We start from the raw sequence: 56766 nt of genomic DNA, 5'->3' as shown, positions 1-56766 counted from the left end.
GACGGACGTCTTCACGGCCTCCACTGCCAACGGCCCACAGGCATTGATCTGTTCGGCGATCTCCAGGGCCTTGGCAAGAGCACTGCCGTCGGGCACGACATGGCCGATCAGGCCGATGTCGGCGGCCTCCCGGGCGGTGTAGGGGCGCCCCGTGAGCAGCATCTCCAGGGCGTGGGTGCGCGGGATCTGGCGCTGTAGCCGGACCGTCGAGCCGCCGATCGGGAACAGTCCGCGCCGGACCTCGAAGAGCCCGAAGGTCGCCGACTCGCCCGCGACACGGATGTCGGTGCCCTGGAGGATCTCGGTGCCGCCCGCCACGCAGTAGCCCTCGACGGCGGCGATCACCGGTTTGCGGGGACGGTGGTGGCGCAGCATCGCCTTCCAGTGCAGGTCCGGGTCGGCCTTGAGGCGGTCCCGGTGGTGCTCTCCCTCCATGCCCTTGCCGGCGAGCGCCTTGAGGTCCATCCCGGCACAGAACGCGCCGCCCGCACCGGTCAGCACGATGGAGCGGACCGCGTCGTCCTCGTCTGCCTCGATCCAGCCGTCGTAGAGGCCGACGAGCATCGACAGCGAGAGCGCGTTCTTGGCGTCCGGCCTGTTGAGCGTGAGCACCAGTGTGGCGCCTTCGCGCCGCACCGTGAGGTGTTCGGTCCCACCCATCACCCATCTCCCCTCTCAAAGAACGAGAACAGGTTGCAGTAGGCGGGGAGCCACTTCAAGGGTTTTCTGACAGACAGTCAGATTTCTTCGCGCGGACCCTTCACAGTTACCGCCCCCTTTGCTCTGATGACCGGCGAACCGGCAACTGCCAGACACGCCCCGGGGTCAGGAGGAGCGGTGGAGTACAACCTTGCCGACCTGTTCGAGTCGATCGTCGACGTGGTGCCGGACCGCGAGGCCCTGGTGTACGTCGACCACCCGGGCACGGGCGCGGAGCGCCGGCTGACGTATGCGGAGCTGGACGCGGCGGCGAACCGCGTCGCCCACCATCTGATCGACGCCGGGATCCGCCCCGGCGAACACCTCGGGCTGCACCTCTACAACGGCATCGAGTATCTGCAGACGGTGTTCGGGTGCCTGAAGGCGCGGATCGTCCCGGTCAACGTCAACTACCGTTACGTGGAAGACGAGTTGGTGTATCTGTACCGGGACGCCGATCTGGTGGCGCTGGTCTTCGACGCAGAGTTCGACGGGCGGGTGGCGGCGGCGCTGCCGCAGTGCCCGAAGCTGCGGCATCTGGTGCGGGTGGGCGGCGGCCGGGACGGGGGCGCGGCCGTGTCGTTCGCCGAGGCCGAGGCGGGCGGGTCGGCGGAGCGGGGCTTCCCGGCGCGCTCGGGCGACGACCAGTTCATCATCTACACCGGGGGCACCACAGGCATGCCCAAGGGCGTGATGTGGCGTCAGGAGGACCTCTTCTTCTCCGGTCTCGGTGGGGGCGCGCCGACCGGCGAGCCCGTCAGGAAGCCGCAGGAACTCGCCGAGCGGGTCGCGGCCGGCGGCTCCGGGATCACCTTCTTCCCCACTCCCCCGCTGATGCACGGCACCTCGACGCTCACCTCGTTCATCGGTTTCAACTTCGGGCAACGGGTCGTGATCCACCGCAAGTTCGTGCCCGAGGACGTGCTGCGGACGATCGAGAAGGAGAAGGTCACCAGCATCTCGCTGGTCGGCGACGCGATGCTGCGGCCGCTGATCGACGCCCTGGCCGGGCCCATGAAGGGCACGGACTGCTCGTCGGTGTTCAGCGTGTCCTCGTCCGGGGCGGTGCTCTCCGAGACCGTACGCCGACAGTTCCAGGAGCTGCTCCCGAACGCGATGCTGCTCAACAACTACGGTTCGTCCGAGTCCGGCTTCAACGGGACGGCCACTGCCGACTCCGGGGCCGGGCAGTCCTTCCGTATCCGAGTCAACTCACGTACGCAGGTGGTCGATCCGGCCACCCACGAGCCCGTCGCCGCGGGTGAGGTGGGCCGGGTCGCGCAGTGCGGCCATGTGCCGCTCGGCTACTACAACGACCCGAAGAAAACCGCCGAGACCTTCTTCGAGAAGGACGGCGAGCGGTGGGTGCTGCTCGGCGACATGGGGACGGTGGACGAGGAGGGCGTGGTCACGGTCCTCGGCCGGGGCTCGCAGTGCATCAACACCGGGGGCGAGAAGGTGTATCCGGAGGAGGTCGAGCAGGCCCTGAAGTCCCATCCGGACGTGTACGACGCGCTGGTGGCGGGGGTGCCGGACGCCAAGTGGGGCAATCACGTGGCGGCTGTGGTGCAACTGCGCCGGGGCGCGCCGCGGCCTTCACTGGAGGACGTGCAGTCCTACTGCCGTACCCATCTGGCCGGTTACAAGATCCCGCGGCAACTGGTGATCGCCGAGGCGATACGGCGGTCGCCCAGCGGCAAGGCCGACTACCGGTGGGCCCGGGAGGTGGCGGTCGCCGCGGACCGCTAGGCGGAAGGCCTGGGCCCGCAGGTGGGCCGCCCGGCGCGCGGGCGTACTCTTTGCGCGCGGTTGACCCGGGTTGTTTGAACGGAGGGTGACGTAGGGCCGTACGCGAGGTTGGCGGCTCGGCCCTGCGGGCTCGGTCCGCCGTGCCATCAGCGGTTTCACCACGGAAGGACCCACGGGTGTCGCACCTCACGCCCCCTCGCCAACTGCCGGAGACGGACGCGGACGCGGACGCGCCGGACAGAACCACCGCCGAGGAGGCCTCGACCGCTCCCGTGGTGGCGGACACCGAGCCGGGCGCCTCGGCGGCCGAAGAGCCGGCGGACGCGAAGGCAACGGCCGCGACGGACGAAGCGGCCGGGCCGCCGACGAAGGCGGTGACGGAGGAAGAGAAGGACGAGCCGGGCGGTGGCTCCGCCGGGCAGGAGGCGGCCGACGGTGCGGAGGACGGGGAGGCGCCCACCGAGGCCGTCGTCCCGCGAGAGGCTTCCACCGGCGACGAGTCCTCCGAAGCAGCGGCCTCCACCTCGGCACCCGCCGGCGCCGGCTACTCCCCCGCCCGCCCGGGCTGGTTCGGCTGGCGCCGTCGTTACCCGCGCGCCGCGACTGCCGTGCGGGTGGGTACGACCGTCCTGGCCGGCGCGCTGGTGTTCGTCGTGCTCCTGGTGCCCAACCGCCTCGACTGGATCACTGTCCAGTCCTTCCTCCGTCTCCCCGTCGAGGCGATCTTCCTCGCGGCCGTACTGCTCGTACTGCCCTCCAGGGGGCGGCGGATCACTGCCGTCGCGCTGGGGGCGTTCGTCGGGCTGTCCGCCGTTCTGAAGTGCCTCGACATGGGCTTCCGCCAGACCCTGGCCCGGCCGTTCGACCTGGTCTTCGACTGGGTTCTGCTGAGCGACGGGGCGGACTGGGTGAAGGACTCGTTCGGGCGGTCGGGCGAGGTGCTCGCGGTGGTCGGCGTGATCGTCCTGGTCATCGCCGTGCTCGCGTTGAGTGCGCTCGCGATGGTGCGGCTGGCGGACGTGCTGGCCCGGCACCGTCCCGCCGCCGTACGCTCCACGCTGGTCCTCGGCGTCGTGTGGATCATCTGCTTCACCCTGGGTGTGCAGTTCGGCGGTGTCACGGTCGCCACCAAGGGCTACGCCCAGTACCTCGCCAACCGTGTGCAGTACGTCCGGGACGGCCTCGGTGACGCCGACGTCTTCAAGAAGCAGATGGTGGTCGACGCCTACGCCAAGACCCCGCCCGGCCAGCTGCTGACCGGACTGCGCGGCAAGGACGTCATGTTCACCTTCATCGAGAGCTACGGCCGGGTGGCGATCGACGATCCGACGATGGGACCGGAGGTCGACGCGACCCTCAAGGAGGGCGACGCCAGGCTCAAGGCGGCCGGGTTCGCGGCGCGCAGCGGCTGGCTCCGGTCACCCGTGACGGGCGCCGGCAGCTGGCTCGCCCACTCGACGTTCCTGTCCGGCCTGTGGATCAAGAACCAGCAGCGGTACCGGACCCTGACCACCAGTGACCGCGCCACCCTCACCAGCTACTTCCAGAAGACCGGCGCCTGGCGCACGGTCGGCATCGTCCCGGGTGTGCGCAAGGCCTGGCCCGAGGGCAAGTACTTCGGCCTCGACCACATCTACGACTCGACGCACCTGGGTTACCAGGGTCCGTACTTCAGCTGGACGCCGGTGCCGGACCAGTTCAGCCTGGAGGCCTTCCAGAAGCTGGAGCACGGCAAGAAGAACCGCGATCCGATCATGGCGGAGATCATTCTGGCTTCCAGCCACAACCCCTGGTCACCGATCGCCCACATGATCGACTGGAAGGATCTCGGGGACGGCAAGGTCTTCTACAAGATCAAGAAGGAGGGCACGAACCCCACGGAGGTCTGGAAGAGCGCGAAGCGCGTGCGGACCGAGTACCGCAAGGCGATCCAGTACTCCCTGGACAGCCTGACCGAGTGGATGCAGCGGTACGGCGACGACAACACCGTCCTCGTCTTCCTCGGCGACCACCAGCCCGTCCCGACGGTCACCGGGGGCACCGCCAACCGGGACGTCCCGGTCACGATCGTCGCCCGCGACCCGAAGGTGCTGGACCGTGTCTCCAACTGGGGCTGGACGGACGGCATCAAGCCCGCGGACAACGCCCCGGAATGGACCATGAACAAGTTCCGGGACCGTTTCTTGACGGCATACGGCCCGCAGGGCGGGTGAACCGACCGGCCGACGATGGTTCGGTGCGGTTCGGTTCGGCAGGGGGTCCTCCGGACGGCTCAGCACGGCGCGCCGGGGCGGGATCTCGTCCCTAGGGTCGCAGTGACGGTGATCGGATCACCGGCCCTGAAGGGGACCCCACATGCACATAGGTACACGCGTGCTGAGCACAACAGCACTGGCCCTCCTCGTCGCCACCGGCCCGACGGCTGTCGTGGCACATGCACAAACCGACCTGGACTGCCGCGACTTCGCGTTCCAGGAAGACGCGCAGGCGGTACTCAACCGCAATCCGAGCGATCCGTTCCGCCTGGATGCGGACCACGACGGCATCGCCTGCGAGGACCTGCCGCACAGGCCCTCGCCCTCGGCCACGGTCACCCCCACCGCACTCACCCCGGCCCCGGCCACCGCCACGCCGGTTCCGCAGCGAGGGGTGAACGCAGGTGTCGGTGGTGGCACGGGGCCGGCCGGCTTCGAGATGGTGGGCGGTGTCGGACTCACCGTCCTCGCGCTGAGCCTGATCGGCGGTCATGTCGTGCTGCGGCGGCGGCGAAGCGCTGCGGCGGCAGCAGCGCACAAGCCGTGACCCCGGCCGCGGCCCTGCTCACCCGCCGGTGAGACAGACGCGCCGGCCGTCGGCGGGATCAGCCACACGCGGGGCGTCGCCGGGCTCGTGCGGCGGTGTCAGGGCCGTCATCGGGGTTGCCAGACAGGCGTTGCGCTCCTCTTCGGTGTCGACGTGGATCTCCTTGCGGGGTGCGCCCGGCGGGGTGAGTTCGACCCGGTCGCACGGGTACGACGACTGGGCCAGGCGGGCCCATCACCAAAGATCGGCGAGGACCGGACCTTCGGCTCCGGCGCCTACAGCGCTGTCCGGCTCTTCCAGCGGAAAGTCCGGCCTGCACGCCGACGGCGTCGTCGGCCAGGACACCCGCGACAGCCTCCTGGACAACCTCCAGGGCGACGGCGGCCGCCGCTCCGGCTGCTATGAGCACCTGCCGAGCACGCACCGCTGATCGAAGCGGGCGCGCGTGGGGCCCTGTCCTCTCGGGGGAGAACAGGGCCCCTCGCACTCTTCACTCCACCTCAAATGTCACCGCAGCCGGCACATCCCGCAACCCGAGCGGGGCCGCCTGGGCCGGAGTCCTACTCCGCCGGCGGCGCAGAGGCCTGGCCCCGGTCCAGAAAACCGGCGACCCGGCGGGCGAACCACTCGGGGTCATCCACCCACGGATAGTGCCCCGCACCTGACTGAACGGTGAATTCGGCGTTGGGAAACACGTCTGCGGCGGCGCGTGCCGACTCGGGGCGGGGGCCGCCGTCGAGCTCGCCGGCGAGGACGAGGACCGGTGCCGCCACACGGGCGAGTGCGGCGCTGGTCGCAGGCGGATCGTAGGCGCCGTCGGAGCCGTAGACGTCGGCGGCATCGTCGTTGAACTCGGCGCGAGCGTCGTGCTCAGCCGCCGCGTCGTCCCAGCGGCCGTAGAAGAAGGGCGCGAACGCCGGGTCGAAGTCGGCCTTGCCCGCCAGCCACTTCTCGAACGCCGGAAAGGCGTCCTCGAACCACGGTTCGCCGCTCCTCAGCCGCGCCGCGGCCAGCCGGTCCTCGGGGCTGGGCCGCATCCCGAGCGCCCAGGGGGTGCAGGTGACCAGGACCAGCCGCGCCACCCGCTCCGGGTGCCCGGCGGCGTACAGCATCGCCAGACTGCCACCGGCCGAATGGGCGAGCAGGTCCATCCGCCGCAGCCCCAGGTGGACGCGGAGCGCCTCCACGTCGTCCACGAGCCGGTCGCACCGGTAGGTGGCCGGATCCGCCGGGACCGCGGAGTCGCCGGTGCCGCGCAGGTCGAGCAGGACCAGCCGGCGGTGCGCCGCGAGCCCGCCCAGGTCTGCGAGGTAGGAGGATGCCTGCATCGGGCCTCCCGGCAGGACGATGAGCGGCTCCCCTTCGCCGCGGAGGTGGTAGGCGAGCTCGGTCCCGTCGGCTGCGGTGAAGGTCGGCATGTGCCGATCTTCCTGTCCAGTGACCTTGCGCCGCAACGGAGTTGTCGGAGCCCTCTTCCGAGGGGCCCTGGGACGTGCGCGCGGGCGGCAACGCCGCGATCGCCGCCGGCGCCGTCACCCGTTCGTCGCAGCGCCGCAGGTCCCCGCTACGCTCGGTCTCGCGGCCGAGCTCGCGCAGTCGCGCCCACAAAACACGGGCCGACCTCTTGCCTGCCTCGACGCGGCCTGAATTACTGATCCCGAACAGAACGACCGAATGATCGGTCGCCCGTATTGATGTGGTTGGCGAGGGAGTCGTCCCCATGGTGGATGCGACGGATCTGCTGGACCCGGGGGAACGGCTGGACGCCGGTGCGCTGCGGGCGCTGCAGCTGGAGCGGCTACGGGCCTCGCTGCGGCACGCGTACGAGCACGTCTCCTTCTACCGGGAGTCCTTCGACAAGGCCGGCGTGCACCCGGACGACTGCCGGTCCCTGGCCGACCTGGCCCGTTTCCCGTTCACCACGAAGGCGGACCTGCGCGAGAACTACCCCTACGGCATGTTCGCCGTGCCGCAGGACCACATCCGCCGCATCCACGCCTCCAGCGGCACCACCGGGCGCCCGACGGTCGTCGGCTACACGGACAACGACCTCTCCCTGTGGGCCGACATGGTGGCCCGCTCGATCCGCGCGGCGGGCGGCCGGCCCGGCGACAAGGTGCATGTGGCGTATGGCTACGGCCTGTTCACCGGGGGCCTCGGCGCGCACTACGGGGCGGAACGGCTCGGCTGTACGGTCATCCCGGCCTCCGGCGGCATGACGGCCCGCCAGGTCCAGCTGATCCAGGATCTCGAACCGCAGATCATCATGGTGACGCCGTCGTACATGCTGACGCTCCTCGACGAGTTCGAGCGGCAGGGCGTCGATCCGCGCGGCACCTCCCTGCGCGTGGGGATCTTCGGTGCCGAGCCGTGGACCGAGCAGATGCGGCGGGAGATCGAGGGGCGGTTCGCGATCGACGCGGTGGACATATACGGGCTGTCCGAGGTGATCGGCCCGGGCGTGGCGCAGGAGTGCGTGGAGACCAAGGACGGACTGCACATCTGGGAGGACCACTTCTACCCGGAGGTCGTCGATCCGATCACCGGTGAGGTGCTGCCGGACGGCGAGGAGGGCGAGCTGGTGTTCACCTCGCTCACCAAGGAGGCGATGCCGGTCGTCCGCTACCGCACGCGCGACCTGACACGTCTGCTGCCGGGTACGGCACGGGTGTTCCGGCGGATGGAGAAGGTCACCGGGCGCAGCGACGACATGGTGATCCTTCGGGGCGTCAATCTCTTCCCGACGCAGATCGAGGAGATCGTGCTGAGGACGCCCGGCGTCGCGCCGCACTTCCAGCTGCGACTGACCCGGGAGGGGCGTCTCGACGCCCTCACCGTGCGGGCGGAGGCCCGGCCCGACACGGGCCCCGAGGTGCGGGAGGCTGCCGTGCAGGCGATCGCGCAGGCGGTGAAGGACGGCATCGGGGTGTCGGTCGGGGTGGAGATCGTCGAGCCGGAGTCGCTGGAGCGGTCGGTGGGGAAGATTCGGCGGATCGTGGACCTGCGGTGACGCTCCGCTGGTTGTGCCGATAGGGCCGTCGCGGGCCACGATGCGGCGTCGATCGTCTGGGGCATCGTCGTGGCTGGTCGCACTCGCGCGGCGGAGCCGCACCTCGATACGGGTCTCGCGCCCCTCTGGGGCGCCCCTCCTAGGCGGAGAAGCGGTCCCGGAGTTCCCTCTTGAGGATCTTCCCGCTCGCGTTGCGTGGCAGCTCCGCGACGAACTCCACCCGCTTCGGGGCCTTGAAGTGGGGGAGCTTCTCCCGGGCATGGGCGATCAGTTGGTCCTCCGTGACCTCGCCGCGCGGGACGACGACCGCGGTGACCGCCTCGATCCAGCGTTCGTCGGGGAGGCCGATCACGGCGACCTCGGCGACGGAATCGTGGGTGTAGAGGGCGTCCTCGACCTGGCGTGAAGCGACCAGTACGCCACCGGAGTTGATGACGTCCTTCACGCGGTCGACGATCGTGTAGTAGCCGTGGGCGTCCCGCACCGCCAGGTCGCCGGAGTGGAACCAGCCGTCCCGGAAGGCGTCGGCCGTCTCCTCGGGCTTGTCCCAGTAGCCCTCGCACAACTGCGGGGACTTGTAGACGATTTCGCCCGGTGTGCCGTCGGGGACGTCCTTGCCGTCCTCGTCGACCACGCGCGCGTCGACGAAGAGGACGGGGCGGCCGCAGGAGTCCATGCGGCCCTTGTGCTCGTCGGGGGCCAGGACCGTGGCCAGGGGGCCGATCTCGCTCTGGCCGAAGCAGTTGTAGAAGGCGAGCCCGGGCAGTCGTTCGCGCAGCCGCTCGAGGACGGGCACGGGCATGATCGACGCGCCGTAGTACGCCTTGCGCAGTCCGCCGAGGTCGCGGGTGGTGAAGTCGGGTCGGTTGGACAGGCCGATCCACACCGTGGGCGGGGCGAACAGGCTGTCCGCGCGGCCGGTTTCGACGAGGTCGAAGAGCCGGTCGCCGTCCGGGGCGTCGAGGATGATGTTCGTGGCGCCGACCGCGAGGTACGGCAGCAGGAACACATGCATCTGCGCGGAGTGGTAGAGCGGGAGGGAGTGCACCGGGCGGTCGCCGGCGCTGAGGTCGAGGGCGGTGATCGCACTGAGGTACTCGTGGACCAGGGCGCGGTGCGTCATCATCGCGCCCTTGGGCAGCGCCGTCGTACCCGAGGTGTAGAGCAACTGCACCAGGTCCTCGGTGCGCGGCTCGGGGCCGTCGTACGCGGGAGCCGTAGCGAGGCGGGCCACGAGCGAGTCCTCGGCGTCGCGCAGGGGCAACGTACGGACGTCGTCGGCGAGTCGGCCGGCCAGGTCGGGGTCGGCGAGGACCAGGGAGCTGCCGGACTGGCCGACGATGTAGGCGAGGTCGTCGCCGGTCAGGTTCTGGTTGACCGGGACGTGGACCAGGCCCGCGCGGGCGCAGGCGAGGAAGCCGATCAGGTAGGCGTCCGAGTTGTGGCCGTAGGCGCCGACCCGGTCGCCGGGGGCGAGTCCCTGTCCGAGCAGCACGCTCGCCGCGCGGGAGACGGCCTCGTCGAGTTCCCCGTACGTCCATGAGCGCTCGCCGTGCTCGACCGCGACCCGCGCGGGGGTGCGCCGGGCGCTGCGCCGCAGCACCCCGTCGACCGTGCTGCCATGTCCCTGCGTCATGACTCATGATCCTCGTTCCGTCACCGGAGGAGGTCAAGCACCCGGCCGATCGACACAGGCACGCAGGCACGCTCAACCGCTTTTTCGCCCAATGACGTTGGGAGGCACCATGCGCACCCGTATGAGACGACTGGTCGTCGGGACCGGCGCGTTACTCACCGCCGCGACCGCTCTGCCGGCCGCCCGCGGCACAGCAGCACCGACCGGCACAGCCCTCGGACGGCGGACCGTCCGCCGTCATCCGCTGCACCGAGTACGGCATTCCGCACATCGTCGCCAGGAACCACCCGGACCTGGGCTTCGGCACGGGGTGGGCGCAGGCCGCGGGCATGGCCGGGTTGTCGACGTTTTCACGGTCGTCCGCGGCCCCTTCCATCCCCCTGCTGGAGCGCGCTGGCGTCGTGCCTGGCGGGAGGGCGGGATGGGCGCGCTCGCCTCTGCCGGGCCGCCGAAACTGCCCAAGCTGTCCGATGAGCAGTTCACCGAGCTGGAGAAGGAACTGGCGCTGGGGCCTGGCGTGCATGGCTGGGAGGACCAGCGCTGGACCCTGGCCCGGATCAGCGCGTTGATCGCCTGGAGGTTCTCACTGGATTGCTCGTCGGCGGGGGTGTGGCGGCTGCTGCACCGGCACGGCTGGTCCTGGCAGTCGCCGGCTCGCCGGGCACTTGAGCGCGACGAGCAGGCGGTTGGGCTGTGGAAGAAGGATGTGTGGCCGCAGGCGGAATGACCGCGGCGGCGCTGGGCGCGTACGTCGTCTTCGAGGACGAGGCCGGGTTCTCGATGACGCCGCCCCGCGCTCGCACCTGGGGCCGGCGTGGACACACGCCGGTGGTGCGGGTGCGGGGCCGCTCCTGGCGCCGCTGGTCGATCGCCGCGATGTGCTGCTACAAGCCGGGGGAGAACTCCCGGTTGATCTACCGGCCGCGCCGCCACCGCAAACACAAAGGCAAGGCACGCGACACCTTCGCCTGGAGCGACTATCGTGACCTGGCCGTCCGGGCTCACATCCAACTCCAGGCACCTGTCGTGCTGATCTGGGACAATCTCAACACCCATCGGGCAGCCGGGATGCGTGAGTACGCGGCCGCACACGACTGGCTCACTATCATCCAACTGCCTTCCTATGCCCCGGACTTGAATGCGGTCGAGGGTGTCTGGTCGCTGTTACGGCGCGGACCGCTGGCCAACACCGCCTTCGCCGACGACGAGCACCTCGAACGCACCCTCCGCTGGGGCTTACGTCATATCCAGCTCCGGCCCGACCTCATCGACGGCTGCCTGGCCGGCACCAGGCTGACCCTCACCCAGCAGCCGACAACACCCCGAGGAAGTCAGTAGCCACCGAGGCGACCACCGGTCTGCTGCGTCCGCCCGAGGCCGGCGGACGCCAGCCTCGGCACTCGCGGTGGTCCCACGGTGTCGATCACACGCGAGGCCGGTCCAACAACCGGGAGAGCACGATGGCGCTCTCGGTCCGTTCCACAGGAGCGGTGGCGCGCACGCGTTGGATGGCCTGTTCCAGGTGGGGGATGTCTCTGGCGAGCATGTGGACGACTGCGTCGGCGGCGCCCGAGACGGTGCAGGCTTCGACGACCTCGGGGATGGCCTCCAGGGCTTGGCGCAGTTCGGCGGGGGTGGGATTGCCGGTGCAGTAGACCTCGACGAAAGCCTCGGTATGCCAGGCCAGCGCCTGAGGATCGACGAGAGCGGTGAAACCGCGGATCGCTCCGGTGGCCACGAGGCGGTCGAGACGCCGCTTGGCGGCGGGCGCGGACAGCCCGGCCGCCTTGCCGATCTGGGCGTATGTGGCCCGCGCGTCGTGCAGCACGTACCGGATGATCGCTTGATCGATGGCGTCCATGACCTCACTCCAGACGTCAGCACCTGCGGCCCGGCGCAAGAAATGACCACAGGCCCGCTGACATTGCAAGAAAGCGACAGTGGGCAGCAGCAAATGGCGATTGCTTGCGTTGTCCGTCGAACATAGTCTCCGGCTTGTCCTGATGTCACGTGGTGGGAGCGGTGTTGAGATGACAGCAAGCCTGAGCGATGTGGAAGCCTCGGCCCTGGCCGCGGTGGACGAGTCGGCCATCGCCCGGTTGCTGCTGGAACTTCTCGTTGTTCCGAGCGTGACGGGGAGCGCCGCGGAGTCCGAGGTTCAGCACGTCCTTGCCCGGCATCTGAAGCGGATGGACCTCGATGTCGACCTGTGGTCCATGAACCTGCCCGAGCTACGTGACCATCCCCGTTTTCCCGGCAGCGAGGCCCCGCGCACCGAGGCGTGGGGCCTGGTGGGCGGCACGGTGCCCCAGGGTGACGGGCCGACCCTGATCCTCCAGGGGCACGTCGACGTCGTCCCTTCCGGAGACCTGGCGCGTTGGGAGGGCGACCCCTTCCGCCCCCGGGTCACCGGGGACGTGGTGCACGCACGAGGAGCGTGCGACATGAAGGCGGGGGTGGTGGCGATACTCGCCGCCCTGGCCGCGATACGGGAGGCGGGCGCAAGGTTGCGCGGCCAGGTGTCCGCGCATTTCGTAGTCAGCGAAGAGGACGGAGGGCTCGGGGCGTTCGGCACCCTCCAACGCGGCCACACCGGCGATGCCTGCATCATCACCGAACCGACCAGCGGCGCGGTCATGACCGCGAACGCCGGCGCCCTGACCTTTCGCATCCAAGTACCCGGCCGGGCCACCCACGGCAGCACCAGATACGTGGGAGTGAGCGCCATCGACGCATACCTGCCCATCCACCGCGCGCTCGCCCGTCTGGAAGCCCGCCGCAACCTCGGCGCCGACCCGCTCATGTCCGAATACCCCATCCCCTACCCGCTGTCCGTCGGTACCGTCCATTCCGGCGACTGGGCCAGCAGCGTGCCCGACCTCCTGGTGGCCGAGGGAAGACTGGGCGTCCGGCTGGGCGAGGATCCGGCCCAGGCACGCACCGAACTGGAGGCGTGCGTGGCCGAAGCCTGCGCGGCCGACCCGTGGCTGCGCTCCCACCCCGCCACGGTGACGTGGCCCGGCGGGCAGTTCGCCAGCGGACGGCTGCCGGCCGGGCATCCGCTCGCGGCCCATGTCGCCGACGCGCACGCCGACGTCACCGGCGGCCCGCGACCTTCCGAGCGAGGCGCCCCCTACGGCAGCGACCTGCGACTGTACTCCGGGGCGGGCATCCCCACGCTGCAGTACGGCCCCGGCGACGTGCGCCTCGCACACGGTCCACAGGAACAGGTCCGCGTGAGCGAGATCGTCACCGTCACCCGGGCACTGGTGCTCGCCACACTGCGCACGGTCGGCACCAAGTAGCAGCCCCCAGCCTCACCCCCTACCGGCTGCTTGTGACCCGGCGGAAGTGACTGTTGCGGCGAGCCGGAGGCGGTCGGAGGGGTGGCCAGCGGCGGTTCCGAGAGTACGGCAGTCCTCGGCCACCGGCCCGAGAGCGATCACCGCAGTCCTCTCACCACGGCCGAACCGCTCACCTGCCTCGTACCGGATCCGCTCACGAAGCCGTCGCCTCTCGGCGGTCAGCCCGCCACCCTGCGCGTACCGCATGCCACCGGCCTACCGCAGGGATCACCACCCGTCACCGCCCCCCGACAACACCCCGAGGAAGTCAGTAATACGCCGCGGCCAGGGCCACGCCCGCACAGAACTACACCGCTGCATGCATGAAGACCTGCGCACCGTCCGGCGATACAGGCTGACAGCAGGCAGGTTTGCCGAGCTGCCTGCCCTGGATCCGGCTGCACTGCGCAGACTCCGGCGCACGAAACGCACGCGATCGGCACCCGCAGTCACTTCTAGTGACCAAGGCCGGGTTCGTCCCGGTCGGCCCGGCAGACCAGGCCGACCTCGGCGGCAAGCCGGACACCTGGTATCAGCGCGATCCGGCACTCCAGCCGTAGATCGCGATCTTGCCGGTGGACCGGCTGTGAGATGCCTGCGGCCACGGTTGATCATCGGCGCGTGAAGACACCAAGATCGTCGTGGCGGGTTTCTGGCGTAGCTTTCATACCCCTGCCGGGTCGGCGCCTTCCCGAAGGCCCGAACAGGGGCCCGGCCGGGGTGGCGCCCGGAGGACACCGGTTACGAGGCAGTGACGATCGGGGGCCAACTTCTCAGCGCGGCAACTGCTCTTCTTCGGTGGAAGCGCGCCAATCAGGCAGCTATGAACCCCAGCCGGCGCAGAGGGCACCAAGGAATCCAGGGAGACCCGAGCATGAAGCTTGGTATGAAGCGGCTCGCGGCAGTCGGCGCGGTGGGTGTGGCCTCAGCGGCGCTGGCGGCGTCCCCGGCGTTCGCGAAGAGCGACATCTCGATTGAGGCCACGCCCCACACCGTGCACGCCGGCCACGTGGTGAAAGTACACGGCCAGGGTGGCGACGACGCCCACTGGCATACCGTCCTCGTCATACAGGAGCGGTCCGGCAAACCCGGCCGGTGGGGCCACTGGCACGCCGTCACGCGGACCTTCAACGCCAATGCGCGGGCAAACGTGAAGGCCACGCACCCGGGCGAGCTGCAGTTCCGTTCGGTGCTCTACGCGACCGACGAGCACCACAAGCACGCGAAGACGGACCGCATCTCCGCGCCGGTGACCATCCGCGTCGTCCGCTAGCAGACGCAAGAGCACCGCACGCCGATCGACCGCCTATGCCGGGGCGGCACGGCCTGGCCGACGGTGGTCGGCCACGGCCTTCGTCCGTCATGGTCCCGGGCGTTTCTTGCTCCGGCCCACAGGACTCGACGAAGGCCGCTCTGGCGTGTGGCGTTTACCCGGCGTGGACACGTGCGACGCCGGCAGGTGAAAGATCGAATCGAAGCTGCCTCGTCAGCTTGCGGGAAGGCTGAACCTGTAGCCCTGCCGGGTCAGCCAGGGGAGCAGTTCGCGCAGGGCTGCCACGGTCTGGCTGCGGTTGCCGCCGCCGTCGTGCATGAGGACGACGCCGCCGGGACGCAGTTCCCGTTTCACGGTGGCGACGATCGAGGCGACACCGGGGCGCGACCAGTCGCGGGGGTCGACGGTCCAGCCCAGCGGGCGTAGACCGTCCTGTACGGCTATCCGGCGGTTTTCGGGGCTGAAGTCACCGCCGGGTGCACGGAACCACCTGATCCGGGTGCCTGGCCCGCCGGCCTTGCTGATCATTTCCTTGGCTGCGGTGATCTCGTGGACCTGCGTGGCGTGCGGGAGGGTACGCATCGGCTGGGGGTGGTCCACGGTGTGGTCGCACAGCCGGTGGCCGTCGGCGAGGATGCGCTTGACCAGGGCGGAGTTCGCGGCGGCCTGGTTGCCTATCTGGCAGAAGGTCGCCGGCGCGTGGTACTGGGCGAGCAGGTCCAGGACCTGACCGGTGTACGGCCCCGGGCCGTCGTCGAAGGTGAGTGCCACAGTCCGGCCGTACGTCGCCGCACTGTGGGCGATCGAAGCGCTCGGGGCGCCGGCAGGGGCGCCCTGCGCGCTGACGTCGGTTGCGGCTGCGCTCGTGCCGGCACCGAAACCGGCCAGGGCGAACGAGACGGCCACCGTGCTGCCGAGAGCCACGCGGCGCAGCAGACGGACGGACTTGGAGTTCGGCATTCTGTTCTTGCTCCTGGCATGGCTGGCCATCTCGGGATGGCGATGGCGGGACCCCACGACGATGACCGAATGCCTATCCAAAGCAAAGGATTCACTGGCATTTGCAGCCTTTGTCACAAACCGGTCGATGGTGACTCTGCGTTTCAGGTGCTGCCGCTCTCCCCCGACCTGCGCGTTTGGCGACCTGGAGGCAGGCCGGCGGAGGCGGATCTCCGGCCAGGCCGAGCTGGGATGAGGGATCGCTCACTTCCTCGGGCAGGGTGTTCCTCGGAAGGGTCTCAGTGGTGCGGACGGCGACGGGCCGCGTCTCGTCGTGGGTATGCCGCCCGTGATCGCGCGGAGCGCGACGGATATTGCAGTCGTGCCCGCAGGGCGCGCCCTTCTCGGCACGGGCTCTGGTGGTTACGGACGTGATCTTGTGGTGAGACCTGTCCTACCAGGGGCTTCACGGCTGTTCTGACTCGGGTGCACCATGATGGGGGCCAGCAGTGCAGGAACTTGGTTCGGCGACATCGGAACGCAGCGGTCACCGCGGACCCGGGGCGCGATCGAGGACGTGTCGGCGATGGCGAAGCGGGGCCGGCTGACCGTCCAGGACCTGCGGAGGCAGCAGTTCGCCAACCGTGTGCCCACGGGCCACCTGGCCGCCTCCGACCTGGCGAAGGCATGCGCCGCGCTGCCCGGCGGCAGGGCAACGGGCAGTGAAGGCGAGGTCGTCGACGTCAGCCAGGCATGCGGTGTGCTCGCCGTGTGGGACCACACCGCGAACACCGGCAGCCGTGGCGCGCTGCTCTTCGACCGGCTCTGGCGCAGGCTCCCCACGGACCGGCTGTGGAAGGTGCCGTTCTCTGCGGCCGACCCGGTGCGCACACCGAACACCCTCGACACCGGCGACCCGGCCTTCGCCACGGCCCTGGCGGACACGGTGGCGGAACTGCGCGGCGCCGGCATCGCGCTGGACGCGCGGCTCGGCGACCACCAGTACGTCGTCCGTGGCGGCGAGCACATCGCGATACCGGGAGGCGCGAGCCGGCTCGGGGTGTGGAACGTGGTCCAGCCGACCTGGAACGCGACGAGCGGCGGCTGCACGGAGGTGGGCACCGGCTCCAGCCACATCCAGGCCGTCGGCTGGAACGGCAGCCGCTGCCCGGTGGCCCGCACCCTCCTGACGTACTCGCAGTCGGAGAACCCGGACTCGCCCCACTTCAGCGACCAGACCCGTCTGTACTCCCGGGAGAAGTGGGTCACGGCCCGCTTCTGCGAGAAGGACATCCTGGCGTCGCCGGCGCTGAGGGTGGTCCGGGTCCACTCCTGACGGGCACTCACACCGGGCGGGTGCGTCCCTCCCAGTACGGGTCCCGCAGCCGCCGCTTGTACAGCTTGCCGTTGGGGTCGCGGGGCATCTCGGCGATGAAGTCGACGCTCTTCGGCCGCTTGTAACCGGCGAGTTGCCCGGCGCAGTGGGCGAGGAGGCCGGCGGCGAGGTCCGGACCGGGTTCATGCCCCGGGGCCGGTTCGACGACCGCCTTGACCTCCTCGCCCCAGTCGTCGTGCGGGATGCCGAAGACGGCGGCGTCGGCAACGGCGGGGTGGGCGAGCAGGGCCGACTCGATCTCGGCCGGGTAGATGTTGACCCCTCCCGAGATGATCATGTCGATCTTGCGGTCGCGGAGGAAGAGGTAGCCGTCCTCGTCGAGGTAGCCGAGGTCGCCGACGGTGAAGAAGTCGCCGATGCGGTTCTTCTTCGTCTTGGCTTCGTCCTTGTGGTAGGCGAAGCCGCCGGTGTTCATCTTCATGTAGACGGTGCCCAGCTCGCCGGGCGGCAGCCGGTTGCCGTCGTCGTCGAAGACCGCGAGTTCGCTGATGGGCCAGGCCTTGCCGACGGTACCGGGCTTCTTCAGCCAGTCCTCGGCGGTGGCGAAGGCGCCGCCGCCCTCGCTGGCCGCGTAGTACTCCTCCACGCTGTGGCCCCACCAGTCGATCATCGCCCGCTTCACATGGTCCGGGCAGGGGGCGGCGCCGTGGATGGCGTGCCGCATGGACGAGACGTCGTAGGAACGACGCACCGACTCCGGCAGCGCGAGCAGGCGGTGGAACTGGGTCGGCACCATGTGGGTGTGTGTGCACTTCTCACGGTCGATCAGCCGGAGCATCTCCTCGGGCGTCCACTTGTCCATCAGGACGAGGCGGTGGCCGATGTGCAGGGACGCGCCCGCGAACTGCAGTACGGCCGTGTGGTACAGCGGCGAGCAGACGAGGTGGACGTTGTCGCCGTACGGCTTGATGCCGAAGATGCCGAGGAAGCCCCCGAGATAGGCCTCCTCGGGGGTCTTGCCGGGCAGCGGGCGACGGATGCCGCGGGGGCGGCCGGTGGTGCCCGACGTGTAGTTCATGACCCAGCCGAGCTCGCGGTCCGAGGGCGCCGACTCCGGTTGTCCGTCGAGGAGTTCGGCGTACGGGCGGAAGCCCTCGACCGTGCCGACGGCGTACCGGTGGGTGGCCGGGAGACCGGCCTCCTCGGCGGCGTGGCGGGCGGGGCCGGCGAACCGCTCGTGGGAGATGAGCACCTTGGCGCCGGAGTCGGCGACGATCCAGCCGATCTCGGGGCCGACGAAGTGGTGGTTGACCGGGACGAGGTAGAAACCGGCCTGGCTGGCGGCGAGATACGCGGTGAAGAACTCGACGCCGTTGGGCAGGACGACCGCGAAGGCGTCGCCGCGTTCGAGTCCGGCGGCGCGCAGACCGTGCACCAGACGGTTGACGGCCGCGTTCAGGCGTCCGGCGGTCCACTGCTCGCCGTCGGGGGCGACGAGGACCGGGCGGTCGGGATCGGCGGTGGCCTGGGCCCAGAATCCCGCGGGGGGCGTACTCGTCACTTGCCGCTCCTTCCGGCGATGCGGTTGATGCGGTCGACGGCCTGCTCGAAGCCGCGGGTGAGGTCGTCGAAGACGGCCTGGACAGAGCGTTCGCTGGTCATCCGGCCGACGATCTGGCCGACGGGTGTGCCGAGCAGGGGCGCGACCTCGTACTTCTGGATGCGGGTGAGGGCCTCGGCGACCAGCAGGCCCTGCAACGGCATGGGGAGGGTGCCGGGTCCGGCCGGGTCGTCCCACGCGTCGGTCCATTCGGTACGGAGTTGCCGCGCGGGTTTCCCGGTCAGCGCGCGGGAGCGCACGGTGTCGCCGGAGCCGGCGGCAAGCAGCTTCCGCGTCACCGCGGGCGAGGACATGTCGGCCTCGGTGCACGTCAGCCACAGGGAGCCCAGCCACACCCCCTGCGCGCCGAGGGCGAGCGCGGCGGCCACCTGCTGTCCGCTGCCGATGCCTCCGGCCGCCAGCACGGGCAGTGGATCGACGGCGTCGACGACCTCCGGGGTGAGCACCATGGAGGCGATCTCGCCGGTGTGGCCGCCGGCCTCGTAGCCCTGGGCGACGACGATGTCGATGCCGGCTTCCTTGTGCTTGACGGCGTGCCGGGCGCTGCCCGCGAGGGCCGCGACGAGCACGTTCCGCTCGTGGGCGCGGGCCACCACGTCGGCGGGCGGGGAGCCGAGGGCGTTGGCGAGCAGCCGGATCGGGTAGTCGAAGGCGACATCGAGCTGGCCCCGGGCGACCTGCTCCATCCAGCCGGTGATGCGCCAGCCGGAGGCCTCGCCGTCGGCCAGTTCGGGCACTCCGTACTTGGCCAGGGTCTCCTGAACGAACTGCCGGTGGGTCTCGGGGATCATGGCCTCGACGTCGGCCTCGCTGACACCTTCGACCTTCTTGGCGGGCATGACGACATCGAGGCCGTACGGCGCTCCGCCGACGTGCGCCTCGACCCAGTCGAGGTCGCGTTTGAGATCGTCGGGGGCGGTGTAGCGGACCGCGCCGAGCACTCCGAAGCCGCCGGCCCGGCTGATGGCCGCGGCGACGGCGGGGAACGGCGTGAAGCCGAATATGGCGTGCTCGACTCCCAGTTTCTTGCTCAGCTCCGTCTGCATGGGCGCAGAATGCCGCAGTCCTCCGGCCGACGGAAGGGCTTTTCTGATGCATCGTCAGTTTTGTTGGTCGGCATGCCTTGTTGACATGCGTCACGACCGACACGAGGGTTTCTCGGGTGACCGACGACGCAGCGGCAGCAGACGCGAGCGACGGCCGGATGCCGACGCGTCGCCAGATCGGACGTGCCGCACTCGCCCTTTGCGGCGCCCTGACCATCGCCCCCTTCCCCGCGGGACCGGCCGAGGCGACCACGGCCTCCGGGCACCTCGTACTGCGCCACGGCACCCCGGAACGCGCCGGCCTGCTCGCCGCCCCCCTGCGTCAACTGGTCGTGGACGCCGAGACGTTCCTCGGCCCCTCCCCCAATCACCCCTGGTACGCGGGCGCCGTGCTGCTGGCCGGGCGGGGCGGCACCGTGGCGCTGCACCGGCCCATCGGGATGGCGGTGCGCTACGCGGCGTACGACGAGAAGACCGACACCGGTGTCGAGTTCCCGCCCGACCGGCAGATCCCCATGGCCGAGGACACGGTCTTCGACCTGGCCTCGGTCTCCAAGCTGTTCACCTCGCTGCTGGCCGTGCAGCAGCTGGAACGGGGCGCGCTGGAGCTGGAGGGGACGGTCGCCTCGTACCTCCCGGAGTTCGGCGCGGCGGGCAAGCAGGACATCACGATCCGTCAGCTCCTCACCCACACCTCGGGGTTCCGTGACTGGATCCCGCTGTACAAGGCGCCTACACACGAGGCGAGACTTCAGCTCGTCCTCGACGAAGCCCCGATCAATCCGCCCGGCACCAGGTACCTCTACTCCGACCTGAACCTGATCTCGCTCCAGCTGGTCCTGGAGAGGATCACGGGCCGCGCGCTCGACACTCTCCTGCGCGACGAGATCACGGGGCCGCTCGGCCTCGACCGCACCCGCTACAACCCGCCCGCCTCCTGGAAGCCGAAGATCGCGGCCACGGAGGACCAGCGGGGGCCCTGGTCCGGTCTGGAGCGGGGGCTCGTGTGGGGCGAGGTGCACGACGAGAACGCCTACAGCCTCGGCGGGGTCGCCGGACACGCCGGGGTGTTCTCGTGCGCCTGGGACCTGGCCGTGCTCGGCCGGACGCTACTCAACGGCGGCTGCTACGGCCGGGCGCGCGTCCTGCGGCGGGAGTCGGTGGAGCTGATGTTCACCGACTTCAACACCGCGTTCCCCGGCCACGAGCACGGCCTGGGATTCGAGCTCTACCAGCACTGGTACATGGGCGCCATGGCCACCCCCCGCACCGCCGGGCACACCGGTTTCACCGGCACCTCCCTGGTGCTCGACCCGACCACCGACTCCTTCCTCGTCGTGCTCGGCAACTCGGTCCATCCGGTGCGCAGCTGGCGCTCCGGCTCGGCTCCCCGGGTCGCGGCCGGCAACAACCTGGCGCGCGCGTTGCCGGTACGCCCGGCGCACGGACGTACGGCGTGGTTCTCGGGCATGTCGAACGCCACGACCGCCACGCTCACGCTGCCCGCGCTCGACACGACGGACGGTGCGGCACGGCTGACCTCCGCCCTGTGGTGGGACACCGAACCCTCGTCCGATGTCCTCGTCCTGGAGGCCACGACGGACGGCGGCACCACCTGGCAGCCGCTCCCCTTCATGACCGGGCGCCACGGGGAGCAGCCGCAGGAGCATCCCTCGGGCTCGGTCACCGGCTGGTCGGACCGCACCTGGCACCGGATGGCGGCCGACCTGCCGACGCACACCCGGCTGACCTTGCGCTGGCGGTACACGACCGACAAGCAGTACGTGGGCCGCGGCGCGTACATCGACGGAATCCGCGTACGGGCGGCGGACACCGTGCTGTTCGACGAGGGGCGTCCGGCGGACTCGGCGCGGATCGTGGCCGCGGGGTGGGTCGAGTCGGCCGACTGACGGCCGGAGGGCCCCCGCTCCTCCGTGATCACGGCGACCACCTCCCACACCGCGCATCGAGACAGCACGGTCACCGAGAATCGTCCGCCGCACCGCTACCGTGAGTGCTGATCAACGCACGGAACGTGGGAGGCGTCGGATGGTCGGGAAAATGACGACCGCGCTGGCGGTGGGCGTGGCGGCCATGTGCGTGACCGGTCTGGCGGCCGCACCCTCGGACTCGGATCTGGAGGTGGTCCGGATCGACCCGGCCGCCGCACCACCCGGCGGCCGTACCGTGGTGCACGCCTTCGTGGCCAACAAGGGACCGGAGCAGACCGCCTCGCCGTTCACCGTGGTCGTGAGGCTCCCCTCGGGCTTCACCGCGCAGGGGCCGTACTTCCCCGAGGACTGCCGCACCGAGGCCCGCGGCCGCCTGGTGCGCTGCGTCTTCGGGCCGGGCCTGGCGCGGTTCCGGACGGCCACGGCGCTGGTTCCGGTCCGGGTGGACGCGGATGTGCCCCCCGGCACCAAGGCCGAGGGGCACATCCAGGTGGTCGGCGACGACGACCGCGATCCGCGAAACGACCGTACGCCGTTCACGCTGTCCGTCGACTGCTGATCAGCGGTACACCTTCACGTAGTCCGCCTGCATGCTCAGCGGCGTCGAGCCGGAGGGCGCGGGGTGGTACTGGCCGGCGCAGACCGACAGGTTGAGGATCAGGTACGCGGAGAAGTCACTGCCCACGCCGTGCCCGTCCGAGTAGACCTTCTTGCCGTTGACGTACCAGTCCACCGAGCTCGCGCCGTAGTGGGTGCCGATGGTGACCCACTGGCCGGGCGCGACCGCTGCGGAGTCGGTGTAGTAGTCGGAGCCGGAGGTGACGTGATTGGTCAGCTCCAGCAGGTTCGGGTTGTCCGGGTGGTACTCGAAGGAGTCGATCTCGCCGTTGCCGTCCTTCCAGGTCCACAGGGCCGGCCAGGCGCCCGAACCGGCGGGCAGTTTGACCCGGGTCTCGGCGTAGTCGCCGGTCTTCACCTGGAAGCCGCCGGTGGATCCCTCGGTGGTGAGCAGACCGGTGGCCCAGGCCTGCTTGCCGTTCTCCAGGGTGTGCGAGGAGGGCTGCGCGGTGAAGGTCGCGACGCCGCCCGAGGTCGTGACCTTGCTCTGGTCCAGCCAGTCGAGCTTGTTGTCGTCCGGGTTGTGGTCGCCGTACCGGTAGGACGAGCTCTTGTCGCCGACCCACTTCGAGCCCCAGGCGATGCCACCCGAGAAGTCGTCGGACCAGACCACGGACTGGCCGGAGACCGGCGAGCCGCCGCTGCTCGACGTCGTGGTCGAGGGCGCCGCGACGGTCAGCTTGTGCGAGGGCAGGTTGTGCCAGGCCCCGCCGGACTCCTGCCAGAAACCGAAGATCGTGTACGAACCTGCCGGCAGCGTTCGCGCGGAGCTGGTGAACTTCACACCGCTGGGGCAGATCCGGACATCAGAGGCGTTTCCCGGGAAGTCCAGGTTCTTTCCGGCCGCATCCCGGACGCCGACACCGAGGGTCTTGGCCGTGAAGCAGCTGGAGGAGTGCACGGTCAGCTTGGCCGACGCCGCGACGCCCGCGGTCATGGTGGCGGGCGTCAGGCTGTCCTGGGTGACAGTGGTGGCCGCGAACGCCTGGGGGGCGAACGGCAGGAGCAGCAGTGCGGCTGCTGCGCCGGCTATGCCCAGGCGGGCAGGAGAGAGGGAGGGTCGCATGGTGGGGGCTTCCTCAACAGCGCCTGCGAGAGGGCGGCTTGTACGGCACGGCCCGTCCGCAGGACTCGGCGTTCCGGCGGCTGAGGCCACCCGGGAGGACTCCCGAAGGCTAGGCGGACGGGCCGTTGCTCTTCAACGAGATCTCACTCACACTGAGTGATCAAAATGGAGTCATGTGTTCCGCCGGCTCGCTCGCGCAGCCAGCACGGGCTGGTAGTAGCCGCTGGTCTCCGGAGCGTGCCAGGTGATGTCGGCGAAGCCCGCCGCGGCCGCGGCGTCGGTCACCTGGGTGCGGGGCAGCGCCCAGGAGGTCGTGCGGCGTACACGCACCTCCCACCCCTCACCGTCGGGCACGAGCTGGAAGTACTCCTGGTCGTAGCGTTCGCCGTCGTCGTGCCAGTGCCACAGCTGGAAGGTGATCGACCGGCCGTCGGCGCCGTGGGACACCTGCGGAGGAGCGGCCGCGGGTCGGGTCCTGCGGAGCTCGTCGTAATCACGGAGCGTGAGCAGAAGCAGCCCGTCGCTTCTCAGTACCCGCCGCATGTCACCCAGGGCCGCGCCCACGTCCTGCGCGGTCAGCAGGTGCGCGAGTGAGTTGTCGGCACAGACGACGGCGTCGAACTCCCCATTTCTGAAGGGAAGTTGGCGCATGTCCGCCGCCATGGCCGGGGGGACGACCCCGCGGGCCGCGGCCTCGGCCACTGCACGGGTCGTGGCCGCCGGGCTCAGGTCGCTGCCGACGACGTCGTGTCCGGCCCGCGCCAGCCCGATCGCCTGGGTGCCGATCCCGCAGGCGCAGTCGAGCAACTTGCGCGGCCCGGGGCCGAGTTCCCGGCGGACGAGAGCGTCGAGGGCCGTGGCCTGGCGGGCCATGCTCGCTTCCCAGTCGGGGAAGATGCGGTGGTAGTCGGCGGCGAGTGAGTCGAAGAAGTCCCGCGCCGAGCCGGTCACTCCCCCGTCGCCTCCAGTACCGCCATGGCCGCGTTGTGCCCGGGCACCCCGCTCACGCCGCCGCCCCGCACCGCGCCCGCTCCGCACAGCAGTACGTTCGCGTGCCGGGTCTCCACTCCCCACCGGCCCGTGCCGTCCTGGGCGTGGGGCCAGGTCAGGTCGCGGTGGAAGATGTTGCCGCCCGGCAGGCGCAGGTCGCGCTCCAGGTCGAGGGGGGTCTTCGCCTCGATGCAGGGGCGGCCGTCCGCGTCGGCCGCCAGGCAGTCGGCGAGGGGTTCGGCGAGGTGGGCGTCGAGTTGGGCGAGGGTGGACTTCAGGAGTTCTTCGCGCACGGAGTCGTTGTCGCGCTCGAAGAGCCGGGCGGGGGTGTGCAGGCCGAAGAGGGTGAGGGTCTGGTAGCCCTGGTCGACGAGGTCGGGGGCGAGGATGGTCGGGTCGGTGAGGGAGTGGCAGTAGATCTCCGAGGGCGGTGCGGCGGGGAGTTGTCCGGAGGCGGCCTGGGCGTGGGCGGCGGCGAGTTGTTCGTAGCCCTCGGCGATGTGGAAGGTGCCGGAGAACGCCTCGCGCGGGTCGACGGAACTGTCGCGCAGCCTCGGCAGCCGCTTGAGGAGCATGTTCACCTTGAGCTGGGCACCCTCGGCGGGTGCCGGGGGCGTGTCGCCGGTGAGTTCGGCGAGGGCCTGAGGAGAGGCGCCCACGAGGACGTACCGGGCGGCTGCGACGCCTTCTCCGTCCGCCGTGCGGAAGGTGATCTCGGCGACTCGTCCGTCGGTGTCGATGCGTACGGCCTCGTGCCCGGTGGCCAGGACCGCGCCAGCGTCCCGCGCGGCGGTGGCCAGGGCGTCGGTCAGGGCGCCCATGCCGCCGACCGGGACGTCCCAGGCGCCGGTGCCGCCGCCGATCACGTGGTACAGGAAGCAGCGGTTCTGGCGCAGGCTCGGGTCGTGGGCGTCGGCGAAGGTGCCGATGAGGGCGTCCGTGAGGACGACACCCCGCACCAGATCGTCGGCGAAACGTTCCTCGACCGCGACGCCGACGGGCTCCTCGAACAGCGTCCGCCAGGCCTCCTCGTCGTCGATGCGGCGGCGCAGTTCGTCACGGGCGGGGAGCGGTTCGGTGAGGGTCGGGAAGACCCGCGCGGCGACCCGGCCGGTCATGCCGTAGAAGCGCTGCCAGGCCTCGTACTCGCGGTCGGAGCCGGTGAGCCGGGCGAAGGCCTCCCGGGTGCGCCTCTCGCCGCCGCCGACGAGGAGTCCGGTGGGGCGGCCGGCCCGTTCCACGGGGGTGTACGAGGAGACGGTGCGGGCGCGGATGCGGAAGTCGAGGCCGAGGTCGCGCACGATCTTCTTCGGCAGCAGGCTGACCAGGTAGGAGTAGCGCGACAGCCGTGCGTCCACGCCGGCGAACGGGCGGGTGGAGACGGCGGCGCCCCCGGTGTGGTCCAGCCGCTCCAGGACCAGTACGGACCGTCCGGCCCGGGCCAGGTAGGCGGCGGCGACCAGGCCGTTGTGGCCTCCGCCGACGATCACGGCGTCGTATGTCCGATGTCCCTCGTGTGCAGCCATGGTTCTTGGTAACACGCGATGATCGCCAGCGGCCAGGGGTGTACGGCGACGGGGTCAGCGCCCGTCCGCTGCGCGCTGCTGGCGCACGACGGGCTCGGCGCCGCGGCCGAGCTGCCCCAGACAGGGGCCTCCTCGTTGCGACCGGCGAGCGTGCCGGGTAGCCGGGGCCCCCGGACATGCTCACGGGCAGCAGCCACACCACGGAACTCGCGCCCACCCACCGGACCCCCTCCCCGCCGACCAAGGCCCACGGCCGCCCGGGCGCCCACCGGCCACCAGAATCGCGACACCCGTCAGCGCCCGCCCGTCGCCCGCTGCTGACGCAGTACCGCCACCCGGCGGTACAGCTCGACGGCCTCGGCGCCGCGGCCGAGCTGTTCCAGGCAGTGGGCCTCGTCGTTGCGGCTGGCGAGGGTGTCGGGGTGGTCGGAGCCCAGGACGCGTTCGCGGGCGGCGGCCACTCGGCGGTACTCGGTCAGGGCGTCGGTCCAGCGGCCCAGCCAGCCCAGACCGACGGCGACCTCGCGGCGGCTGACCAGGGTGTCGGGGTGCTCGGGGCCCAGCACGCGCTCGCGGATGGCGCAGACGTCGCGCGCCTCGGCGAGGGCCTCCTCCCAGCGGCCCAGACGGCCGAGGTTGACGCCGAGGCCGTGGCGGGCGCGCAGGGTCTCGGGGTGGGTGGGGCCCTGGACGCGGGTGCGGTCGTCGATCAGGTCGCGGTAGAGGGTGAGCGCCTCGGCGCTGCGGCCCAGGCGGCCGAGGCTGATGCCGACCTCGTAGCGGGCGGCGAGGGTGTCGGCGTGGTCGGGGCCGAGGGCCTGGGCGCGGGCCTCGGCGACCTCGCGGTAGGTCTGCAGGGCCTCCGGCCAGCGGCCCAACTGACCGAGCGCGTAGGCGACCTCGTAGCGAGTGACGAGGGTGTCCGGGTGGTCGGGGCCAAGCACTCGGGCGCGGGCGGCGGCCACGTCGCAGGCCATGCGGTACGAGTCCTCCAGGCGGCCGAGTCTGCTGAGGTTGAAGGCGAGGTTGTGGCGGCAGCGCAGGGTGTCGGGGTGGTCGGGACCCATGCCGCGCTCCCGTGCGGCGAGCACGGACGTGTACACCTGGTGGGCGTCGAAATGGCGGCCCAACTGGCCCAGCACGTAGGCCATTTCCTGGCGGGCGGCGAGGGTGTCGGGGTGGTCGGCGCCCAGCGCGCCGGTTCTCGCGGCGGCCACGAACTTGTACTCCTGCAAGGCGTCGGCGGCACGGCCGGTGCGGCTGAGGGTGAAGGCGGCCTCGTAGCGGCTGGCGAGGGTGTCTGGGTGCTCGGGGCCGAGCAGGTGGGCGCGTTCGGCGGCGACCGCGCGGTGCACCTCGCAGGCCTCCGCCCAGCGGCCGAGGCGCCCCAGGCTGAGCCCGGCGTTGTGCCGTCCCACTAGGGCGGCGAGTGCCGCGGCGGAGGGGGCGGGGGCCCGGTCGGGCGCCGGGTCCTGCCTCCGTCCGTCGGCGGGCCGTGGAATCCATTCGCCGGTGAGGCCCGCTCCGGCGTCCGGCGGTGTGCTGCCGAGGCCGGAGCCGGTGGCCTTGTGGCCGGTGGTCATACCGCGGGTCCAGGACGGCAGCCGGGCCTCGCGGGAGGGGGCCCGCTCCGGCGGTCGGAGCGCCGGCTGCGGGGTCACGACGGTCGGAACGTACGCCGGTGTCGTCCGGCCCGAGCTGATGCGGCGGCCCAACTCCCGGGCGTCGTACGGGCGTTGGTCGGGAAGCTTGGCCAGCAGGTCCAGGATGATCTTCTCGAGGTACTCCGGGAGTTCGGCCCGCCGGCTGCGCGGCGGCCGGGGCGGGGTGTCGCGGTGGCCGACGAGGATCGCCCAGGCGTCGTCGAGGTCGAACGGCGGTGCGCCGGTGGCGATCTCGTACAGGACGCAGCCCAGCGAGTACAGGTCGCTGCGCTGGTCGACCTCGGAGCCGCCGATCTGCTCCGGCGACATGTAGTGCGGGGTGCCCATGGCGATGCCGGTGCCGGTCAGCCGGGAGGTGAAGCCGATGTCGTGGCCGAGGCGGGCGATGCCGAAGTCGCAGATCTTCACCGTGCCGTCGCCGAGCCGCATGATGTTGGCGGGCTTCAGGTCGCGGTGCACGATGCCCTGCTGGTGAGTGTAGGCGAGGGCGGAGGCGACCTGGTCGGCGATCTCGACGACGTCGCCGACCGGCAGCGGGTGGTGCTTGTTGTCCTCCAGGAGCTGGGAGAGGTTGCGGCCCTCCAGGAGTTCCATGACCAGGTAGAGGACGCCGTCGGACTCGCCGAAGTCGTGGACGACGGTGATCCCGCGGTGCTGGAGGGCGGCGGCCACCCGGGCCTCGCGGCGAAAGCGTTCCCTGAGGACCCGGGTGAAGGACTGGTCGTGGTGCGGGCCGAGGGGCTTGAGGCACTTCACGGCGACATGACGGCCGAGCGACTCGTCGCGCGATCGCCACACCTCGCCCATGCCGCCCCGCCCGATCAGGTCGAGCAGCCGGTACCGGCCCTGGATCAGCCTGCTGTCCCCCATCTGCTGCGATCGCCCCCGAACTTCTCGCCCCGCCCGCCCCTGGCTCGTCCAGTATGGCGAGCTATCGTCCGAGTTTGTACGGTGCCGGGCGGGAGCCGGGGCCGAGCCGTGACATGGCGCGCAGGATGTGTTTGGGCGGGAGTTGCCAGCGCAGACGTGCGGGAATGCAGCGAAGCAGGGTGCCTGTGGCACGCAGTTGCAGGGTGACGGTGGCGGGTTTCGGAGCGGGTCTGCCGTACAACTCGTGGGCGTACGGCGGCAGGGCGGCGTACGCCAGTCGGGCCACGCGCCGCCACAGCACCTCGCGCGCGGGGACGAGGAGGGGGTGCGTCGGCGGGCGGAGCAGGAAGTCGTCCACTTCGCGTGCCTCGGGTCCGACGGCGAGTTCGGGCCGTACCTTGTCGAAGTAGGCGGCCATCTCCTCCTGGTCGGCGGGTACGACGTCGGGATCGAGGCCCACCAGGCGGGCGCTGACGCGGTGTTCTCCGATGTAGCGGTCGGCCTGCGCGTCCGTGAGGGGGAAGCCGGAGCGGCGCGCGACCTGAAGATAGGAGTCGATCTCGGCGCAGTGCACCCACAGCAGCAGGTCCCGTTCGTCGACCCCGTAGCGCTCCCCCGTGTCCGGGTCGGTCGCCGACAGCATGGTGTGGATCTTCCGGACGCGGGCACCGGCCCGTTCGGCGGCCTCGGTGGTGCCGTAGGTGGTGGTGCCGACGAAGTTGGCGGTGCGCATCAACCGGCCCCAGGCATCGCGTCGGAAGTCCGAGTTCTGCATGACGCCGCGCACCGCCCGCGGATGCAGCGCCTGGAGGTAGAGCGCGCGGACGCCGGCGACCCACATCATCGGGTCGCCGTGCATCTGCCAGGTAACCGAGGACGGGCCGAAGAGCCCGGGGTCGCCGGTCTGGATGCCCGTCACCCCTGCAGGCTAACGCCGTACCCTCGGCATCCCCAGACCGATCCACGAGATGATCTCCCGCTGGATCTCGTTGTTGCCGCCGCCGAAGGTGAAGATCACGGCGGAACGGTAGCCGCGCTCCAGTTCGCCGTGGAGCACCGCGCCCGCCGAGGTTTCCTTCAGCGCTCCCGCCGCACCGACGATCTCCATCAGCCAGGCGTAGGCGTCCCGGCGCGCCTCGGAGCCGTAGACCTTGACCGCGGAGGCGTCCTGCGGGGCGAGGGTGCCGTTCTGGACGGCGTGCACCATGCGCCAGTTGAGGAGCTTCATCGCGTCGAGCCTGGTGTGGGTCTGGGCGAGGCGGCGGCGTACCCAGGGCAGGTCGATCACCCGGCGGCCGTCGGCGAGCTTGGTCTCCGTCGCCCAGCGCTGCACGTCCTGCAGGGCGCGGATGGCCATGGTGCCGTGGGCGGCGAGGGTGACGCGCTCGTGGTTGAGCTGGTTGGTGATCAGCCGCCAGCCCTGGTTCTCGGCGCCGACGCGGCGGGAGACGGGAACGCGGATGTTCTCGTAGTAGCTGGCGGTGGTGTCGTGGGAGGCGAGGGTGTTGATGAGGGTGCAGGAGTAGCCGGGGTCGGTGGTGGGGACGAGGAGCATGGTGATGCCCTTGTGGGGCGGCGCGTCCGGGTCGGTGCGGGTGGCCAGCCACACCCAGTCCGCGGTGTCACCGTTGGTCGTCCAGATCTTCTGCCCGTTGACGACGTACTCGTCGCCGTCCCGCACGGCGCGCGTCTTCAGAGACGCGAGATCCGTGCCCGCGTCGGGCTCGCTGTAGCCGATCGCGAAGTCGATCTCGCCGGCGAGGATCTTCGGCAGGAAATACGCCTTCTGCTCCTCCGTGCCGAACTGCATGATCGTCGGACCGACCGTGTTCAGCGCCATCAGGGGCAGCGGTACGCCCGCCTGGGCGGCCTCGTCGAAGAAGATGAACTGCTCCATGGCGGTCAGCCCGCGCCCGCCGTACTCCTTCGGCCAGCCCACGCCGAGCCAGCCGTCCGACCCCAGGCGCCGGATGGTCTCGCGGTAGAAGCGTTTCTGGGCGGCGGGGTCGCCGTGCCGGGCGTAGGCGTTGTCCGGCACCAGGTCGGCGAAGTACGAGCGCAGTTCGGTGCGCAGCCGCTGCTGCTCGGGCGTGTATTCGAGATGCACGGCGCCTCCAGGCTTCCCAGGCCGGTCCTGACGGCGCACACCGTAGAACGTGTTTCAGAAATTGGGAATGGCGAGGGGCAGGGAAAGGGCCCCGGTCGTCGACCGGGGCCCTTTCCCGAGTGAGGTGACGGAACCGATCAGTGGGCGACGGGAGTTGCCCGGGTGGCGCCCTTCGCCCGCACCTGCTTCGGGACGAGCACCCGCTCCGCCAGCGCCCCGAAGACCAGCCCGAAAGAGGTCCACAGGGTCAACTGGACGGCCAGGGCCGCCAGTCGGAACTCCCAGAGCAGGGTGGCGGAGAAGTCCTTGGGGACCTCGTCGAAGGACGGCAGGAACGCGTACGCGAGACCGATGGCGAGGACGAGGAACGCGCCCGCGGCGAGCGTCGCGTTCCAGTTGCCGAGGCGCGGTGCGAGGCGCTTGCCCAGGATGACGGTGGCGACGGCCAGCAGCACGCTCAGCACCACCATCAGGAAGTACAGGGTGGTGCGTCTGCCGATGGTGCCGGGGTCGCCGACGGACGGCGGGTTGGCCGGGTACTTCAGGAACGGCACGACATACACGGTGATCAGACCGGCGGCCGCCAGGAGCAACGCGCTCGCGCGCGGCCCGAAGCGGCCGATGCGGCCGAGCGCGAAGCAGTACGCGAGGGCGGCGATGCCGCCGAACGCGACGCCGTAGACGAGGACACCGGTGGACAGGCCCGCGGTGGACTGCATCGTGCGGCTGACGGCTTCCACGCCGTGCTCGTGGGAGTGCGCCTCCTCGTAGGCGATGGCCGCGTCGACGCGCGGTTCACCGAGGAAGTAGGCGACCACGAGGGCGAGCAGGCCCGCGGCGAGTCCCGCGAACATGCCGCGCACCAGGAGGTTGCGGACGGTTGCCGAGTTCATGGGCGTTCGTGTTCTCTCGCCGCCCTCAGTGGCAGGGGAAACCGAGCAGGTGGCGGGCGTCGTGCACCCACTCGTGGACGTTGTCCCCGTTCATCACGGAGGTGGCGCCCTGCTCGGCGCCGACGAAGTAGAGCAGAACCAGCATCAGGATGCCGAAGAAGACCGCCCAGGGGACGATCGCGCCGATCGGCAGCTTTGCCGGTACGGCGGTGGGGGTGGTGGTCGGCTGAGCGACAGACTGCGCCATGGCAGGCCCTCCTGGGGAACTCGCGTCCCGTCTCGGTGGTGCACGCGACGACGGAGCGGGTCTGACTCGCCCGGCGCGCACTCAAGGTGCGTGCCCGGCATACAGTGGCGCGACCGTGCCGGAATTCCACCGGCTTCCGCTGTCCCGTCGTCAATATCCACGAGACCGTACCGCGAAGCAGAGGTGGGGCCAAGGGCGCACGGGACGGCCGCGAGCGCCCCTGGTGAGCCGTTTTTGCCGTCCGATCAAGGTCAGTTCAGGGATTTCGAAGCGGCTTCGAGCGCGGGAGTGGACATATGACGAGCCGAGTGATCTTGATCTCACCCGCGATCACCGCGGCCCTCAGGGAGGCCCGCTTCGACGACGGCTGCCCGCTGGACGCCTCCGGGCTTCGTCAGGCCCGGGCGGTCGCCGGCACGCTCCCGGCGGCGGACCGGGTCCGGGTCTCCCCCACCGTGCGCTGCCGCGAGACGGCCGGCGCCCTCGGCCTCGACGCCGTGGACGCACCGGAGTTGGCGGGGTTGGACACGGGCCGCTGGCGCGGTGCGACGCTGGCGGAGGTGGGTGGGCGGGAGCCGGAGGCACTGGCCCGCTGGCTGTCGGACCCCGGGGCCGCGCCACACGGCGGGGAGTCGGTGGCGGCGCTGTGCGACCGGGTGGCGGGCTGGCTGGAGGCGGCGGCGCAGACGCCCGGACGGACCCTCGCCGTGGTCGAGCCCGAGGCCGTGAGGGCCGCGGTGGTACGGGCGCTCGGGGCGCCGGAGACGGCGTTCTGGCGCGCGGATGTGCCGCCGCTGACGGCGGTCGAGCTCAGCGGCAGGTCGGGGCGCTGGAACGTGCGGTTCGGGCAGCCGCTCGGTGTGCGGCTGTGAGGGTCAGTTCAGGGTGGCGAGGAATTCCGTGCACGCCTCGGCGCACTGCCGGCAGGCCTTCGCGCCGTCCTCGGCGCCCGGCTGTCGGTCGAAGGCATGGGCGCACTCCAGGCACACGGTGCGGCACCACTCCACCTGGATGCGGATGCCTGCCTCGTCCAGACGGTTCTGCTCGGACAGCACACGGCAGGTCGCGTCGCACACCTCCGCGCACATGATGCCCTTGCGTCGTACGAGTTCCTGCTCCTTGGTGCCGTCGGGGTCCACGAGGCTTGCGCGCAGCGCACACTCGCGTGCGCACTCGGTGCACGCCTGCGCGCAGGCGAAGCGGTCCTCCAAGAACTGGAAGAGTTCCTGCTGGGTCGTCGAAGTCACACCTGGCGGGTTGCCGTGGTCGATCGCCTCAAACACCGGGCCACGCGATCCGGCCCGCTCGGGACGGGCCGGTTCGCTCCGGCCCCCATGGGTACCCGCGAGCCCATGAGCACCTCATGGATGGACATCGCCGCAGGCCGCGGCGCTCTCGGGATCGGCCTGGTCGTGGTGGGCGTGGCGGTCGTGGGTCTGCTGATCGGCGCCTTCTGGCTGGGCGCCCGTATCCGGCGCCGGGAACCGGGGCCACCGCGCCCGGAGGACCAGCCGCGCCTGCCGGACGGCGGCCCGGTCCGTGAGGTGCGGGAGAACCGTGAGCCCGCCGAGATACCCCTCAGCGACCACCGCCTGACCCCGCACGAGCTGCCCGGTCACGGCAATTCGCCGAGCAGGACCAGTGGGTCGCAGACACGGCGCCGCTGGCGCGAGGGCAACAGCGGGGCCTTCGGCAGCGGCGGGCCGGGCGGCCGCTGACGCCGGCGGCGTCTGCACCGGCGCCGGAAGCACGTGAGAGCCATGGCCGATCCCGCCCGCGGACCCTGCCGCTGCCCGTCCACGACCACCTGCCGATCGGCGGACTGGAGAGTTGCGTACGGTCCCTGACCGCCGCGGGGTCCAGGCGCTGCCCACGTACGAACACACGCACGGCGACCGGCTCCCGATCACCGCGCTGCTGTCGGCCCGCCTGGAGCAGCTGCACACGGGCGCGGAGCCGACGTCGGGCGACTGGTGCGCTGCGGCCCGAAACAGCAAGCCGCCACACCGGCTCCCCGGTGTCACCGGCGAGCTCCCCGCAGCCCTTCATCGCGCCTCCGCACGGCACCCGAGACCAGCGGGGCAGGCCGAAGGGCGATCAGCGGTAGCTGTCTCCGGCCGCCGTTCACCGCTGCGGCCCGGCGGTCTCCCCTCACCGGCTGCGGGGCTCGGACGGCACGTTCAGCCCCCGCACGTTCGCGTACGTCGACGCCCTCGCGCGGGCCCGCCGCCTCCCGGTCGATTTCCCGCAGGCGTTCCCCATCTTTCGCTCATGATGGCCGCGGCGGCCCTGGACGGGGCGCTCGACCGGCCGGCGGCTCGCCGAACGCGGGGATCCTCGGCCCCTGCGGCAGCAGCTGAACCACGACGAAGGACACCACGACGGCCAGCACCACCAGCGCCACCGTGTCCACGTTGCCCAGCAGGAGCACGACCAGGACCACGCTGCTCACGGGCACCCGCAGGGCCGCGCTCAACGACGCCGCCATCCCGACCGCCATCGCCGGCACCAGCCCGAGACCGGGCAGCGGCGACAGCAGGACACCGGCCGCCCCGCCCAGGAACAGGGCGGGGAAGACGGGTCCACCGCGCAGGCTGCCCAGACAGAAGGTGTACGCGAGGGCCTTGAACACCAGCACCGCGACGAGAGCACCCACCGACCAGTCGTGCGGGTGCTGCGCCAGGACGGCCAGGACGGCCTCCCCGGACAGGGCGGCCTCGGCCGGAGAACGGCCGGTGGCGACGGCGTAGAGAGTGATGCATCCCGCCGCTCCCAGAGCGCACAGGGTGGTGTTCCGCACCGTCCGCGTCGTCACGAAGCCGGCCACGAACCTTCCGCCCACGAAGACCCAGTGGATGAGGAAGGCGAGGGTCGGCGCGATCAGCAGGGCCCACAGGACGTCCGCCCAGTCGAGCGGCGGCGGTTTGGGCAACCCGATGTCCAGGCTCCCGGTATCCAGGCCGGTCCAGTGCACGAACCCGGTGAAGACCAGGTCCCCGACCCCGCTGGCCAGCAGTGCCGGCAGCATCACCGCGAACAGCTGCGGCCCGCCCATCCCGGCCACTTCCATCAGGAGCACGGCCCCCACCACCGGATTCCCGAAGAGCGCCGAGATGGCCGCCGCGGCACCGGCCGCGCCGAGCAACGCCGTGCTCGCCTCGGTCCGGGGCGCCCGAACCAAGGTCGCGAAGAGCAGCGCCAGACCGCCGCCCAGGGCGATCAGCGGCGCCTCGGGACCCAGTACGACCCCGAGCGGCAGTCCGACCAGCGCGGCGACGAGGACACCGGGCAGTGCTTCCTTGGTGATCCCGCCGGAATGCAGACCGGCCGCCGGGATGTGCCCGCCCCGCCCGGGAAGCCGGGCGACCACCAGGCCCACGGTCGACCCGGCCACCGCCATCAGGGGCAGCGCCCACCACCAGGGAGCCTGCTTCCAGCCCAGGTCCTTGGGCCAGTCGGTCCAGATCAGCTGCTCCAACTGGTGGAGCGCCACGAGGAACCAGAAGGCGAGCAGCGCCACCGGAACACCGATCAGCCCGCAGAACACCAGTGCCTTGCGGTATTCGGGGCGGCGCAGCATCTTCTGCAGCTGGTCGGCCTCAGGGGGCTGATCTCCCGGCGCGGTCACGGCCGCTGCCGATCTCGTCCCGGTGATGGGGTCCTCCTGAGGTCAGGACACGAGAGGCAATTCAACCCATAGCGGGACCATGTTATCCATTCGGCTATCCATTGCCCGTCGCCACGCTGCCGAGCCCGGGGGCAAGATCCTCCGCCCCGCCACCGGACAACGTCCCGGCGAGTCTGCGGTGACGGTCCAGGTGCCGTCGCCGAACTCATGGACAGCTGTCCGTCGTCGCGTCCGACCGGCGCCCGAGACGGGTTGCGGGCGGGCAGGAGTGGACGCAGGTCCAGGGCGCCCAGACGGCCGATGGCCCGCAGGGAGCGGCCTGGCGACCCCGCGTTCGGCATGCGGGGTCATGCCGCGTCGTCCGGACGCCTCTCCCCCAAGGCGGGGCTGGGCCCGGTCCGGCAGCGCCACCCTCGCTCGGGCCGGCGGAGGCCGGCTGCCCCTGGGCGCGGGCCCGGGTCGGCGTTTCGCCCGGGAGGCGGCCGGCCCAGCGGCCCAGGCTCGGGTCGTGGAGCAGCGGGGGCAGCACACCGAGGGCTCTGGACCGTTCACCACCCGGCTCACCCGGCGCGTGACCGGAGGCGGCGAGGCGGTCCGGGAGTCGCGGCTCGCGCGGCGCCGCGGAGTGCTCACCCTGCGCCCACCGGGTGACGCGGGCGGGCGGCACGCCCGTGCCGACGAGGTCTCGGTCAGCCGCATGCGCACGCTCAACGCCGTCGCCGCGACCGCCTTTGTCATCGGCGGGGCCCTGTTCGCGGCCGGCGCCGCCGTGGCCCAGTTCGGCTCCGGCGACGCCACCGAGCGCGCGTCGGTCCACTTCGCCGGCGGACCGTTCTTCAACACAGGTGGGTACGCCTCGCCGCTCCAGGTGATCAACGCGCCCCGTCATATGGCCGGCGGCGAGGCGCTGGTCGGCCGTCGCCGGCGCTGGTGGAGCTACGAGCCCACGCGGGTGGACCTGCTGAGCGCTTCCCTCCTGTTCGCCGGCACCCTGGTCCTCGGTGTCAACCTGCTGAATTCCTTCCTCCAGGGGCTGAACGTCCACCAGATCAACCGCCTGATCCGGGTGCCCGACGTGGTGGGCCGCATGCTGTTCCTGGCCTCCGGCCATCTCGCTCTCGTCGAGGTCTGCCACGGCCGGGCCCCGCCTGCTCTTCCGCAGCCTCGAATGGTGGCTTGTGGCCGTGAACCAACTCGGGCCCGCCTTGTTCATGGTCTCCGCGCTCGTCGCGTACACCCGCCCGGCCACCGGCAGCCCCGTCAACGTCGACATCGCCAACCGTGGAACCCTCACCGGCGCCCTGTGCTTCCACGTCGGCGGTGTCCTCCAGATGTTCGAACGCCCGTAGTGCACCGTCGGAACCCACAGCGCGAGTTGATCACGCGTTCTTCTGCCCCGCCGCCGTGGGCGGTGAAGGCGCTGTCGAGCGCTGTCTCGCTGTTCGTGGTGCTCTTCGCACTCAGGCGGCACGCGCGGTCACGACGGGACAGATCCCGCCGCCATGCTGCTCGTCGGCGTTGCTGCCCACGGGGCGTTCAGCGCGGTCCGTCAACGCCCGCTTCGACCGAAGACACACCAGGGTTGACGGACTCGGTGACGGTCCGCCCGCCGGAGGTTACGTCGAGCGCGGCTGAGTCTTCGGGATCCGGTGGGTGAAGAACATCGCGAGGAGCGAGGTGAGGGCGAGGATCGCGAGTGCGGCGCGCAGGCCGTCCAGCCGTGCGTCGGCGTTCGCGTCGAGCGCGGCCTGGGCCACCTTCGTGCTCGTACCCGCCTCGTCGAGAGCCGCCTTGAGCTGAGCGTCCGACAGAAAGGGCGCGCCGCTCTGGAGTTCGACGCTCGCCCTGCTCTTGACCTGCGCCGGGATCTCGGAGTTCTGCTCGATGTTGGCGAGGAACGAACTGGTCAGCGCGGCGATCAGGACCGACCCGGCCAGTGCCGTACCGATCGAGGAGCCCAGGTTCGTGACCGCGTTCTGGACGCCGCCCACTTCCGCGCTCCGCTCGTCCGGCACCGCGGACACGGTGACCGAGCCGAGCTGGGACGCCAGCGCGCCCATGCCCAGCCCGATCAACAGGAGGGGAACGGTGACGACTTCCGCTCCGGCGTCGGCGTCGAGCGCGGCCATCAGGACCACGGATCCCGCGAACAGCGAGAGGACCCCGAGCCGCACCACCCGCCGCGGCGAGACATCCGGGAGGAGACGCGGGATGAGGATCGCGGCGGCCAGCAACGTCAGCGAGAGCGGCAGGATGCGGGCGCCGGTCTTGAGTGCGGACAGGCCGAGGGCCACCGACAGGTAGAGGGGTACGACGAAGAAGACCCCCATCTGCACGAGGTACTGGAAGAAGAACATGGTCAGCCCGCCGGTGAGTTGCGGGTTCTGCAGGAGGGCCGGGTCCACGAGTGGTTCCCTGCGCCTCGCCACGAGTCGTGCCTCCCAGCGGAGGAACATCCAAATGAGGAGCAGCCCCGCCAGCATCAGCCAGACGACCAGTGAGATCCCGAGCCAGGAGGGCGCGTCGGGCTTCGGCTGGAACCAGCCCCATTCGTCCGAGCGGAGTACGCCGTAGACGAAGATCCCGAGCCCGGCTGCGGACAGCGCCGCGCCGACGAGATCGATGCGGGAGGGGCCTTCGGTCGGTGCGTCGGCGATACGGCGGCCGAGGGCCAGGATGGCGAGAACGATCGCGACTTCACCGGCGAACACCCAGCGCCAGGAGAAATATGTGGTCGCGACACCTCCGACGAGCGGCCCGAGGGCGATCGCAACGGCTCCGGCGGCCGTGACGAGCCCGTAGGCGGCGGGCCGGCGTTCGACGCCGAAGTTGGCGGCGACGAGCGCCACGATCGCCGGCAGGATGAGCGCCGCCCCCAGGCCTTCCAGGAGCGCCCAGCCGACCAGGAGCACCGGCAGGTTCGGCGCCAGCGCCGTGGTCAGGGATCCGCACCCGTAGACGGCACAGCCGATCATGAACGCGCGTTTGTGACCGATCAGCGCGCCGACCTTGCCGCCGGGGATCATGAACATCGCCATCACAAGGGTGTAGGCGGTGATCGCGCCCTGGACCCCGGTCACCGTCGTGCCCACGTCGTCGGCCACCGTTGCGATCGAGACGTTCATGACAGAACTGTCCAGTGCCATCAGGAACTGGCCGGACGCGAGTGTCAGCAGGACGAGCCGTGTGGCTGCCGAACTCTCAGGGCCGCTCTCCCGTGGTGCCATGCGCGTATCGTCTCAGCGGCCGGGGCGATCGACGCTCGACCCGCCACGGAGTCGACCGGTTGGCGGCGCCTCCGCCGAACCTCGACTCCGTGTCCGCCGAAGAGGGGTCCACCGCGCAAGACAGGGCGGTGACGGCATGCGTCATGAGTTCCGCTGTAGCCCGGTGCGGACGAGTTCGCCCCGCCCCGGCGACTACGTCACCGGCTGTCGCTGGTCACAGTGGTGTCCATCAGGGACGCACGGCCCGCCTCCAGCCGGGCAGCCGGGATCCGGAACGGCGAGCAGGAGACGTAGTCCAGTCCCACGCGGTGGAAGAAGTGGATCGAGTCCGGGTCGCCGCCGTGCTCCCCGCAGACCCCGGTCTCCAGGCGCGGGTTGACGGCACGGCCCGCCTCGACTCCCAGCTCCACCAGCCGGCCGACGCCCTCCTGGTCGATCGTCTCGAAGGGCGACACGGAGAAGACACCCTTGTCGATGTAGAGCGGGAAGAACGACGCCTCCGCGTCGTCGCGGGACAGGCCCCAGGTGGTCTGGGTGAGGTCGTTGGTGCCGAAGGAGAAGAAGTCGGCCGCCTCGGCGATGCGTCCTGCGGTGAGCGCGGCGCGCGGCAGCTCGATCATCGTGCCGATCGGGCAGTCGAGGGTCAGACCGGTCTCGCTCTCCACCTCACCGAGCACCAGTTCCGCCTCGGAGCGGGCCAGCCTCAGTTCCTCGACCGTGCCGACCAGCGGGATCATGATCTCGGCTCGCGGGGTGCCGCCGTCACGCAGCCGCTCGACCACGGCCTCGGCGATCGCCTGCACCTGCATGGCCATCAGGCCCGGCACGGCAAGGCCCAGGCGGACCCCGCGCAGGCCCAGCATCGGGTTCTGCTCGTGCATCCGCTCCACGGCGGCCAGCAGTTCCCGGTCGCGCGGGTCCGGGTGCCCGGTGCGGGCCAGGCGGACGGCCAGTTCGGTGCGGTCGGGCAGGAACTCGTGCAGCGGCGGATCGATCAGCCGGATCGTCACGGGCAGCCCGTCCATCGCCTCGAGGATGGCGGTGAAGTCGGCCCGTTGCAACGGCAGCAGGGCGTCCAGGGCCCGTTCGCGTGCGAGGTCGTCACGGGCCAGGATCATCGCCTCGACCAGTTCCCTGCGCTCACCGAGAAACATGTGCTCGGTGCGGCACAGACCGATCCCCTGCGCGCCGAGGGCACGTGCGCGGACGGCGTCCTCGGGCGTGTCGGCGTTGGCCCGCACCTGCAGGCGGCGCCCCGAGTCGGCGCGGGCGAGAGCGCCCAGCACGGCGTCGGTGAGCGTGTCCGTGGCGGTTCCGGTCTCCAGCGCGCGTCCGACGTGGGAGGCGGTGAGCGGCAGGGCACCGAGGTGCACCGTGCCCGCCGTGCCGTCGACGGAGACGACGTCGCCCTCGCGGACCACGGCTCCGGACGGTGCGGTGAACCGCCGCCCCGGCGTGTCCACGGCCAGTTCCTCCGCGCCGCACACGCACACCTTGCCCATGCCGCGCGCGACGACCGCGGCGTGGCTGGTCTTGCCGCCGCGGCTGGTCAGGACGGCCTGCGCGGCGATCATGCCGGGGAGGTCGTCGGGGGTCGTCTCGCGGCGGACGAGAACCACCTGCTCGCCGGCCGCGGCACGCCGTACGGCCTCGGTGGAGTCGAAGACGACGGCGCCCACCGCGGCGCCCGGCGAGGCGGGCACGCCGTGGGCGAGGGGCACATCGGTGGTCTTCACGTCGAAGCGGGGAAACATCAACCGGGTCAGCTCGGCGCCGCTGACACGTACGAGTGCCTCGTCGGCGCTGATCGTCCCTTCCTCGCACAGGTCTCGGGCGATACGGAAGGCCGCCTCGGCGGTGCGCTTGCCCACCCTGGTCTGCAGGATCCACAGCTTGCCGCGTTCGACGGTGAACTCGACGTCGCACAGGTCGCGGTAGTGCTGCTCCAGGGTGCGCAGGTGGTCGCCGAGCTCGACGTAGGCGCGGGCGTCGAGCGACCTGAGCTCGCGCAGGGGCAGCGCGTCGCGCACGCCTGCGACGACGTCCTCGCCCTGTGCGTCGGGCAGATAGTCGCCGTACATGCCGCGCTCTCCGGTGGCGGGGTCGCGGGTGAAAGCCACGCCGGTGCCGCTGCTTTTGGATTCCCCAGTGCTGCCGAGGTTGCCGAAGACCATGGCCTGCACGTTGACGGCGGTGCCGAGGTCCTCCGGGATGTGTTCGCGGTGGCGGTAGACGTGAGCGCGTTCGGTGTTCCAGGAGTCGAAGACCGCGCGGACGGCACGGGCGAGCTGGTCGGCCGGGTCCTGCGGGAAGTCCTCGCCGGTCTCCTTGCGGATGATGGCCTTGAACTCCTCGGTGAGCCGGGTGAGTTCGCCGACGTCGAGGTCGTGGTCGTTCGCCTTGTGCGAGGAGATGGCCTGCTCGAACAGGTCGCCGTCCACGCCCATCACGGTGTGTCCGAACATCTGGATGAGCCTGCGGTAGGAGTCCCAGGCGAAGCGCTCCTGCCCGGACGCCTTGGCGAGCCCGGTGACCGACTGGTCGTTGAGCCCGATGTCGAGGATGGTGTCCATCATGCCGGGCATGGAGAAGCGGGCGCCCGAGCGCACGGACACCAGCAGCGGGTCGTCGGGAGCGCCCAGGGTCCGTCCCATGGCCCGCTCCAGACCGGCCAGGGCCTGGGCCGCCTCCACGCCGAGTTCCGGCGGCTCCTCACCCATGGCCAGGTAGACCTTGCAGGCGTCGGTGGTGACGGTGAACCCCGGCGGCACGGGCAGGCCGATCCGCGTCATCTCGGCGAGTCCGGCGCCCTTGCCGCCGAGCAGTGCAGCCATGTCGCGGCCGCCCTCGGCGAATCCGTACACGTACTTTTTCGGCTGGCTCATGGCGGCCTCTCAGGCGTTGGTCGGTCGTGCGCGGTCAGTCGTGGGGTACGACGGCCACGGGGCAGCCGACGTGGTGAATCGCGGCGTGGGCGACCGGGCCGGTCCGGGGGATGGTGGGCCGCCCCGCCCTGCGGCGGCCGACGACGAGCAGGCTCGCCCCTGACGCGGCCCGCACCAGCACGGCCGGCGGGCGGCCTTCGGCGACGGTCTCGGCCACCTCGACCCCCGGGTACTTCTCGCGCCACACCTGCAGTACGGCGGTCAGGAAGCCGAGCCACTCCTCGGCCCGGTCCGGGCGGTTCACCAGACCGATGTCCCCGGAGCCGAGCCCGATCGGGGAGGGCTGCTGCCAGGCGTGCACGACCTTCAGTTGCGAGCGCCGCAGCCGGGCCTCCTCGAACGCGAACTCGATCACCTGGTCGCAGGGGTCGGCGAGATCGATGCCGAGGACGACGTCCCGGTACCGGGTGCGGGTGGACGCGGCGCCGTCCTCGTCCGGCAGATGCTCGTCGGCGGCCTCCTCGCCGGCCCGGACGAGGACGACCGGCCGGCCCGCTCCGGCCACCACACCCAGCGCGACCGAGCCGACGAGGAACCCGGTGAAACCGCTGAGGCCGCGCGAACCCAGTACCAGCAGGTCGGCCTGGTCGGCCGCCTTCAGCAGGGCCGCGGTCGCCGGGCCCTCGACCTGCTCGTCCTCGAGCTTCGCGGCGGGGCAGGTACGGCGGATGCGCTCCTCCGCCTGGCGCAGGGACCGTTGTGCGAGGTGCCGCTGAGCGGCCGTGGCGATCTCCCCGCCCTCCTGGCGGGGGTGCCAGTTCCAGGCGTGCACGAGCCGCAGTGGCCGGCCGCGGCGTACCGCCTCGCGGGCGGCCCACTCGGCGGCGGCGAGGCTCTCGGCGGATCCGTCGACTCCGGCGATGACGGGCGGAAGCATGGTGCGCACCTCCTGCGCTCGGACTGCTCCTCGCTGCCAGCTTCGTACCGTGGCCTACCGGCAGGTATGGGCCGCCAGGTCTCCAACCGGGTCCGTTCGGCCCCTGCGCACGCCGGGGGCGGACGGCGAGGGTGAGGAGACCCCGGCTCGGAAGGCGGCACACCATGCAACGAGTGATCATCGCCGGTGTCGACAGGTCGGCATGCAGCCGTGCCGCGGCCGAGTGGGCGACGCGCGAGGCGCTGCTGCGCGGACTGCCCCTGCGGGTGGTGCACGTGGAACCTCCGGCCCCCTTGGACCCGGTGGAGCAGTGGCCTTACCGGCCGGCGGCCGTGGCGGACCACGTGGTGGCCGAACTCGTCGAGCGGCACCCGGCGTTGCGGGTGCGCGGCGAGAGCCACACCGGGACTCCGGCCCCGGTGCTGCGGGCCGTGGCTGAGAAGGCGGAGCTGGTCGTGCTCGGCCTGCGCGGCGAGGGCGGTGGCGCTGGGAACAGGGTGGGCGCCACCGCTGCGGCCCTGGCGGAGAGGGCCGACGGACCGGTGGTCCTGGTCCCCGGCCCGCACGTCGGCCCGCCCCGCACGTCCGCCGGCGTGACCGTGGGCGTCGACGTCCGGGACCCGCTCGGCGGCGCGCTCGACTTCGCCTTCGAGGAGGCCCGGCTGCGCGGTGCACGTCTCCATGCGGTCTACGGCTGGAGGCTGCCCGCGTCCGCCGCCGCCTCGCCGTTCCCCGTCCTGGAGGAGGACCGCGCCACCTGGGAGGACCACGAGGTGCAGTTGCTGTCCGACGTGCTGCGGCCGTGGCGGACGAAGTATCCGGACGTCGACGTCCTGGAGGACGTCGTGCTCTTCACCCCGGCGGACGCCCTGGTCCATGCCTCGGAAGGTGCGGAACTGGTGGTGCTCGGTCGGAACTCCGCCCCTGGTGCCACGCTCCGGGACCTGCTGGAGCGCTCCCGTTGCCCGGTGGCCGTCGTCCCCGCATGATCAGGGGAGGGTCGGCCCCGGCGCTTGGGTCGTTCGGCCCCTGTGGGGCCGGATGGCGTCGGCCCACTGTGAGGACCATGAGGACACGTACTCGGATCGCCGTGATCGGCGTCGGCAACGAGTTCCGGCGCGACGACGGCGTGGGCTGGACCGTCCTCGCCCGGCTGCGGGAGCGGGCCGCGCAGCGGCAGCTCCCGCAGCCGGGCACCGTGCTCGCCACCTGCGACGGTGACCCCGGACGGCTGATCGGGCTGTGGGAGGGTGCGGATCTCGCAGTGGTCGTGGACGCCGCCCACGCGCACCCGGGCACGCCCGGCCGCGTGCACCGCCTGGAACTCGACAGCGGCCTCATGGCGCAGCCGCCGACGACCAGCTCGCACGGCCTTGGCCTGGGTGAGGCCGTCGAACTCGCGCGCGTCCTGGGCGTGTTGCCCGATCACCTCGTCGTGTATGCGGTGGAGGGCGCCGATAGCGCGCTGGGCACCGGCCTCTCCCCCGCCGTCGAGGACGCCGTGGAACCCCTCGTCCGGGCCGTCGAGTCCGAGCTCGACCGGCACCGGGAGACCGCGGCCAGGAGGCCGGCATGACCGTGCGGCGCTTCCGTGTGGAGGGGATCGTCCAGGGCGTCGGCTTCCGCCCGTTCGTGTACCGCACCGCGTCCGCGCTCGGCCTGGACGGCTGGGTGGCCAATGTCAACGGGCATGTGGAGGGCGAGGTCGCCGGCCCGCGGGGCACCATCGACGAGTTCGCGGTCCGGCTGCGCACCGACGCGCCGGCCCTCGCCCGGGTCCGCCACGTCCGGCTGACCGCCGGCACGCCCCAGCAGGTGTACGGCCCGGGTTTCCAGGTACGACACAGCGCGCCCGCCCGTGAGGACACCGCGCCACGTGAGATCCCGCCCGACGCGGCGATCTGCGAAGCCTGCCTGACCGAGTTGCACGACCCCCGCGACCGCCGCCACCGCTACCCGTTCATCAACTGCACGGACTGCGGACCGCGCGCCACGATCATCGAGGACCTGCCCTACGACCGGATCCGCACCACCATACGCCGCTTCCCGCTGTGCGCCCGGTGCGCCGCCGAGTACGCCGATCCGGGCGACCGGCGCTTCCACGCCGAACCTGTCGCCTGCCCCCTGTGCGGTCCCCGGTTGGCCTGGGAGGACCTGCGCGGAGAAGAGGCGCTGCGGGCAGCGGTGAAAGCCGTCGAGGCGGGTGGGATCGTCGCGCTGAAAGGTCTCGGCGGCTACCAGCTCGTGTGCGACGCGGGCGATCCGGCGGCCGTGTCGGAGCTCCGGCGCCGCAAGTACCGTCCGGGGAAACCGTTCGCCGTCATGGTCCGCGACCTCGACGCGGCCGCCCGCCTGGCGCGGGTCAGCGCCTCCGAGCGGCAGGCGCTGGTGTCCCCGGAGCGTCCGGTGGTACTGCTCGCCCGGCGCAGGGGGCACGGTGCCGCCCCGCTCGCCCGCGAGGTGCACCCCGGCCTGACCCGCGTGGGCCTGTTCCTGCCCACCACCGGCCTGCACCACCTGCTCCTCGACGAGCTGGCCCGCCCTCTCGTGGTGACCAGCGGCAACCTCAGCGACGAGCCGATCGCCGTCGACGACACCGAGGCCCGGCGCACGCTGGCCGCCGTCGCGGACGGCTTCCTCACCCACGACCGGCCGATCCACTCGCGCTACGACGACTCGGTGGTGCAGTTCACCGGGCGGATCCGGATCACGGTCCGCCGGGCCCGCGGGCTCGCTCCCGCCCCCTTGGCGCTGTCCGTCCGCGAGCCGGTCGCCGGGGTCGGCGCCCAGCTCAAGCACACCTTCACGCTGGCCGCCGACGGCCGGGCCCATCTCGGCCCGCACACCGGAGACCTGGCCGACCTGGCTGCCCACGAAGCGTTCCTCGCGTCGTACGAGCACCTCAAGCGGCTCACCTGCATCGAACCGGAGGTCCTCGCCCACGACCTGCACCCCGGTTATCTGTCCACGCAGTGGGCCGAGACGCAGCCGCTGCGCCTCATTCCGGTGCAGCACCATCACGCACACGTGGCCGCCTGCGCGGCCGAGCACGGCATGCACGGGCGTTTCCTCGGTGTCGCCTACGACGGCCTGGGGCTGGGCGACGACGGCACCCTGTGGGGCGGCGAGATCCTCGTCGCCGATCTGAGCGGCTACCGCCGCGTGGGCAGGTTCGCGACCGCGCCCCTGCCCGGCGGCGACGCGGCGGTACGCCATCCTTCCCGCACGGCGCTCGGCCATCTGTTCGGCGCGGAGACGCTGGGCTCCCCGCGTCCGTATCCCTGGCTCACCCGGGCCTTCACGGACCGGCTCGATCCGGCCGAGGTCGCCGCCGTGCGCGCGATGGTCGCCCGGGGCGTGAACTGCCCACGCGCCTCCAGCGCCGGCCGGCTGTTCGACACGGTCGCCGCGCTGCTGGGGCTGTGCGACCGGGCCGGCTACGAGGGCGAGGCGGCCGTCCTGCTGGAAGCCGCCGCGGGCACCGAGCACGTCGCGGCCCTCGCCCATCGGGTGGTCCGGGCGCAAGGCCTGTGGGTGTACGACCCCGCGCCGACGCTGGCCGATCTGCTGGAGCGGCGGCTGGGCGGCGAGCCGGTGGCCCGGCTGGCCGCGGCGTTCCATCTGACGCTCGGGGTCGTCACCGCGGAGCTCGTCGCGCGGGCCGTGGCCGAGGGCGCGCCGCGCACGGTGTGTCTCGGCGGTGGTTGCTTCGTCAACCGCCGTCTGCTGACGGAGGTGAGGCGGCGGCTGCACGCGCAGGGGCTGCGGGTGCTCGTCGGCGGTCAGGTTCCGGTCGGGGACGGCGGCATCAGTTACGGCCAGGCGGCGGTCGCTGCCGCGCGGCTGGCCGGGGAGAGGTGAGCAACTATGTGCCTGGGAATCCCGGGGCGGGTGGTGGAGATCCACGACGATGCGGGGCTGCGGATGGCCACGGTGGATTTCGGCGGGGTACGGCGCGAGGTCTGTCTGAGCTGTACGCCCGAAGCGGATGTGGGGTCGTACGTGATCGTGCACGTCGGGTTTGCGATCACCTTGGTCGACGAAGCGGAGGCTCGGCGGACGCTGGCCGTGCTGCGGGTCATGGCGGGGGCCGTCGAGGGGGAACTGGGCGAGGCCCTTCCCTAGGCCCGGTCGGCAGAGCGGCCGGCCGCAGGGTGTGTCGGCCGCGGCCGTCTGTGGCTGAACGCGCCTCGCGGTGGAGCCGCACACCGATACAGCCCCGCGCCCCTTTCGGGGCGTTGCAGGTCCGGTCGGCTTGTGCGGCTGGGCCAATTGGCCCCTGCCTCACGTGGCGGGCGCCGTCAGAAGCTGAGAGTGGAACCAGCGACGAGGAGGAGCGACATGAGCGCAGCCCCGGCCGCCCTCGATCGGGACGGGCTCAGTGCCCTGGTCGCGGTGCTGGTGGCAGACGGACGGACCGTCGTCGGGCCGACCGTCCGCGACGGTGCGATCGTGCTGTCCGAGCTGGATTCGGCGGATGCCCTGCCGTACGGCTGGGGTGTGGAGCTGGAGGCCGGGCGGTACCGGCTGGTGCCGCGCGAGGACGGTGCCGCCTTCGCGCACAGCGCGGGACCGCAGTCCTGGAAGAACTTCCTGCACCCGTCCCGGGAGCGGCTGTGGAGTGCCGACCGGACGGCGGAGGGCGAGGTGACGTTCACCGCGCACGAGCCCGCGGCCCCGGCGTACGCCTTCCTCGGCGTCCGGCCCTGCGACCTGCGGGCCATCGCCATCCAGGACCGCGTACTGATCGGCGGCCGGTACGAGGACACCGGGTACGGGACGCGGCGCCGCGGTGCGCTGCTGATCGCCGCCGAGTGCACCGAGCCCGGCGCCACCTGCTTCTGTATCTCCACCGGCGGCGGGCCCGCCGCCGACCCCGGTTACGATCTCGCGCTCACCGAGGTGGTCGACGAGGACGGGCACCGGTTCCTGGTGCGCGTGGGCAGCGAGGAAGGCGCGCGGCTGCTGGAGCGGGTTCCGCACCACGGCGCAGACCTTGCCACGGAGGCCACCGCCCGCGCCTCCGTGGACGCCGCCCGCGACCGGATGGGCCGCTCGCTGCCCCCGGTCGACCTGCGCTCCCTGATGGGCGCGAGCCTGGACGCCGAACGCTGGAATGACGTCGCCGAGCGCTGTCTGACCTGCGGAAATTGCACCATGGTGTGCCCAACCTGCTTCTGCACCACGACGGAGGAGGTCACCGACCTGACCGGTGACCACACCGAGCGCTGGCAGCGCTGGGACTCCTGCTTCGACCTGGACTTCTCCTACCTGCACGGCGGCTCGGTGCGCCGCTCGCCCCGCAGCCGCTACCGGCAGTGGCTCACCCACAAGCTCTCGACCTGGCACGACCAGTTCGACACGACCGGATGCGTGGGCTGCGGACGCTGCATCGCCTGGTGTCCGGTCGGCATCGACATCACGGAGGAAGTGGCCGCACTGGACGCCGAACGCGGAACGGAGTCGGACTGATGCCCCCCTCGATCGCCCTGCGCATGAACCACGCCCTGCCTGCCGAACATCGCGAGCGGCTGCTGCGTGTCGGCCGCGAGGCCGCCTTCCCGCAGGGCAGCCGCCTTTTCGAGGAGGGCGGGCACGCGAACCGGTTCTGGATCATCCGCAGTGGGACGGCCGCCCTCGACATACACGTCCCCGGCCGCCGCCCGCCGGTCGTCGAGACGCTCGTCGTCGGTGATCTCCTCGGCTGGTCCTGGCTGTACGAGCCGTTCGTGTGGCAGCTCGGCGCGGAGGCGGTGACGCCCTTGCATGCCTACGAGTTCGACGCCGTCGCCGTCCGTCTGATGTGCCTGGACGACCCCGAGTTCGGGCGTGTCGTGGAGCACTGGGTCGGCCGGGTGCTGGCCCACCGGCTGAACGCGGCCCGCGCCCGGCTGGTCGATCTGTACGGCGTCCACGAGACGAAGGACGAGCGATGACCGCCGTGCCGGTGCCCCACCGGGTGGTCGCCCGCCGGGCGGAGACCGCCGACACGGTCACGCTTCGGTTCGAACCGGTGGGCTCCGCACTCCCCGACTTCCTGCCGGGGCAGTTCGCGATGGTGCACTCCTTCGGGCGTGGCGAGATTCCGGTGTCCGTCAGCTCCGTACAGGCCACCGGCGGTCTGGCACACACGGTTCGCTCCGTGGGCGCGGTCTCCGACGGGCTGTGCGCGGCCCGGGTCGGCGACGTCGTCGGCATCCGCGGTCCCTACGGCACCAGCTGGGAGTCGGCGCGGGCGCGCGGCCGTGACGTCGTGATCGTGGCGGGCGGCATCGGTTTCGCCCCGTTGCGGCCGCTGATCCTGGCGGTGCTGGCCGAGCCGGCCGCGTACCGGAGCGTGAACGTCCTGATCGGTGCGCGCACCCCGAGCGATCTGATCGCCCGGGCGGAGGTGGCGAGTTGGGCCACCGCGTACACCGGGGTGACAGTGGACCAGCCCGAGGTCGACTGGCGCGGAGACGTCGGCGTGGTCACCGAGTTGCTCGGGCGGGCGCAGTTCGAACCGGAGGAGACGACGGCGTACGTGTGCGGCCCCGAGCCGATGATCCGGGCCACGTCCCGCGAACTCGCGCACCTCGGTGTCCCCCGCGACCGCATCCAGGTCTCCCTGGAGCGGAACATGCGGTGCGCTACCGGGCACTGCGGCCATTGCCAGCTCGGCCCCCTGCTGGTGTGCCGGGCGGGTCCCGTCGTGGACTGGACATGCGCGGAACCCCTGCTTTCCGTAAGGGAGTTGTGAGATGGCCGCCACGAAGACCAGGCCCCGGCTCGCGGTGTTCAAGCTGGCTTCCTGCGACGGCTGTCAGCTCACCCTGCTGGACTGCGAGGACGAACTCCTGACGCTGGCGGGCGAAGTGGACATCTCGCACTTCCTGGAGGCGTCCAGCGCGGTGGAACCAGGTCCCTACGACCTCTCCCTCGTCGAGGGTTCGATCACCACGGCCGAGGACGCCGAACGGATCCGGACGATCCGCGCCGCTTCGCGCCACCTGGTGACCATTGGGGCGTGCGCCACGGCCGGTGGCATCCAGGCCCTGAGGAACTTCGCGGACGTCGACGAGTTCCGGCGCACGGTCTACGCCCACCCCGAGTACATCTCCACGCTCGCCACCTCCACGCCCGTGTCGGCCCATGTGGACGTCGACTTCGAGCTGCGCGGCTGCCCGATCGACCGCAGGCAGCTCATCGAGGTGATCACCGCGTTCCTCGCCGGCCGCAGGCCGGACGTGCCGAACCACAGCGTGTGCTTCGAGTGCAAGCGGCGCGGCACGGTCTGTGTGACGGTCGCCCACGGCACGCCGTGCCTCGGACCGGTCACGCACGCCGGGTGCGGCGCGCTCTGCCCGGCGTACCACCGCGGCTGCTTCGGCTGCTTCGGCCCGTCCGGGTCGGTGAACCTGCCGGCGCTGATCCCGCTGCTGCGCCGCGACGGCCTCGACGAGGACGACGTGGAGCGGTTCCTGCACACCTTCAACACGGCTGCTTTCGACGAGGAGTTGGGCAAGTGACGCACCGCGGATCCCGTGTCCTGCACGTCGGCTCGCTGTCCCGGGTCGAGGGCGAGGGCGCCCTGCGCCTGAAGGTGCACGACGGCACGGTCACGGACGCGCGGCTGGAGATCTACGAACCGCCGCGCTTCTTCGAGGCGTTCCTGCGCGGGCGTTCGTACACCGAGCCACCGGACATCACGGCACGGGTGTGCGGGATCTGCCCCGTGGCGTACCAGATGAGCGCGTGCGCGGCGATCGAGGACGCGTGCGGGGTGACGGCCGACCCGGTGATCCGGGACCTGCGCCGGCTGCTGTACTGCGGGGAGTGGATCGAGAGCCAGGTCCTGCACATCTATCTGCTGCACGCCCCGGACTTCCTGGGCCGTGCGAGCGCGATCGAGCTGGCCCGCACCCACCGGGCGGAGGTCGAGCGCGGGCTGAGGCTCAAGAAGGCGGGCAACTCCCTGATGGAGCTGATCGGCGGGCGCGCCGTGCACCCCGTCAACGTACGGCTGGGCGGCTTCCACCGGGTGCCGACGCGTGCCGAACTGCGGCCGCTCGCCGAGCAGTTGAAGCAGGCGCTGGACGATGCGTGGGAGACCGTGCGCTGGGTGGCCGGTTTCGACTTCCCGGACGGTCACGTCGAGGCCGACCTGTTGGCGCTGGCCGCCCCGGACACGTATGCCATCGAAGGCGGTACGCCGACGGTGCTGCGCGCGGACGGCACCACGGCTTCCTTCCCGGTGCGGGACTTCACCGAGCATGTCGCCGAGACCCATGTGGAGCACTCCACGGCGCTGCACTCGCGGCTGGACGGACGGCTGCACCTCACGGGCTCCCTCGCCAGGTTCGCGATCGGCGGGGCACGGCTGTCGCCGGTCGCTCTGGAGGCAGCCGTGGAGGCGGGACTCGGCGATCCGCGCGAGGGCGCGGTGTGCCGCAATCCGTTCCGGTCGATCCTGGTGCGGGCGGTGGAGAGCGTGTACGCCGTCGCGGAGGCGCTGCGGATCATCGACGCGTACGAGCCGCCCGCACAGCCGTACACGGATGTGCCCCCGGTCGCGGGCGTCGGCCACGGCGCCACCGAGGCGCCCCGAGGGCTCCTCTACCACCGCTACGAACTCGACGCGGGCGGTCTCGTGACCAGTGCGCTGCTGGTACCGCCCACGGCACAGAACCAGGGCGCGATCGAGGACGACCTGCGTCGGCTGACCCAGCGTGCGATCGGCGAACGCGACCCGGACGACGCCGAGTTGACCGCCCTGTGCGAGCGGGCGATCCGCAATCACGACCCTTGCATCTCGTGCTCCACCCACTTCCTCGACCTGACGGTCGTCCGTACCTCATCGGACACCTCGCACGACATTTCGGGAGGCTGCGATGCCTGAATCTCCGTACACCGTGAGCGATGTGATGACGCACACCGTCGTCGCCGTCGGCAGTGAGGCGCCCTTCAAGGAGATCGTCGAACTGCTCGACCAGTGGAAGGTCAGCGCTCTGCCGGTCCTGGCGGGCGAGGGCCGCGTCGTGGGGGTGGTATCCGAGGCGGACCTGATGGCCAAGGAGGAGTTCCGGGACACCGAGGAGGGTGATCCGGCCGACCGCAGGAAGGCCGGCGCAATCACCGCGGGCGAGCTGATGAGCGCCCCGGCCGTGACCGTGCACGCCGACGCCTCGCTGGCCGAGGCCGCCCGGATCATGGCACGCCGGCACGTCAAGCGGCTGCCCGTCGTGGACGGGGTCGGCCTGCTGCAGGGCGTGGTCAGCCGCAGTGATCTGCTGAAGGTCTTCCTCCGTGACGACGAGGAGATCGCCCAGGAGATCCGGCACAGCGTGCTCGGCCAGTTGCCGGTCACCACTCCCCTGACCGTGAGCGTGAAGGAGGGCGTCGTGACGCTGGGCGGCTCCCTGCCCGACCGGATGCTCGTGCCGGTGGTGGCGCGGGCGGTGCGGGCGGTGGAGGGGGTCGTGGACATCCGGCTCGATCTCACGCACCGATGACGCAGGCGGAGGGCCGATGAAGTACCTCGACGAGTACCGCGACCCCGTCCTCGCCCGGCGGCTGCTGGACGAGCTGCGGCAGACCGCCACCCGGCCCTGGCGGATCATGGAGGTGTGCGGCGGGCAGACCCACACGCTGGTGCGCCAGGGCATCGACGAGCTGCTGCCCGCGGGGATGCGGATGATCCACGGGCCCGGCTGCCCGGTCTGCGTGACCCCGCTGGAGACTCTGGACCGGGCCATGGCGATCGCCGGCCGGCCCGGCGTGATCCTCACCAGCTTCGGCGACATGCTGCGCGTGCCCGGCACGGACACCGACCTGCTGTCACTGCGGGCGCGGGGCGCGGACGTACGTGTGGTCTACGCCCCGATGGACGCCGTACGCCTGGCCGCCGACCGGCCCGATCGGGAGGTGGTCTTCCTCGCGGTCGGTTTCGAGACGACCGCGCCGGCCAACGCGATGGCGGTACTGCATGCGGCCCGCCTCGGCCTCGAGAACTTCTCGATGCTGGTCAGCCATGTCCTCGTGCCGCCCGCCATGACGGCGCTGCTCGACGACCCCGACTGCGAGGTGCAGGCGTTCCTGGCGGCCGGGCATGTGTGCGCGGTGATGGGCTGGACCGAGTACGAGCCGATCGCCGCCCGCCACAAGGTGCCGGTCGTGGTCACCGGCTTCGAGCCGCTGGACCTGCTGGAAGGCATCCTGATGGCCGTGCGGCAGCTGGAGGACGGCCGGGCCGGAGTGGAGAACCAGTACGTGCGAGCCGTGCGGCGTTCCGGCAACACCTACGCGCAGGACGCCGTCCGCGCGGTCTTCCGGGTCACCGACCGGGCCTGGCGCGGCATCGGGGCGCTGCCCGACAGCGGTCTCGAACTCGGCGAGCAGTACCGGCAGTTCGACGCCGCCCGCCGCTTCGACGTGGGCGGGCTGCGTCCCGTCGAGGACGCGGAATGCATCGCGGGCGCCATCCTCACCGGGGCCAGGCTGCCCACCGACTGCGCCGCGTACGGCACTCGTTGCACCCCCCGCCACCCTCTGGGCGCACCGATGGTGTCGTCCGAGGGCACCTGCGCCGCCTTCCACGCGGCCGGACGCACTCCGACGAGGAGCACGGCATGAGCATCCGATGCCCCACCCCGAACCACGAGGACGAGGTCGTCCTGCTGGGCCACGGCGCCGGCGGACGCCTCACCGCGGAGCTGCTCGACCGGCTGGTGCTGCCCGCCGTGGGCGGCGGTACGGGCCCGCTGGAGGATGCCGCGCTGCTGCCCGGCCACCCCGGCCTGGTGATGAGCACCGACAGCTTCGTCGTCAGCCCGCTGTTCTTCCCCGGCGGGGACATCGGATCCCTCGCCGTGCACGGCACGGTCAACGACCTCGCCATGCGGGGTGCCCGGCCACTCGCCCTGTCCGTGTCCCTCATCGTCGAGGAGGGGCTGCCGCTGACCGAACTGCGTTCCGTGATGGCCTCGTTGGGCAAGGCGGCGCAGGACGTGGGCGTGCCCGTGATCACCGGGGACACCAAGGTCGTGGGCCGTGGCGCGGCCGACCGGCTGTTCATCAACACCACCGGCGTCGGGCAGCGGCACGAACTGCTGTGCCCCTCGGCGGCGCTGGCCCGCTCCGGCGACGTGGTCCTGCTGTCCGGTCCGGTCGGGCTGCACGGCACGACCGTGCTGAGCACCCGTGAGGGGCTCGGCTTCGAGAGCGACATCGCCTCCGACACACGGCCGCTGCACCGGCTGGTGCGTGAACTGGCCCCACTGGGCGCCGCGGTCCATGTGCTGCGCGACCCGACCCGGGGCGGATTGGCCGCCGCGCTCAACGAGATCGCCCGGGACTCCTCCGTCGCCGTGGAGATCGAGGAGAGCGCCGTCCCGGTGCCGGAGGCGGTGGCCTCCGCCTGCGACCTGCTCGGTCTGGACCCGCTGGTCGTCGCCAACGAGGGCTGCCTGCTCGCCTTCGTCGACGCCGGCGCGGCCGACCGGGCGCTGGCCGCTCTGCGGTCGCTGCCCGAGGGGGCGCAGGCGGTGCGGATCGGCGAGGTGCTGCGGGAGGGACCGCGAGGGCGGGTCACCCTGCGCACACTGGTCGGCGCCCGGCGCATCGTGGACATGCCGCTGGGCGAGCAGCTCCCCCGTATCTGCTGACCCGGATCTGCCGAGGCTAGGCCCGGCGGACGTCGTCCTGGACCAGGCTCGCGATGTGGGCGGTGACCGTGTCGAGGATGTCGGTCCACGCTGACTCGTCGCCGAGGACGAGGTAGTTGAGTGTCAGACCGTCGGTCATGGCGGCCAGGTAGCGGGCCAGCACCGGCGCGGGGACGGCGAGTCGGAGGCCCATGGTGCGGCGCAACCCGTCGATGAGCTCGGTGTAGGCGGCGCCGTACAGCTCGTACTGCCGTCGCGCCAGGTGCTCGAAACCCGGCTCGCGCAGGGCGTACTGGGTGAGTTCGTAGGTGAGCATGTGCTCGTCGGGGTGGGCGCGGACGTGGTCCCAGTACGCCTGGAAGCCGGCCCGGACGGTCTCCACGAGGGTGGACCTGGGCCGCAGGGCCTGCTTCACCACCGTCACCGAGTGGTCGGTGAGAGTGGTGATGACGGCCTCGACCAGGGCCTGCTTGGAGTCGAAGCAGTAGTGGAAGACGCTCAGGGACACGCCCGCCTCGGCGGCGATGGACCGGGTCGTCGTCCTGGCGACGCCGTCCCGGGCCATCGCCCTGATCGCCGCTTCCGTCAGCTGTCTGCGTCGCTCGGCCGACGGCATGCGTGCCATGTGTGTCCTCGGGGATGGTGACGGACCTCAGGCGCTGTGGACGCCCACTTCGTACAGCGAGTATCCCCAGTCTGTGCCGCGCTGCAGGCAGTGGATGCGGACGTAGCGGGCCGGTGTGCCGGTGAAACGGGCGGTGTCCAGTCCGCCGTCCCCGGACGTGGTGGACCAGACGGTCTGCCAGTCGGTGCCGTCGGTGGAGAGTTCGATGCGGTACGACTTGCCGTACGCGCGCTCCCAGCCCAGCGTGACCCGGCCGACGCGATGGGTTGAGCCGAGGTCGACCTGCCACCACTGGTCGTCGCTCCAGTCGCTCGCCCAGCGAGTGCCGTCGTCACCGTCGACGGCCCGGCCCGGCTGGTGGCTGGTGAACGGGTTCCACTCGGACGAACTCGCGGTGGCACTCGCGCCCTCGGCGAGGTCGACCGACGCCTGGTGCCGCTCGGTCGCTCCCCAGGTGCCCAGGTAGGACTCGGCACCCCGCATCAGGTCGTTCACCACACCCTGGCCACCGTTGAGCCGGATGTCCTCGATCCAGTCAGGGATCATGCCGACGTCGGCCGCGCCGTCGGTGTTGAAGTCGAAGGTGCGCTCACCGGTGGTCTGCCGGTCGATGACCGAGCCGCCGTCGGCGCTCCTGAAGGGATAGATGACCTTGTTGGGGGCGTCGGCACCGCGCGGTGCCGGGTGGTCGCCGATGCCGTTGAAGTCGGTGCCGTAGCCGTAGCCCACGTGGTATTTGTCGCGCAGCGCCTTCGTCCGTGCGGCCTCCGCGACGAACCCCTGGGAGCCGTGCATGTACTGGGCGACGAAGCCGCCGAGGGAGTAGACCCGTTCGGTCCAGTTGAGGTCCATCCAGCTGTGCGAGGAGATCACGCCGGGGTAGGACTCGGACTCCAGGATGTCCAGCGCCTGGCCGACGGCCTTGACGCTCATGTGGTCGATCTCCAGCATCATCTTGCGTTTCATCATGCCGCGCACGGCATATGCGCCGAGGTCGGTGAGGCCGCGTTTGTTGCACTGGGCGTCGGAGTCGTACGCGGGGACGTCCACGCCCGCCGGAAGGTCCTTCTCCGCGGCGGAGGAGGCGGTGCCGATGGGGTTGTCGTGCTGGGGGCCGGTGCACTTCTCGGTCTGCCAGAAGGTGCCGGTGGAGAGGAACTGCCCGACGTTGATGGCCGTTCCGAGGCCTCCCGAGTCGAAGCGGACGCCGCACAGCGCGTTGTCGAACTTGTGGCACAGGAACATCGAGCGCACGCCCAGCCGGTACAGCTCGTCCAGCCCCTTGTCGATGTCGGCCTTGCCGCACTGCGGTATGTCGAGGACCTGCTTGCAGCCGAACGGCTCGGATGTCTCCACGCCCAGGACGACGGCCAGCTTGCCCTGCTTGATCACCTCACGGGCCTGTGCGCTGTCGGTGACGATCCGGAACCAGCCCTTGCCGGGGCCGCCGTACATCTTGTCGATGTAGTCCTGCAGTTGGTACGTCAGCTTCGCCTGCAGCCGGATGGAGGTCATCTCGTCGCAGCTGCGGTCCTTGAAGGGGTAGACCGAGCAGATCATGCCGTTGGTGACGAGGTCGTTGACCAGCACCCGCTGCCCGCCGCGCCAGGCCCGCTCCAGCCAGGCGTAGTAGTTCGCCTGATGGGTCATCGAGTCGTACGCCGGCCAGTCCTTGAAGGTCGGCCAGCCGACCGGGTCGTGCCTGCCGTCGCCGCCGTGGGTGATGTAGTCGAAGACCGCGAGGGAGCCGTCGGGGTAGTGCTCGGGACAGTCCTTGAGGGCGTCGGCGACCCCGGCCTCGGAGAACACCTTGCCGCAGATCAGCCGGCCGCCGAAGGCCTCGTTGGAGAACAGATGGTTGTGTGCGTCGACGAACCCGCGTACCTCGCCCGCCGAATCGGTGCCGGTGAACGGCTCACCGGTGACGTTGATCCGGGCGTCCGGGGCGGGGCGCGCGACCGGGACCCACCAGTCGTCGCCGGCCGCCGAACTCGGCGTGGGGCCAAGGACCAGGCCCACGAGAAGGAGTAGCAGCGACACCACGGTGACGTTCTTGCGGCGGTACGAGCGTCGAGTCGGCGTCACGGCCCACGTCCCTCGGTCGGCGGGATCGCGCGGTTGACCAACCCATGAGGTTGTCATGACCCGCGCAAGACATGGGACGAGGATGGGTGCGGGCACCTTCCGAGTCAAGGGTCCGGGACGCTTGACCTGATGGCGCGCGGCTCCGGCCGGCCACGCGCCACAGAGCTGCGCTGCACCCCTCAGCGGCCCGCACCGCATTCAGCGCGTGTCCCTGTGTTCAGTTCCCTGACCATCCCCTCGTAGCGTGGAGCCCGTGATTGCAGGGGAAGTTGGGATTCATGGGGTCCAAGAAGAAGCCGCCGTACGACGCTGAGTTCCGTGAGGGCGCGGTGCGCATCGTGGTCGAGAC

45 protein-coding genes, 5 pseudogenes and 1 riboswitch (1 of these 51 only partly in view) are annotated in these 56766 nt (G+C 71.3%); of the genes and pseudogenes, 27 read left to right on the top strand and 23 right to left on the bottom strand.

Annotated features, from left to right (window positions below):
• Window positions 1–660: the 5' portion of a crotonase/enoyl-CoA hydratase family protein gene (locus tag LJ657_RS29490; RefSeq protein WP_232651874.1), read on the bottom strand. The gene continues 141 nt to the left of window position 1, outside the view; 660 of the gene's 801 nt are visible here — the first part of the coding sequence; it begins with the start codon at window positions 658–660; its stop codon lies off the left edge, out of view.
• A 177-nt stretch (window positions 661–837) separates the two neighbouring features.
• Between LJ657_RS29490 and LJ657_RS29485 the strand changes: the two genes are divergently transcribed.
• From LJ657_RS29485 to LJ657_RS29470, 4 genes are all read left to right on the top strand, one after another.
• Entirely contained in the window at window positions 838–2448 is a 1611-nt protein-coding gene (locus tag LJ657_RS29485) for an acyl-CoA synthetase (RefSeq protein WP_232651873.1), read from the top strand.
• A 176-nt stretch (window positions 2449–2624) separates the two neighbouring features.
• Entirely contained in the window at window positions 2625–4661 is a 2037-nt protein-coding gene (locus tag LJ657_RS29480) for a sulfatase (RefSeq protein WP_232651872.1), read from the top strand.
• 142 nt (window positions 4662–4803) lie between these two features.
• Window positions 4804–5250, top strand: a complete 447-nt coding sequence (locus LJ657_RS29475; protein WP_232651871.1) for an excalibur calcium-binding domain-containing protein — start codon at window positions 4804–4806, stop codon at window positions 5248–5250.
• Window positions 5251–5434: 184 nt separating this feature from the next.
• Window positions 5435–5680, top strand: a complete 246-nt coding sequence (locus tag LJ657_RS29470; protein ID WP_232651870.1) for a hypothetical protein — start codon at window positions 5435–5437, stop codon at window positions 5678–5680.
• A 130-nt stretch (window positions 5681–5810) separates the two neighbouring features.
• Here the strand turns inward: LJ657_RS29470 and LJ657_RS29465 are convergent, their stop codons facing one another.
• On the bottom strand, window positions 5811–6668 hold the full coding sequence (locus LJ657_RS29465; protein ID WP_232651869.1) for an alpha/beta fold hydrolase: 858 nt from the start codon (window positions 6666–6668) through the stop codon (window positions 5811–5813).
• Between the two features lie 302 nt (window positions 6669–6970).
• Between LJ657_RS29465 and paaK the strand changes: the two genes are divergently transcribed.
• Entirely contained in the window at window positions 6971–8260 is a 1290-nt protein-coding gene (gene paaK / locus LJ657_RS29460) for a phenylacetate--CoA ligase PaaK (RefSeq protein ID WP_232651868.1), read from the top strand.
• Between the two features lie 139 nt (window positions 8261–8399).
• On the opposite strand, the gene LJ657_RS29455 is transcribed toward paaK, so the two are convergent.
• Complete coding sequence (locus LJ657_RS29455; protein WP_232651867.1) at window positions 8400–9896, bottom strand: acyl-CoA synthetase; 1497 nt, start codon at window positions 9894–9896, stop codon at window positions 8400–8402.
• Window positions 9897–10287: 391 nt separating this feature from the next.
• Between LJ657_RS29455 and LJ657_RS49380 the strand changes: the two are divergent.
• Window positions 10288–11234 (top strand): annotated as a pseudogene (locus LJ657_RS49380) (IS630 family transposase); the annotation flags it as partial.
• 85 nt (window positions 11235–11319) lie between these two features.
• Here LJ657_RS49380 and LJ657_RS29435 read toward each other — a convergent pair.
• Window positions 11320–11757 carry an Lrp/AsnC family transcriptional regulator gene (locus LJ657_RS29435; RefSeq protein WP_232651865.1) on the bottom strand — a complete coding sequence of 146 codons (438 nt, stop codon included), beginning with the start codon at window positions 11755–11757 and terminating at the stop codon, window positions 11320–11322.
• A gap of 169 nt (window positions 11758–11926) precedes the next feature.
• Between LJ657_RS29435 and LJ657_RS29430 the strand changes: the two genes are divergently transcribed.
• Window positions 11927–13201, top strand: a complete 1275-nt coding sequence (locus LJ657_RS29430; protein ID WP_232651864.1) for an ArgE/DapE family deacylase — start codon at window positions 11927–11929, stop codon at window positions 13199–13201.
• Window positions 13202–13333: 132 nt separating this feature from the next.
• On the opposite strand, the pseudogene LJ657_RS49375 reads toward LJ657_RS29430, so the two are convergent.
• Window positions 13334–13447: pseudogene (locus tag LJ657_RS49375) on the bottom strand (IS630 family transposase); the annotation flags it as partial.
• Between the two features lie 251 nt (window positions 13448–13698).
• Between LJ657_RS49375 and LJ657_RS29425 the strand changes: the two are divergent.
• Together LJ657_RS29425 and LJ657_RS29420 are read left to right on the top strand one after the other, a co-directional pair.
• Window positions 13699–13800: pseudogene (locus LJ657_RS29425) on the top strand (GNAT family N-acetyltransferase); the annotation flags it as partial.
• A gap of 314 nt (window positions 13801–14114) precedes the next feature.
• Window positions 14115–14513, top strand: coding sequence for a hypothetical protein (locus tag LJ657_RS29420; protein ID WP_232651863.1), 399 nt, complete (start codon window positions 14115–14117; stop codon window positions 14511–14513).
• A 213-nt stretch (window positions 14514–14726) separates the two neighbouring features.
• Here the strand turns inward: LJ657_RS29420 and LJ657_RS29415 are convergent, their stop codons facing one another.
• Entirely contained in the window at window positions 14727–15473 is a 747-nt protein-coding gene (locus tag LJ657_RS29415; protein ID WP_232651862.1) for a polysaccharide deacetylase family protein, read from the bottom strand.
• Between the two features lie 502 nt (window positions 15474–15975).
• On the opposite strand from LJ657_RS29415, the pseudogene LJ657_RS29410 reads away from it, so the two are divergent.
• Window positions 15976–16788 (top strand): annotated as a pseudogene (locus LJ657_RS29410) (penicillin acylase family protein); the annotation flags it as partial.
• Window positions 16789–16795: 7 nt separating this feature from the next.
• On the opposite strand, the gene LJ657_RS29405 reads toward LJ657_RS29410, so the two are convergent.
• Window positions 16796–18349, bottom strand: a complete 1554-nt coding sequence (locus LJ657_RS29405; protein WP_232651861.1) for an acyl-CoA synthetase — start codon at window positions 18347–18349, stop codon at window positions 16796–16798.
• Window positions 18346–19455, bottom strand: coding sequence for an NAD(P)H-dependent flavin oxidoreductase (locus LJ657_RS29400; protein WP_232651860.1), 1110 nt, complete (start codon window positions 19453–19455; stop codon window positions 18346–18348). Before LJ657_RS29400 ends, LJ657_RS29405 begins: the two co-directional genes overlap by 4 nt.
• Before the next feature lie 158 nt (window positions 19456–19613).
• Between LJ657_RS29400 and LJ657_RS29395 the strand changes: the two genes are divergently transcribed.
• The gene (locus LJ657_RS29395; RefSeq protein WP_232652006.1) at window positions 19614–21365 is read left to right on the top strand and encodes a serine hydrolase domain-containing protein; all 1752 of its coding nucleotides are present in this window, start codon (window positions 19614–19616) and stop codon (window positions 21363–21365) included.
• A gap of 151 nt (window positions 21366–21516) precedes the next feature.
• Window positions 21517–21966, top strand: coding sequence for a hypothetical protein (locus LJ657_RS29390; RefSeq protein ID WP_232651859.1), 450 nt, complete (start codon window positions 21517–21519; stop codon window positions 21964–21966).
• Here the strand turns inward: LJ657_RS29390 and LJ657_RS29385 are convergent, their stop codons facing one another.
• From LJ657_RS29385 to LJ657_RS29350, 8 genes are all read right to left on the bottom strand, one after another.
• The gene (locus tag LJ657_RS29385; RefSeq protein ID WP_232651858.1) at window positions 21967–23091 is read right to left on the bottom strand and encodes a glycoside hydrolase family 16 protein; all 1125 of its coding nucleotides are present in this window, start codon (window positions 23089–23091) and stop codon (window positions 21967–21969) included. It lies immediately after the preceding gene.
• Window positions 23092–23262: 171 nt separating this feature from the next.
• On the bottom strand, window positions 23263–24042 hold the full coding sequence (locus LJ657_RS29380) for a class I SAM-dependent methyltransferase (RefSeq protein ID WP_232651857.1): 780 nt from the start codon (window positions 24040–24042) through the stop codon (window positions 23263–23265).
• Window positions 24039–25607 (bottom strand): phytoene desaturase family protein, encoded by a 1569-nt coding sequence (locus LJ657_RS29375; protein ID WP_232651856.1) that lies wholly within the window; start codon window positions 25605–25607, stop codon window positions 24039–24041. Before LJ657_RS29375 ends, LJ657_RS29380 begins: the two co-directional genes overlap by 4 nt.
• A gap of 293 nt (window positions 25608–25900) precedes the next feature.
• The gene (locus LJ657_RS29370) at window positions 25901–28141 is read right to left on the bottom strand and encodes a serine/threonine-protein kinase (protein WP_232651855.1); all 2241 of its coding nucleotides are present in this window, start codon (window positions 28139–28141) and stop codon (window positions 25901–25903) included.
• Window positions 28142–28202: 61 nt separating this feature from the next.
• Window positions 28203–29000 carry an oxygenase MpaB family protein gene (locus tag LJ657_RS29365; protein WP_232652005.1) on the bottom strand — a complete coding sequence of 266 codons (798 nt, stop codon included), beginning with the start codon at window positions 28998–29000 and terminating at the stop codon, window positions 28203–28205.
• A gap of 69 nt (window positions 29001–29069) precedes the next feature.
• Window positions 29070–30248 carry an acyl-CoA dehydrogenase family protein gene (locus LJ657_RS29360; RefSeq protein WP_232651854.1) on the bottom strand — a complete coding sequence of 393 codons (1179 nt, stop codon included), beginning with the start codon at window positions 30246–30248 and terminating at the stop codon, window positions 29070–29072.
• Window positions 30249–30385: 137 nt separating this feature from the next.
• Entirely contained in the window at window positions 30386–31141 is a 756-nt protein-coding gene (locus LJ657_RS29355; RefSeq protein ID WP_232651853.1) for a CbtA family protein, read from the bottom strand.
• 25 nt (window positions 31142–31166) lie between these two features.
• Window positions 31167–31388, bottom strand: a complete 222-nt coding sequence (locus LJ657_RS29350; RefSeq protein WP_099926404.1) for a CbtB domain-containing protein — start codon at window positions 31386–31388, stop codon at window positions 31167–31169.
• A gap of 35 nt (window positions 31389–31423) precedes the next feature.
• A riboswitch (cobalamin riboswitch) is annotated at window positions 31424–31572 on the bottom strand.
• Between the two features lie 112 nt (window positions 31573–31684).
• Here LJ657_RS29350 and LJ657_RS29345 point away from each other — a divergent pair.
• Window positions 31685–32260, top strand: coding sequence for a histidine phosphatase family protein (locus LJ657_RS29345; RefSeq protein ID WP_232651852.1), 576 nt, complete (start codon window positions 31685–31687; stop codon window positions 32258–32260).
• A 3-nt stretch (window positions 32261–32263) separates the two neighbouring features.
• On the opposite strand, the gene LJ657_RS29340 is transcribed toward LJ657_RS29345, so the two are convergent.
• Complete coding sequence (locus LJ657_RS29340) at window positions 32264–32635, bottom strand: four-helix bundle copper-binding protein (RefSeq protein WP_232651851.1); 372 nt, start codon at window positions 32633–32635, stop codon at window positions 32264–32266.
• A gap of 105 nt (window positions 32636–32740) precedes the next feature.
• Between LJ657_RS29340 and LJ657_RS29335 the strand changes: the two genes are divergently transcribed.
• Window positions 32741–33106: a DUF6479 family protein gene (locus LJ657_RS29335; RefSeq protein ID WP_232651850.1), complete on the top strand. Its 366-nt coding sequence runs from the start codon at window positions 32741–32743 to the stop codon at window positions 33104–33106.
• A gap of 551 nt (window positions 33107–33657) precedes the next feature.
• Here the strand turns inward: LJ657_RS29335 and LJ657_RS29330 are convergent.
• A complete protein-coding gene (locus LJ657_RS29330; RefSeq protein ID WP_232652004.1) occupies window positions 33658–34968 on the bottom strand; it encodes a chloride channel protein in 1311 nt (436 codons plus the stop codon).
• 556 nt (window positions 34969–35524) lie between these two features.
• On the opposite strand from LJ657_RS29330, the pseudogene LJ657_RS29325 reads away from it, so the two are divergent.
• Window positions 35525–36365: pseudogene (locus LJ657_RS29325) on the top strand (hypothetical protein).
• A 267-nt stretch (window positions 36366–36632) separates the two neighbouring features.
• On the opposite strand, the gene LJ657_RS29320 reads toward LJ657_RS29325, so the two are convergent.
• From LJ657_RS29320 to LJ657_RS29310, 3 genes are all read right to left on the bottom strand, one after another.
• Window positions 36633–38243 (bottom strand): MFS transporter, encoded by a 1611-nt coding sequence (locus LJ657_RS29320; protein ID WP_232651849.1) that lies wholly within the window; start codon window positions 38241–38243, stop codon window positions 36633–36635.
• A gap of 197 nt (window positions 38244–38440) precedes the next feature.
• A complete protein-coding gene (gene ppdK / locus LJ657_RS29315; protein ID WP_232651848.1) occupies window positions 38441–41128 on the bottom strand; it encodes a pyruvate, phosphate dikinase in 2688 nt (895 codons plus the stop codon).
• A 34-nt stretch (window positions 41129–41162) separates the two neighbouring features.
• Window positions 41163–42065 carry a universal stress protein gene (locus tag LJ657_RS29310; RefSeq protein ID WP_232651847.1) on the bottom strand — a complete coding sequence of 301 codons (903 nt, stop codon included), beginning with the start codon at window positions 42063–42065 and terminating at the stop codon, window positions 41163–41165.
• Window positions 42066–42229: 164 nt separating this feature from the next.
• On the opposite strand from LJ657_RS29310, the gene LJ657_RS29305 reads away from it, so the two are divergent.
• The 12 genes from LJ657_RS29305 (at window position 42230) to hypE (ending at window position 53707) form a co-directional block, all read left to right on the top strand.
• The gene (locus tag LJ657_RS29305; protein ID WP_232651846.1) at window positions 42230–43054 is read left to right on the top strand and encodes a universal stress protein; all 825 of its coding nucleotides are present in this window, start codon (window positions 42230–42232) and stop codon (window positions 43052–43054) included.
• 77 nt (window positions 43055–43131) lie between these two features.
• Window positions 43132–43641: a hydrogenase maturation protease gene (locus LJ657_RS29300; protein ID WP_232651845.1), complete on the top strand. Its 510-nt coding sequence runs from the start codon at window positions 43132–43134 to the stop codon at window positions 43639–43641.
• On the top strand, window positions 43638–45926 hold the full coding sequence (gene hypF / locus LJ657_RS29295) for a carbamoyltransferase HypF (RefSeq protein WP_232651844.1): 2289 nt from the start codon (window positions 43638–43640) through the stop codon (window positions 45924–45926). The genes LJ657_RS29300 and hypF overlap by 4 nt, the downstream gene beginning before the upstream one ends.
• A 6-nt stretch (window positions 45927–45932) precedes the next feature.
• Window positions 45933–46190, top strand: a complete 258-nt coding sequence (locus LJ657_RS29290; RefSeq protein ID WP_232651843.1) for a HypC/HybG/HupF family hydrogenase formation chaperone — start codon at window positions 45933–45935, stop codon at window positions 46188–46190.
• A gap of 216 nt (window positions 46191–46406) precedes the next feature.
• A complete protein-coding gene (locus LJ657_RS29285; RefSeq protein ID WP_232651842.1) occupies window positions 46407–47537 on the top strand; it encodes a 4Fe-4S dicluster domain-containing protein in 1131 nt (376 codons plus the stop codon).
• Window positions 47537–48001, top strand: coding sequence for a Crp/Fnr family transcriptional regulator (locus tag LJ657_RS29280; protein WP_232651841.1), 465 nt, complete (start codon window positions 47537–47539; stop codon window positions 47999–48001). The genes LJ657_RS29285 and LJ657_RS29280 overlap by 1 nt, the downstream gene beginning before the upstream one ends.
• Window positions 47998–48804 (top strand): FAD/NAD(P)-binding protein, encoded by an 807-nt coding sequence (locus LJ657_RS29275; RefSeq protein WP_232651840.1) that lies wholly within the window; start codon window positions 47998–48000, stop codon window positions 48802–48804. Before LJ657_RS29280 ends, LJ657_RS29275 begins: the two co-directional genes overlap by 4 nt.
• Before the next feature lies 1 nt (window position 48805).
• Window positions 48806–49573: an NADH-quinone oxidoreductase subunit B family protein gene (locus tag LJ657_RS29270; RefSeq protein WP_232651839.1), complete on the top strand. Its 768-nt coding sequence runs from the start codon at window positions 48806–48808 to the stop codon at window positions 49571–49573.
• Complete coding sequence (locus LJ657_RS29265; protein ID WP_232651838.1) at window positions 49570–50943, top strand: Ni/Fe hydrogenase subunit alpha; 1374 nt, start codon at window positions 49570–49572, stop codon at window positions 50941–50943. Before LJ657_RS29270 ends, LJ657_RS29265 begins: the two co-directional genes overlap by 4 nt.
• Entirely contained in the window at window positions 50936–51556 is a 621-nt protein-coding gene (locus tag LJ657_RS29260; RefSeq protein WP_232651837.1) for a CBS domain-containing protein, read from the top strand. The genes LJ657_RS29265 and LJ657_RS29260 overlap by 8 nt, the downstream gene beginning before the upstream one ends.
• A 16-nt stretch (window positions 51557–51572) precedes the next feature.
• Window positions 51573–52676 carry a hydrogenase formation protein HypD gene (gene hypD / locus LJ657_RS29255; RefSeq protein ID WP_232651836.1) on the top strand — a complete coding sequence of 368 codons (1104 nt, stop codon included), beginning with the start codon at window positions 51573–51575 and terminating at the stop codon, window positions 52674–52676.
• Window positions 52673–53707, top strand: coding sequence for a hydrogenase expression/formation protein HypE (gene hypE / locus LJ657_RS29250; RefSeq protein ID WP_232651835.1), 1035 nt, complete (start codon window positions 52673–52675; stop codon window positions 53705–53707). The genes hypD and hypE overlap by 4 nt, the downstream gene beginning before the upstream one ends.
• A 16-nt stretch (window positions 53708–53723) precedes the next feature.
• On the opposite strand, the gene LJ657_RS29245 is transcribed toward hypE, so the two are convergent.
• Window positions 53724–54332, bottom strand: coding sequence for a TetR/AcrR family transcriptional regulator (locus LJ657_RS29245; protein ID WP_232651834.1), 609 nt, complete (start codon window positions 54330–54332; stop codon window positions 53724–53726).
• Window positions 54333–54359: 27 nt separating this feature from the next.
• Window positions 54360–56417 (bottom strand): galactose-binding domain-containing protein, encoded by a 2058-nt coding sequence (locus tag LJ657_RS29240; RefSeq protein ID WP_232651833.1) that lies wholly within the window; start codon window positions 56415–56417, stop codon window positions 54360–54362.
• Window positions 56418–56766 lie beyond the last annotated feature (349 nt).

The sequence above is a fragment of the Streptomyces guryensis genome, assembly GCF_021261325.1.
In the GTDB taxonomy this organism is placed as follows: Bacteria; Actinomycetota; Actinomycetes; order Streptomycetales; family Streptomycetaceae; genus Streptomyces; species Streptomyces guryensis.
The sequence above is the reverse complement of the archived record's forward strand: the minus strand, read 5'-3'. Positions and strand labels throughout refer to the sequence as shown.

What these genes read in the sequence shown, in the direction of transcription:
- LJ657_RS29475 (WP_232651871.1), top strand. Translation starts at nt 4,804, where the DNA reads ATGCACATAGGTACACGCGTGCTGAGCACAACAGCACTGGCCCTCCTC.
- LJ657_RS29465 (WP_232651869.1), bottom strand. Translation starts at nt 6,668, where the DNA reads ATGCCGACCTTCACCGCAGCCGACGGGACCGAGCTCGCCTACCACCTC.
- paaK (WP_232651868.1), top strand. Translation starts at nt 6,971, where the DNA reads ATGGTGGATGCGACGGATCTGCTGGACCCGGGGGAACGGCTGGACGCC.
- LJ657_RS29455 (WP_232651867.1), bottom strand. Translation starts at nt 9,896, where the DNA reads ATGACGCAGGGACATGGCAGCACGGTCGACGGGGTGCTGCGGCGCAGC.
- LJ657_RS29435 (WP_232651865.1), bottom strand. Translation starts at nt 11,757, where the DNA reads ATGGACGCCATCGATCAAGCGATCATCCGGTACGTGCTGCACGACGCG.
- LJ657_RS29430 (WP_232651864.1), top strand. Translation starts at nt 11,927, where the DNA reads ATGACAGCAAGCCTGAGCGATGTGGAAGCCTCGGCCCTGGCCGCGGTG.
- LJ657_RS29420 (WP_232651863.1), top strand. Translation starts at nt 14,115, where the DNA reads ATGAAGCTTGGTATGAAGCGGCTCGCGGCAGTCGGCGCGGTGGGTGTG.
- LJ657_RS29415 (WP_232651862.1), bottom strand. Translation starts at nt 15,473, where the DNA reads ATGCCGAACTCCAAGTCCGTCCGTCTGCTGCGCCGCGTGGCTCTCGGC.
- LJ657_RS29400 (WP_232651860.1), bottom strand. Translation starts at nt 19,455, where the DNA reads ATGCAGACGGAGCTGAGCAAGAAACTGGGAGTCGAGCACGCCATATTC.
- LJ657_RS29395 (WP_232652006.1), top strand. Translation starts at nt 19,614, where the DNA reads ATGCCGACGCGTCGCCAGATCGGACGTGCCGCACTCGCCCTTTGCGGC.
- LJ657_RS29390 (WP_232651859.1), top strand. Translation starts at nt 21,517, where the DNA reads ATGACGACCGCGCTGGCGGTGGGCGTGGCGGCCATGTGCGTGACCGGT.
- LJ657_RS29385 (WP_232651858.1), bottom strand. Translation starts at nt 23,091, where the DNA reads ATGCGACCCTCCCTCTCTCCTGCCCGCCTGGGCATAGCCGGCGCAGCA.
- LJ657_RS29375 (WP_232651856.1), bottom strand. Translation starts at nt 25,607, where the DNA reads ATGGCTGCACACGAGGGACATCGGACATACGACGCCGTGATCGTCGGC.
- LJ657_RS29370 (WP_232651855.1), bottom strand. Translation starts at nt 28,141, where the DNA reads ATGGGGGACAGCAGGCTGATCCAGGGCCGGTACCGGCTGCTCGACCTG.
- LJ657_RS29365 (WP_232652005.1), bottom strand. Translation starts at nt 29,000, where the DNA reads ATGCACGGCGACCCGATGATGTGGGTCGCCGGCGTCCGCGCGCTCTAC.
- LJ657_RS29355 (WP_232651853.1), bottom strand. Translation starts at nt 31,141, where the DNA reads ATGAACTCGGCAACCGTCCGCAACCTCCTGGTGCGCGGCATGTTCGCG.
- LJ657_RS29350 (WP_099926404.1), bottom strand. Translation starts at nt 31,388, where the DNA reads ATGGCGCAGTCTGTCGCTCAGCCGACCACCACCCCCACCGCCGTACCG.
- LJ657_RS29345 (WP_232651852.1), top strand. Translation starts at nt 31,685, where the DNA reads ATGACGAGCCGAGTGATCTTGATCTCACCCGCGATCACCGCGGCCCTC.
- LJ657_RS29335 (WP_232651850.1), top strand. Translation starts at nt 32,741, where the DNA reads ATGAGCACCTCATGGATGGACATCGCCGCAGGCCGCGGCGCTCTCGGG.
- LJ657_RS29330 (WP_232652004.1), bottom strand. Translation starts at nt 34,968, where the DNA reads ATGCTGCGCCGCCCCGAATACCGCAAGGCACTGGTGTTCTGCGGGCTG.
- LJ657_RS29320 (WP_232651849.1), bottom strand. Translation starts at nt 38,243, where the DNA reads ATGGCACCACGGGAGAGCGGCCCTGAGAGTTCGGCAGCCACACGGCTC.
- ppdK (WP_232651848.1), bottom strand. Translation starts at nt 41,128, where the DNA reads ATGAGCCAGCCGAAAAAGTACGTGTACGGATTCGCCGAGGGCGGCCGC.
- LJ657_RS29310 (WP_232651847.1), bottom strand. Translation starts at nt 42,065, where the DNA reads ATGCTTCCGCCCGTCATCGCCGGAGTCGACGGATCCGCCGAGAGCCTC.
- LJ657_RS29305 (WP_232651846.1), top strand. Translation starts at nt 42,230, where the DNA reads ATGCAACGAGTGATCATCGCCGGTGTCGACAGGTCGGCATGCAGCCGT.
- LJ657_RS29300 (WP_232651845.1), top strand. Translation starts at nt 43,132, where the DNA reads ATGAGGACACGTACTCGGATCGCCGTGATCGGCGTCGGCAACGAGTTC.
- hypF (WP_232651844.1), top strand. Translation starts at nt 43,638, where the DNA reads ATGACCGTGCGGCGCTTCCGTGTGGAGGGGATCGTCCAGGGCGTCGGC.
- LJ657_RS29290 (WP_232651843.1), top strand. Translation starts at nt 45,933, where the DNA reads ATGTGCCTGGGAATCCCGGGGCGGGTGGTGGAGATCCACGACGATGCG.
- LJ657_RS29285 (WP_232651842.1), top strand. Translation starts at nt 46,407, where the DNA reads ATGAGCGCAGCCCCGGCCGCCCTCGATCGGGACGGGCTCAGTGCCCTG.
- LJ657_RS29280 (WP_232651841.1), top strand. Translation starts at nt 47,537, where the DNA reads ATGCCCCCCTCGATCGCCCTGCGCATGAACCACGCCCTGCCTGCCGAA.
- LJ657_RS29275 (WP_232651840.1), top strand. Translation starts at nt 47,998, where the DNA reads ATGACCGCCGTGCCGGTGCCCCACCGGGTGGTCGCCCGCCGGGCGGAG.
- LJ657_RS29270 (WP_232651839.1), top strand. Translation starts at nt 48,806, where the DNA reads ATGGCCGCCACGAAGACCAGGCCCCGGCTCGCGGTGTTCAAGCTGGCT.
- LJ657_RS29260 (WP_232651837.1), top strand. Translation starts at nt 50,936, where the DNA reads ATGCCTGAATCTCCGTACACCGTGAGCGATGTGATGACGCACACCGTC.
- hypD (WP_232651836.1), top strand. Translation starts at nt 51,573, where the DNA reads ATGAAGTACCTCGACGAGTACCGCGACCCCGTCCTCGCCCGGCGGCTG.
- hypE (WP_232651835.1), top strand. Translation starts at nt 52,673, where the DNA reads ATGAGCATCCGATGCCCCACCCCGAACCACGAGGACGAGGTCGTCCTG.
- LJ657_RS29245 (WP_232651834.1), bottom strand. Translation starts at nt 54,332, where the DNA reads ATGGCACGCATGCCGTCGGCCGAGCGACGCAGACAGCTGACGGAAGCG.